Source organism: Chitinophagales bacterium (genome assembly GCA_020636495.1).
GTDB lineage: Bacteria > Bacteroidota > Bacteroidia > Chitinophagales > Chitinophagaceae > UBA5543.
Genome location: JACJXQ010000008.1, coordinates 865,072 through 922,742, shown reverse-complemented (window position 1 = coordinate 922,742; position 57,671 = coordinate 865,072). Strand labels below are relative to the sequence as shown.

Sequence of the window (57,671 nt, the reverse complement as noted above, 5' to 3'; positions counted from 1 at the left end):
GCATCACTGTCCTGATCAAAAGCTATCAGCCTGCCATCATCACCCAGTCTTTTTAAGATCTCCCCGCTATGTCCGCCGCCGCCAAAGGTGGCATCAACATAAACGCCTTCTTGTTTTATCCCCAACCCGTCTACCGCTTCGTGCAGCATAACGGGCCTGTGGTAAAATCCGGTTGTCTCCATACGCTACTAATTATCTAACGGTTTCGCACTACCTCCCGTCACACGCTCTGCCAAATCACTGAAATCATCTTTGTAGTCGTTGATATATGCATAGTAGGTATCTTTATCCCACAGCTCAACTTTGTTGCCCTGTGCGGTAAAAACCATATCTTTATCTTTAGTTATGCCGGCATGTTCCAACAGCATTTTAGGTACCAGCACCCTGCCAGCTGAGTCTACGTCTACAAACGAAGCTCCGTTGCGGAACAGCCTTTTAAATTTCCTGACTTCCGGTTTGAAATCACTTAACCCGTCTACCTCTGTGGCTATCTTATTCCAGGTATCTAACGGGTATAATGTCAGGCAGTTCTCAAAACCACGGTTGATGACAAATCGCTCGCCACTACCCTCGGGCAGTTGCTTACGGAATGACGCGGGCAGTAAAAAACGGCCTTTGGCATCCACCGATATCTCATATTCACCAACGAGGTTGAGCATTTTTTATAGAAAATCTAAAATTGACGACTATTGACACAAAATAACACGATTTGACACTATTTACCACCATTTGACAGGAATGAATTTTTCCACATATATCATATTGCCTGAAAGCTTGTGCCACAAAGGGTTTCAGGTCGATATCAACCATGCCTGCATAACTTCATGTTAACATCTTGTGGATTTATGTGGATTACTTGTGAATTGACTGTATAATTCCCTGAAAGACCCTTTTAACAGAGTTTTACAGAGTATTTATGGTAAACATTAGGATTTGTATTAGCTTTGCACCTCTTTATTATGCGAACTGCTGTTCATAACTTATTGTATGTACTTGTCTTAGCTGTACTTTTTTCGTCCTGTAGCGGATACGAAAGGGTATTGAAAAGCAATGACGTGAACATGAAACTGGAGAAGGCCAATAAGTACTACGAGCAAAAGAAATACCCGCAGGCCAACGCTGTATATGAAAGCCTGATACCTGTAATGAAGAATACCCGTAACTACGAGCCGTTGTATTACAGGTACACCTACACCTTCTATTACATGAAGGATTATATCTCAGCGTCTTACCACTTCAAAAACTTCGCTGAATTCTTTCCAAAGAGCAAAGATGTTGAAGAGTGTGAGTTCATGCATGCGTTCTGTTTGTTTAAGGAGTCACCCAAGGCATCGCTGGACCAATCATATACCCACAAAACAGTGGGTGCATTGCAGACTTTTCTGAACGCTTATCCAACCAGCAAAAGGGCACCGGAGGCCAACAGGATGATAGATGCCTGCAGGAAAAAACTGGAGACGAAAGAGGCCGCATCAGCTAAACTATATTATAACATAGGGCACTACAAAGCCGCAAGTATTGCTTACCAGCAGGTGTTGCTGGAATACCCTGAGTCGGCCAACAGCGATAAATACCAGTACATGATCGTAAAGGCATGGTACCAGTACGCTAAACAAAGTATTAAAGCAAAGCAGGAAGAACGTTATGCCAATGCGCTGAACGCCTTCCGGGAATTGAAAGAAACATACCCCCAATCAAAATATACAGGCGAAGCGCAAAAGTATGTTACGCTTGCCGATAACAGCATAAAAAAGTTAAGAAATGAGCAGTAACAAAAGGGCTATGGCAGCCGTTAACCCATTGATAGAAACGCGTGACTCATTGGCTATCAAAGAAAGGACAGGCAACTTGTACGAATCTATCGTTGTTATGTCTAAACGTGCCAACCAGATAGCAGTAACTATGAAAGAAGAGTTGCACCGCAAGCTGGACGAGTTCAGCAGCCACACTGACAACCTGGAAGAAATTCACGAGAACAAAGAGCAGATAGAAATATCACGCATCTATGAGCGTATGGCCAATGCACCTCTGCAAGCCGTAAACGAGTTCATGGACGATAAGATATACTATCGCAAGAAATAAGCGTTTACCTGTTAAATATATAAGAGCTACTCCGTTTCCGGGGTGGCTCTGACGTTTTTATACCCCACCGGTATTGCAGAGATATGAACAACAAATACAAGCATATTTTCTTCGACCTGGATCATACCCTATGGGATTTTGACCTGAACTCTGCCAATACCCTGAAACGCGTGTATAATGAGCTGCAACTGGAGCAGCAGGGCGTTACAGATTTTGATGATTTTTTACTGAAATACAACGACCATAACCAATTACAATGGGACCGTTTCCGCAAAGGGCTGATACGCCGCGAAGAGTTGCGCTGGAAAAGGTTCTGGCTTACCCTGCTGGACTATAAGATAAACAACATCAACCTGGCCCACGAAATGAGCAGCGCCTACCTGGAAATACTCCCTCTGCAGACAGAACTGATGCCACATGCCAAAGAAATGCTGGACCACTGCAACGGCAGGTATACCATGCACCTGATAACCAACGGCTTTGACCTGACGCAGAGAATGAAACTACAATTCTCCGGCATCAGCAATTATTTTACTGAGATCATCACATCAGAACGGGGACATTCTATGAAACCCCACCCCGGTATATTTGAATATGCACTGAAAGCAACCGGTGCAGCTATAGAAGAAAGCATTATGGTTGGCGACGCACTGGAAGTAGATATTATCGGTGCGAAAAATGCGGGTTGGGACCAGGTGTACTTTAACCCGGCAAGAATAGCTCATACTGAAAAGCCTACCTATGAGGTTGCCTGCCTGAGCGAACTGAAGGGGATATTTTAGTCTCCTGTAGGAATAATATTAGCCGTCTCCACCATCAGCATCACTACTTTCTTCGGGGCACGGGGGCGGTGCATCATTCCTTTTGATATGGTCACTCCCTGTTTGGGGCCAAGTTCTATGGTACGGTCACCTTCAATGTCTATATACAATGTACCTTCTACCACATAGAAGAACTCATCGTCATTATCATGCTTGTGCCAGTGAAAATCACCTTCTATAACACCGAGACGCACAACGCTATCATTCACCTGCGTCAGAGTCTGGTTCCACCACTTTTCCTTACAGGCATCTACTATCGATGGGATGTCTATCAACTCCTGGTGCCCATGGCGAATATCCAGGTTGATATTGTATTTGTCGTGGTCTGTATTTTCAGGCATGTATATTATTTTATTACGATCTCAGTAATGGCATTATCCTTCAGGTACTCGTTGATGGTAGCCTTCAGTTGTTCCTTACCCATGTTCAGCTCCTGTTTCAGCGGAGCCACATCTGTATATATGGTCAGCGTGCCATTATACACTTTCAGGTCGCGGGTATATTTGGCAATGGTCTTGCCGGCTATCTGCTCCCATTCGTCACGAATGCGCAGTTCCGTGACCTTGGGTTTCCACCCCGACTTCTGCATCAATAGTTGTATGGCCTCGCCGATACTATACTGTCCCATAGCCCAAATTTACGGTTTACAGTTGAGAGTATCCGGTGTTGGCAGGCTATTATTTTCAATCGGTCATTATGTATATTTATATAATGAAACAGACTTATGTACTGTTATTATTAATGTTAGTATCATGGCTTGCCCACGCATGCGAATGTGATGTAAAACCTTGCATTGATTCTGCTATTAAAAATGCTGACTTTATTATTTCCGGCAGAGTATTAGATGAAAAAGTTGTAAGGTTACTTCGTTATTCAGGTGATCTGCAATTAGATCCAGACTCTGTAGAGTACGCTGAATCTCTTTTTAAACAAGCATTAATTGCCTATACCTTTAAAACAGATAACGTATTCAAAACTAAAAATGGATATAGTTCAGATACTATTATAATTTATAGTGAGGTTGGCGCTGGAATGTGTGGAGTAGATTTTATTAAAAATGCAGACTACATTGTATATGCTACTGTGATGCCCATATACCATCATGGGAATGAGATAAATATCTATTATACTGATAAATGCACACGAACTGACCTGTATGACAAAAAAGAAGAACAACTCTTAAAGAAAGAGCTTCATAACAGATAACAAATATCTTATCAACTCTTCCAGTTTATAAGATAATACTCTGCAACATATAAAAGCTATTGAAATAAACATAACACGGTATAAACAATAACGGCTTGTATTTTTATCATATGAAAACCCTTTACTCACTTTTATTCATCATTATATATTTCACGGGAATATTACATGCGCAGTCGGACACCTTAAAGGCGGGCGAGTTGGAACAGATACGAACAGGTTCCAACGAATCATCTATGGCATATTTTCAACGTATGGCCGGACTATCCGACTACAGCGATAGTATCAAAGCAAGCGAACAACTATTGAAAATAACACCATACTACCTGATGTGGGAATGGCGCAATACCCAAAGGCCGGATACTATGCTGGCCGCATATATATTAACAACAGATGCCCGTGCTAAATGCCTTGCACAATACGATAGCGCCTTTCATGCACCCAAGTCAGACGCTTATCTACGTTTTGAGAAAATGGCAGAAGAAGACCAGTTGGTAAGGCATATGCTGGAGAAATGTGCTGACACCTTTAGCTGTCGGAAAATAAACGAACGGATGAGGAGGATTGATAGCACGAACTTCTCCTTTCTGTACAGCTATGTAACAGAATACGGCTGGCCCACCATTGAGAACGGCTCACTGAACGCTACCTTGCTGGCGATACACGACCACGCTCACCACAATTTTTATATGCCTTATCTAAAAAAGGCTGCGGCAAAAGGACAAGTAAGCATCAGCGCCTTGTTACTCATCAATCATTTTATAACCACAAGCATGACCAATGAAGAGTTACTGAAGATTATAAACTCAAAGAACCATATCAAGATAAACATCAGCGAGATGATACATAATGAGATGCCGAGAGCATCCAGGAGGATACAGAAGATATTCAGTGAGTCATGCGGAAAGCCATTCAGGTTCTATTACATATTTGAAACACCACTTGAACAGCATTTCAGCGATTGGAGCAATCTTCAACATAACAAACCCGGGGATGATAGAATTATCAGGAGATTTCAGAAGGAGCTCCAACCATTCTGTAAATCGAAAATAATAGACCCATGTGTATGGCATATATCCCGAATTGTAGCCGAGCAGACAAAGCTTTTTATGGTTATTGTATATGATTGACACCTGTGTACCTGGGCTTATTGTCGCAGGTACATTACACTATAACTACTGGAATGCATCAAAATAAATATAAACCGCTATTTTTGAGCAAGTTATGTAATATGCAACTTATACTCCTGACCCGTACCCGCATTACATTAAATATATTTTACGAAAAACACTTTTATTAAAGGATTTCCCTATCTTTGCAAGCTGAAAAAGTGTAGTTATATTAAAATTTTGATGTAAATGTCTTATTTAACAGCTGACAAGAAAGCTAATATCTTCAAAACGTACGGTGGTAGCGAAACCAACACCGGGTCTATCGAGGGCCAAATCGCTTTGCTTACTGAGCGTATCAACTCAATCTCCGCTCATTTAAAAGCAAATAAAAAAGATTTCTCTACCCACCGCGGATTGATGAAAATGGTAGGTCGCCGCAAGCGCCTGCTGCAATACCTGAGCCGTACCAACCTGACGTCTTACCGTTCTCTGATAGAACAATTAGGCATCCGTAAGTAGGTTATTACTTTATTTAACTATTCCCAACTCTTAGTTGGGAATAGTCTTTTATGAACACATTTAAAAATATTTTATGATTCCAAACCCGATTTCCGTATCCTATAAAATGGATGACGGACGCGAGGTAAGCATAGAGACCGGGCGTATGGCGCGCCAGGCCGACGGCGCTGTTGTAATGCGCCAGGGCAACTGTATGATCTTAGCTACAGTTGTTGCTGCCAAAGAACCAAGACCGGGACAGTCATTTTTCCCGTTATCCGTTGATTACCAGGAGAAATTTGCATCTGCAGGCCGCATACCAGGCTCATTCTTCAAGCGCGAAGGACGTATCACTGACTCTGAAGTACTTATTTCAAGGCTGGTAGACCGTGCACTGCGCCCACTGTTCCCTGACGATTATTATTGCGATGTACAAGTACTGATCACCCTGATATCATCTGATCCTGAAGTGATGCCTGACGCACTGGCCTGCCTGGCTGCATCTGCTGCATTGGCAGTTTCTGACGTGCCTATACAGGAGATCATCTCTGAAGTACGCATAGGTCGTGTAAATGGTGAAATGATAGTAAACCCAACCCGCACACAACTGAAAGATGCGGATATGGACTTCATCATTGCCGCTACACAGGATAACATCATGATGGTGGAAGGTGAAAGTAAAGAGTGCAGCGAAGAAGACATCGTTAAAGCATTGGAACTGGCACACGGAGCCATCCGCACACAAATAAAACTGCAGGAAGAACTGCGTGATAAAAAAGGTGTTGCAGGCAAACGTGAAGTAGCTGAAGCAGCCTCTAACGAAGAGCTACAGAAACGCGTAAGCGATTTTGCAGCAGCACGCATACTGGAAATAGCCAAAGGTGCATTGCCTAAAGGCGAACGCAGCGAAGGCTTTAAGAAAATACACACAGAGTTTGAAGAAACACTGACAGACGAAGAAAAAGAGGATAGCGACCTGATGGCCTTAGTGAACAAATACTTCTACAAACTGGAGAAGAAAGTTGTTCGCGATATGGTATTGGATACACGTGTAAGGCTGGATGGCCGTAAGCTGGATGAGGTGCGCCCGATAACAATAGAAACGGACGTATTGCCTTCTCCGCACGGTTCAGCGTTGTTCACCCGTGGTGAAACACAATCGCTGACTACTGTAACACTTGGTACCAGCGAAGATGAGCTGCTGGTTGAAACAGCTGCAACATCAGACTATAACAATTTCATACTTCACTATAACTTTCCTCCGTTCTCTACCGGTGAAACAAAACCAATGCGTGGCCCCGGCCGTCGCGAGGTAGGACATGGTAACCTGGCCAAGCGTTCATTGGCACAGATGATGCCTACAGGAGAAGATTTTCCGTATACAGTACGTATCGTATCTGATATACTGGAGTCTAACGGTTCTTCATCTATGGCTACCGTGTGCGCAGGTTCACTGGCTATGATGGACGCAGGTGTACCTTTCCCTAAACACGTAGGTGGTGTGGCAATGGGTATGATATCCGATGGTCCTAAATATGCTATCCTGACAGACATACTGGGCGATGAAGATCACCTGGGTGATATGGACTTTAAAGTAACAGGTACACGCGATGGTATTTGCGGTATACAAATGGACATCAAAGTAGATGGCCTGAGTATGGACGTAATGCGCGAAGCGCTGGAGCAGGCACGCAAAGGCCGCCTGCACATACTCGATAAAATGTATGAGGCAATACCTGAAAAACGCGAAGACCTGAAACCACATGCTCCGCGTGTTGTTCAGCTGAACATCGACCGTGAGTTCATTGGTGCGGTTATCGGGCCGGGTGGTAAGATCATACAGGAAATTCAGCGCGAAACAGGTACCACTATCTCAATAGAAGAAGTGAACGACCGTGGCGAAGTGAAGATATTCGCTTCTGATAAGGCCAAGATCGACAAGGCATTGTCATGGATAAAAGGTATAGTAGCTGTGCCTGAAGTAGGTGAAACTTACGAAGGTAAAGTGAAGTCTATCGTTCCTTTCGGTGCGTTCATCGAGTTCATGCCGGGTAAAGAAGGTTTGCTGCACATATCTGAAGTAAGCTGGAAACGCCTGGATACACTGGAAGGTGTACTGAGCGAAGGTGATACCGTTAAGATAAAACTGATAGGTACAGACCCTAAATCGGGCAAACTGCGCCTGAGCCGCAAAGTGCTGATGACAAAGCCTGAAGGTTATGTAGAGCCTGAGCAACGCGAGCGTAGCGACAGGGGCGACCGTGGCGACCGCAGAGGTGGTAACGACCGCCGTCGTGATGGTGGTGACCGCCGTGGTGGTAACGACCGCCGTCGTGATGATAACCGTGGCGAACGCCGTGAGCGCCCGCGCAACGAGAATAACAACGAACAGACCAAAGCCGAAAAGCCGGCTGATGACAACAACGATGCGGACCTGAGTCTGTAACAAGGTTGTCGATAATAATATACAAAAACGCTCCTGCCGTTAAGCAGGAGCGTTTTTTATTTCCCTTCTATACTAATTTTCTTCAACAAAAAAAACGTGAAAAACACCCTATGACAGGGAGCAATATCTTAATACCTTTAGCAGCTTCCTACCGGAACGAACGCTTAATTCATCATCTAAATTTTTTCACTTTACAAAAAACAAACAATTATGTCTGAAACAACAAATGGCGCGGAAGTATCAGTTGCTACCGCCAACGGTTACATTACTGATTTCATCACTGATTACTATGATACAGGAAAAGTACCTGTAAAATCTATGATCATGAGTGCCTCCCTGTTGCGTACTTACCTGGCCAACGCAGCCATTGAGAATGTAAAATTCATGCTGGGCTCAAGGAAGGTAGACATCAACGGTACTGAAACAGAAGTATTAACATTGGTTGTAGGCGGCTATGATGCTAATGGTAATTATGTACTCACGACTAATGGTGAAGTACTAGACCATATGGCTCCATGCCCTAACAGTTGCCCAACGGTAGGCGATGCTGCTAGTGACACTATTATTGTTAGCTAATGTGGCTTATTTTATTAAAAATATATATCTTATTATTAGCAGGTGTGTCTGTCATTAGTATCACTCGCTACAAAGTTGTAGACACATCTGCTAAATTTATTGTTGCACTTTTATTACTTACTTCATTTTCAGAAACTGTTGCCTATTATATATCTATTACAACAAAGAACAATCTCTTCATATACCATATATATAGCCCAATTCAATTACTTCTACTATCAATCTTCTATAATTATACTATAACCTTTTTCAAACCAAAGAACATTGGACTACTTATTGGTGTTACTGGTGTCATAGCCTCAATTTTATTTTCAATTTTATTTCAAAACCCAACATCATCATTAAATACCTATTTTCTTGTTTTAGAATCGCTCCTAATAATCGGGATGACTTTATGTTATTTCTATGATTTTTTGAATACAACTCACACTACTAAACAGTTTACTACCCCTAATTTCTGGATTGCTTGTATATTGTTGATATACTGGAGCTTTACATTCTTTAGGTGGTCAGTTGGTGTTGCAATCCCGTCTATCAGTCTTGAAAATACCAAGTGGATAAACTACATGATGTACTTTATTAATATGGTTACATATACAGGCTTTGGTTTGGTTTTTTTATTTTACAGGAAACTACTTCCTAAGTGACAGAGACAAATTCAATATTAATGATGGTATTAGGGGCATTTTTGTTTACCCTATTCGCCGTTTTTACAATATTGTTTATCGCGCTGCAAAAAAAGAAACAGCACCGCTACCTGATAGAAAAACAGGAACGCGAACACCGATATAGTCGCGAGCTGATGCAAAGCCGCCTGGAAGTACAGGAACAAACCCTGAAAAATCTTTCTGCAGAACTGCATGACAATATTGCCCAGGTGCTGGGCATGGCCAAGATGCAACTGCACGTGCTGGCCGAAAGCACTGAAAATGAGCAGCCTAATATGGCACGCGAAACAGCCGAGATGGTTGGCGAGGCCATAAAAGACATCCGCAGTATGAGCCACCTGATGAATGGTGCTTACATACTGAAACAAGGCCTGCACGAGAGTATAGAAAAAGATCTGCAAAGAATATCTTCGGCTTTAAGAATAAAATGTAACTTTAAGGTATCCGGGAACCCTTTTGACCTTGACGAAGATAAGGAGTTGATACTCTTCCGTGTTATCCAGGAATGTGTGGCGAACGCAGTAAAACACGGAACACCGTACTCTATCGAAGTATCACTCAATTACCACCAAGGGACATTAAGTGTAGAGATCGTTGATGATGGTAAAGGCTTTGATCCGGAGAATTTAAGTAAAGATCACGGATTGGGGCTGATGAACATCAGGGAGCGTGTGCACCTGCTGAATGGCAAGGTGGACATCACTTCTGAATTAAAAAAAGGAACACGTATTCAACTTAATATACCACAGTAAAAATGGAGCGCGAAAGGATAACTATTGCACTTGCTGACGACCATACCATGTTCAGGCGGGGCCTTGTATCTATACTCAAAGCTTACAAAGATATTGACGTGTTGTTTGACGCGGCTAACGGCAAAGAGCTGATAGAAATGATCAAAGGAGCAAAAGAAAAGCCCCGTATCTGCATCATAGACGTAAGTATGCCGGTGATGCACGGCTACGATACCGTAAAGCACATTAAAAAGCAATTTCCGGAAATACTGATGCTGGCTTTGTCTATGTTCAACGATGAATCGAACATCATACAGATGCTGCGTTCGGGCGCCAATGGGTATATACTTAAAGACAGTGAGCCCGCCACACTGGTAGACGCCAAACGTACAGTAGACCGGCGTGGCTTTTACGATTCTGAACTCATAACCAAGGACATTCTCACCAATGTAAAACATGAAAAAGAATCCGGTAATGAGCAGGTACCCATGTCGGGCAAGGAATTGCAGTTCCTGAAATACTCTTGTACGGAAATGACCTACAAAGAGATAGCCATAGCTATGGATGTGGCAGAACGCACTGTGGACGGCTACCGCGACAGGTTGTTCGAAAAGCTGGAAGTAAAATCACGCATCGGGCTGGTGGTATATGCCTTGCGCAACGGCATCGTTAACCTCTACTGAGTTTAGGCAGGTTGTCCTTCTCTACCTTGTATACATAAGCAAGGTAGGCGAATATCATGACCGTACCTGCTGCAAAGCGCAGCCATACATTCGGCACATACATGCTGAAACCTACATGTGCAAAATATAACAACAGCATCAGCCCGAAGAAACGTCCTATCTTACCCACTTCATACGGTACCGGGTACACGCGTCTGCCCCAGAAATAAGATATGACCATCATACCACTATAACAGGCCAGTGTAGCCCATGCTGAGGCCATATAGCCATATATAGGTATGAAGAAAAAATTGACACCCAGCGTTATAGCTGCTCCTATCAATGTGATGATAGTAGCAGCTTGTGTTTTCTGAGAAAGCTTGTACCAGAACGACAGGTTATAATACACTCCCAGGCTCATATTGGCGATCAACAATATAGGTACTACTTTCAGCCCCACCCACATTTCTTCGTTCTGTATAAAATACTTCCAGAAGTCTATATATAGCGTTACTACCAGGAACATGGTCGTCATGGCAATGACAATATAGGTCATCACGCGTGAGTATGTTTCGGGCGCGTTCTTTTTCTTCGACTCGGCAAAGAAGAATGGCTCTGCTCCCAGCCTGAATGCCTGTATGAATATGTTGATGAGCAACGACAGCTTATAGCAGGCGCCATATATACCCACCTGCACTTTTTCCGTTGCTTTATCAGGGCTCAGCCAGCCCAGCATGATACGGTCGAATGTTTCGTTGATAACACCGGCAAAACCGGCTATCATCAGCGGCAGAGAATACAGCAGCATCTCCTTCCACAATTTGAAACTACCCGCAAAACGAACGGATAATACTTCGGGGGCCAGCATTAACAGCATCAATATCGAGGAGATAAGATTGGCCAGAATATAATAGCCAACGCCTAGGTTCGGGTCGTACCATGACGCAATAAAAGAGGCCGGACTATCTGCCGCTATGTCCGGTAGATAACTGTAAAAAAATACGGTGGCTACTATGTTGGTGAGTATACCCGCTATGCGGATGAACGCATACTTGCGCGGACGGTTGATCAACCGCAGTTTGGCAAAAGGTATCACCGCAAATGTATCAACAGCAATGATCAGGGCCGTCCATGTAATGAACTGAGGATGGTCGGGCACTTTGAGTGCTACCGCCAGTGGCTCATTCAGCAGCAGCAATATGGTTGTGAAAATGAGCGTGGTAATGATGATAGATAAAGAAGTAGTATTGAACACCACATTGTTATCCTCGTCCTTATTGCTATACCTGAAGAAAGTTATTTCAAAACCATACGTGAAGAGTGCGCTCATAAACGGTATGGCCGAGTAGATCATACTCATCTCGCCATACTGTGCTGCACTCAATATTTCCGGCCGCGTCAGGTAAGGTGTCAACAGGTAATTGAGGAAACGGGCCGCAATACTGCTCAACCCGTACCACATTGTATGATTGGCTAATTTCTTTATTGACATAGGATACCCTACCGGCCTCCCTGTAAGGAGGAGATGGTTAATTTATATCTATTGATATTATTTCGTGAAAATACAAACTACTAACCTAACTACTAATACCTGGCCATCAGCCCCTTACTCCTCTATCACCCATGTCTCCCTGCCGCGCAACAGCTTGTCCAGGTCACCGGCACCCTTTTGGGCTATAGCGTCTTCTACCTGCAGATTCAGTGTCTCTTCATAAGTTGGGCGTTCTGTTTCATAGAACACACCTATCGGCCTTGGCAGATGACCCTCATGCGCCGGGCTGTCAAAGAAACGGGTAAGTATCTGTGCTTTAAAGAAATCTTTTTCGTCGTGTATCCACAGGTCATCCTCACTATATCCGTCGCCTAAGGTCACCAGTTGTGGTTTATGCCCATCCAGCCTGATACCCTTATTACCATCAGCACCAAACACCAGTGGTTTATCCTGCTCCAGCACCAATACCTCGTCACTGCGTGTTTTCTTATCGGTAAACACCTCAAAAGCACCATCGTTGAAGATGTTACAGTTTTGGTATATCTCCAGGAAAGAAGCCCCGTGGTGCGCGTGTGAGCGTAATAACATTGCCTGCAGATGTTTGGGGTCGCGGTCCAGCGTACGGGCAATGAATGAAGCATCGGCACCCATAGCCAGCGCCAATGGATTGAATGGATGGTCGATACTGCCGAACGGCGTAGACTTGGTCACTTTATGTTCTTCTGACGTTGGAGAATATTGCCCCTTGGTCAGTCCGTATATCTGGTTGTTGAACAACAGGATATTTACATCAAAATTCCTGCGCAGCAGGTGTATAGTATGATTCCCTCCTATGCTAAGTCCGTCACCATCACCTGTCACTATCCACACGCTCAGCTCAGGACGGGTAGCCTTAAGCCCCGATGCTATGGCAGTAGCACGGCCGTGAATAGAGTGCATACCATAAGTATTCATATAATAAGGGAAACGGGAGCTACACCCTATACCCGAAATAATAACGATATCCTCACGGGGAATGCCCGTCTGGGGCAGTATGGTCTGTACTTGCTTTAGTATTGAGTAGTCTCCGCACCCCGGGCACCAACGCACTTCCTGGTCGGTAGCAAAATCTTTTGCTGTCAGCTTCACTTGTTCCTGCTCTCCTTTTGTTACTACGTCACTCATAAGTAAAAATATTAGGCAAAATTACTGCTTTTACTGCATGATAGGAAACCCCGACGTATTTATGACAATATTTTAGGATACGCTTAATAGTTTAGCACTTTATGGGTACAATCGATTTTTACGACCCCGGTTTCTACCGGGGTTGTTGTATTTAATAATACTACCTTAAACGCTCCAGTTCTTCCGACAGGTTAGCGCGGGCCTGCTGTTCATAACGCTGATACAGTATATCCGTCTTATATATCCTGTCCTGGTCAAGGAAGTGTTGCAACACTCTTTTGCGGCCTGACCTGTACAATAAGTCTGGATATTTTCTGTATTCTTTGCCTACCTGCTCAGTATATTCTGCATATTTCTCCGGTACAGCTCCCAATATCAACAGGTCAATATCCAGCATGAATCGCGCATCATAACTATCTGTTTGTTCATCTAAAGTATGCGATGCAGTTGCCCTGATCATGTCGCAGGTTTTAGCTATCACCTCATCATCTACCCCAAGATTTGTCATATGTTGTTGTGCCAGCACTGCACTCTTTTCTTCATTTTTTGCCTTCATCACATTGTATATGGCATCGTGATACCATATAGCCCATCTTACAACTTCGGGCTGTTTCAACTGTTCACCATATATATCTGTAAGCCTGTGCAATGCAGTGATATGTACTAAGTTGTGATAGTGCCGATCGGGGCTGTTGTACAGCTTATCCAACTCTTGCAGAAATTTATGTTTTTGTTCCGGCAATCCTGCTGTCAGTTCATTCCAGTTCTGTTCCAGGTATGGTGTCATACAATTACATTCTGATAACGGAAGTTAGCACTATTATCAATGCAAGATAAGTTTACCGTAAAATGACAATAATGATATTCAAAGTAAAAATCATGTTAATAAATGCCTTATATTTATACTATGAAAATAAGTTCCTATATCCTTTTATTGTTCCTTATAGTTTTTTGTCATCAATCTGTTGCTCAGCCATACCAAAGCATTTTTGGGAACACAACTACCCTTTGGGCATCTACTGATATCGATTTCCCCTGGCTTCCTAGTTCCAGGTATTTTAAAACCGCTGCATGGACAGGGAATGATACATTCGTCAATTTTCGTTGGTACAAAACTGTCTTTTATAGAGACGCTAGTGAACCCTGTGGCCTGATAAGGGAGGATACTATGACAGGAAAGGTGTGGTACAGGTCTTTGCCTTACTTAAATAAATACATTTTCCCGGGTGATTCTATAGAAAAGCTCGTTATGGATATGAGCCTGCAAATAGGAGACACTTTTGAGTTCGGGCTACTAGCCGGTTACTACATGGCTCCGGTACAGACAGTTACAAACGTATATGTTGATCAAGGTCGCAAACACATCGAATTTCAAAAACAATTCTCAAGCAATGATAAACTAAGTTTTATAGAAGGACTAAGTACTTCTATAGGCTTTGTGTATAAGGACAGCAATAAAATAATACAATACAAAGATGCATATAGCGGGATGCTGTTATGCATATATAAAGATAGTATGAACGTGTATCGTTCACCATATGCCATCACAGGTTTTCCTGATGCTTGCTACCCGCTGAATGTTAATAACATTCAACCTGCAAGTCCTTTGTCTGTATATCCCAATCCATCTTCAGGAATATTTACTATTAACTCACCACCGGTCAATACTGCCATTGTCGTGAAGGATATTGACGGCCGAACGGTTTTTGAAGTACCTGAGCAAAAACAGGCGAAACTATCTGTAGATCTTACTGAGTATCCCAAAGGTGTATATTTTATACAGGCGACAAGCGAATACGGATCTTTCTATCGTAAGATAGTATTACGATAGTACACAAAGACCTCCCTCCTTTCCCGTATCTTTGTCAGTATGCGGTCTAAACCCATAGGTATATTCGACTCAGGCTTTGGTGGCCTCACTGTTTTTAAAGCTATTAAAAACAAGTTGCCCGACTATGATTATATATACCTGGGCGATAACGCCCGCGCCCCTTATGGCGACCGTTCTATGGAAGCAGTATACGAGTATACGCTAGAAGCTGTTGAATACCTGTTTGCCATGGGCTGCCCTATTGTGATACTGGCATGTAATACCGCATCGGCCAAAGCATTGCGCACCATACAACAACGCGACCTGCCACGGTTGGGCTCAGAAAAACGTGTGTTGGGTATCATACGCCCCTCAGCAGAAGTAATCGGAGAATACACAAAAACAGGTTCCATAGGTATTGTCGGCACGAGAGGTACTGTATCGTCAAAAAGCTATGTGATAGAAGTACACAAACAATACCCAAACGTAAAAGTGTACCAGGAGGCCTGCCCTATGTGGGTGCCACTGATAGAGAACTATGAGCATGAAACAGATAATGCCGACTATTATATAAAAAAGAACCTGGATGAATTGCTGGCTCAATCACCTGATATAGATACCATATTGCTGGGTTGTACGCACTACCCCCTGCTTATGGATAAGATAAAGAAGTACGTACCCTCACATATACAAATAGTGGAGCAGGGAGGCATTGTAGCCGACAGCTTTGCCAACTACCTGCAACGCCATCCTGAAATAGAGGAGAACATCAGCACGAATGGCAAAATGACATTCTATACCACGGATGATACGGAACACTTTGACAACCACGCCAGCATCTTCTTTGGCGAAAAGGTACAGTCAGTACACCTGCACCTTTAATTATCCCTGTATACTTTTTTCGAATACTTTTTCTGCATTGCCATTACGGTTGCGGGCTTCTTTTGCAGCCTTTACAAACGCTATGAACAACGGATGAGGATTCTCTACGGTACTCTTATATTCCGGGTGAAACTGAACACCAATAAAGTAAGGATGCTCCGGCACTTCAACTATTTCTACCAGGCCTGTTGCCGGGTTGATGCCGGTTGCTTTCATACCGGCCTGCTCATATGCATCCAGGTACTCACTGTTGAACTCGTAACGGTGACGGTGACGCTCAGATATTTTAGTAGTACCATATATCTCAGCGGCTTTTGATCCTGCTTTCAGTTCGCAATCGTAAGCACCCAGCCTCATGGTACCACCCATCTGTTTGATGTTCTTCTGCTCTTCCATCATTGAGATAACAGCATTGTTGGTATCGTCATTCATTTCTGTAGAGTGGGCATTTTCCATTCCCAGCACATTACGGGCATATTCCACACAGGCCATCTGCATACCCAGGCATATACCAAAGAAAGGTACTTTATGCTCACGGGCATACCGTATAGCATCTATCTTGCCATCTATGCCCCTGTTGCCGAAACCGGGCGCTACCAGTACCGCATCAAGATTCTTAAGCTTTTCAACAGCATTTTTAGGCGTCAGGTCTTCAGAATGTATGTTGCGTACTTCTACCTTGCACTCATTCACCGCACCCGCATGTATCAGAGCTTCCAGTATTGATTTATAAGCATCCTGCAGTTCCACATATTTACCTATCAGCCCGATAACAACTTTTGACTTAGGGTAGCGCAGCTTGTTCAGGAACTCTTTCCATTTGGTCAGGTCAGGATCTATCCCCATGGGCAGTTCCAGCTTGCGCAGGCATATCTCATCCAGCTGCTCGCGCATCATTTCCAGAGGTACACTGTAAATCGTATCAGCATCCATCGCCTCTATAACTGCGTCCTGCGTTACGTTACAGAACAGGGCTACTTTACGCTTCAGTTCTTTATTCAGTTGCTCCTCTGTACGGCAAACGAGGATATCCGGGTTCAGCCCATTCTCGCTCATCATTTTTACAGAGTGCTGTGTTGGCTTGGTTTTCAGCTCTTTTGCCGCGCGCAGGTAAGGTATCAAGGTCAGGTGCACCACGATACAGTTTTCTTCGCCCATCTCCCATTTCAACTGGCGTACTGCCTCTATATATGGTAAAGATTCAATATCACCTACCGTACCACCCAGCTCTGTAATAACGATATCATATTCATTCTTTTCGCCCAGCAGGGTCATACGGCGCTTTATCTCGTCTGTAATATGCGGTATCACCTGTACTGTCTTGCCCAGGTAAGCTCCTTCACGCTCCTTATTTATTACATATTGGTATACGCGTCCGGTGGTCACATTATTAGCCTGCGAAGTAAATGTATTTAGGAAACGTTCGTAGTGGCCAAGGTCCAGGTCAGTTTCAGCGCCATCTTCAGTTACATAACACTCACCGTGCTCGTAGGGGTTCAAAGTGCCCGGGTCAACGTTGATATACGGGTCGAATTTCTGAATAGTGGTCTTGTAACCCCTTGCCTGCAATAATTTTGCCAGCGATGCTGCAATAATACCTTTACCTAATGAAGAGGTAACACCTCCGGTTACAAAAATGTACTTAGTCATGACGCTTCTGATTTTTCAGACCGTTTACGTAGCTATAGATCCAATAAATTTTGGGGAATTGCTCAATCGGTCACACAAAGTTAAAAAAGAATTAGTGAAGCAAAAATTTTATTCAACCTCATATCTCAAACGTGGAAATTCCTGAACAACATGTGCATAAAATATGCGATTGCGACAGATAACTTTACATTTGCATTCAAATACCGCATATGCATTTCGACAAGACAGGCTACAGTATAGAACAACTTATTGAGTTATATACACATATGCTGCGCCCTCGCATGATAGAAGAGAAGATGCTTGTGCTGCTAAGACAGGGGCGTATCAGTAAGTGGTTCAGCGGTATCGGGCAGGAGGCTATTGCTGCCGGCGCCACATTGGCCATGGACAACGATGAGTATATTATGCCACTGCATCGCAACCTGGGAGTATTCACATCACGCCATGTCCCATTTGATAAATTATTTATGCAATGGCAAGGTAAGAAAGAGGGTTTCAGCAAAGGCAGGGAGCGCTCTTTCCATTTTGGTACTAACGAATATCATATATGTGGTATGATATCGCACCTTGGGCCGCAACTGGCCATTGCCGATGGTGTGGCACTGGCTCACAAACTGAGAAAAGAACAAAAGATAGCCCTGGCCTTTACCGGAGACGGGGGTACCAGCGAAGGTGATTTTCACGAAGCACTGAACGTAGCAGCCGTATGGGACCTGCCGGTCATATTCCTGATAGAGAACAACGGTTATGGCCTGAGCACGCCTGTAAACGAACAATATGCCTGCAAACACCTGGCAGACAGGGCTATAGGATATGGCATGGTGGGCATTACCATAGATGGTAATAATATACTGGAAGTACATAAAGCGGTAAGCGAAGCAAGAGAATATTGTATACGCGAGCAGAAGCCTATGCTTATTGAATGTATGACCTTCCGTATGCGTGGACACGAAGAGGCCAGCGGTGTAAAATATGTACCCAAAGAACTATTTGAAGAATGGGGCAAAAAAGACCCGGTACAGCGATTTGAAGAATATCTGGTAGAGAATGAGATACTGAACCAGTTCCTCATTAATGAAATAAGGGAAGGCATCAAAGCTGAGATAGAAGCAGGACTTGCCAAAGGTTTCGAGGCCGGAGCCATTGAGCCGGACACGAAAGAAGAACTTGCAGACCTGTATGCTCCTTTTGACAATACAGCCATAGAGCCCGCTACGAATAACAAGAGCGAGAAAAAACTGATCAATGCCATAAGCGATGCACTGAGGCAGAGCATGCAAAAATACCCTAACCTGGTACTGATGGGACAGGATATAGCAGAATATGGCGGTGCCTTTAAAGTCACAGAAGGTTTTGTGGATGAATTTGGCAAAGACCGCGTACGCAATACGCCTATCTGCGAGAGTGCGATAGTCGGGGCGGCGTTGGGGCTTTCACTCAAAGGCTATAAAGCCATGATGGAAATGCAATTCGCTGATTTCGTGACCGTGGGTTTCAACCAGATCATTAATAACCTGGCCAAAATATACTACCGCTGGGGGCAGAATGCCGATGTAGTGGTACGTATGCCTACAGGTGGCGGTGTTGGCGCGGGGCCATTCCACTCGCAAAGCAACGAGGCCTGGTTTACACATACCCCGGGCCTGAAAGTGATATATCCTTCTACCCCTGAAGACGCCAAGGGTTTACTCATAGCCGCTATCAACGACCCTAACCCGGTGATGTTCTTTGAACATAAGGCACTGTACCGCAGTATCAGCAGCATGGTGCCCGACGATTACTATACCATAGAAATAGGTAAAGCCAGGCCTGTACAGGTAGGCGAAGATATCAGCATCATCACCTATGGCAGTGGCGTACACTGGGCTATGCAATACGCAGAGCAACACCCTGATATATCCTTCGATATACTAGACCTGCGCACCCTGCTACCGCTGGATTATGATGCCATAAAAGCATCTGTAAGCCGCACGGGCAAAGTGCTGATACTGCACGAAGACACCCTGTTTGGCGGCATTGGCGGCGAGATAAGCGCATGGATAACAGAACACTGTTTCACCATGCTGGACGCGCCAATTGTGCGTTGTGCGAGCTTAGATACTCCGGTACCATTCGCTATAGAACTGGAGCAGAACTTCATGGCTAAAAGCAGGCTGCACGAGTCAGTGCAAAAGTTGCTGAACTTTTGATTTAGTTAAAATCAGCAACAGCACCCTTTATTAGTCAGCGTGTTTTTTAACTTAGCAGTGGTAAATGCAACAAATGAATAATCGGATATACATATACGGAATACTATTTATTGCAGTTATGCTGGGTGGCTGCAACAACAGCAGCAATCCTACCGGGCAGGCGCCACCTATCAAAATGGGCGACCCGGCCACAATCGTTACCGAGACAGACAGCCAATACCTGGTCGACGTGGTGAACGACCTGAACATAGTTACCAGCAGACCGGTTACTATTGCCTCTACAGAAAAAGACACCTCACCCCAGGCTCCTGCTGACAGCAGCCAACCGACAGCTAATACCGATGTACCAGCCGCGCCTGTTACTGGCGCCGGATTGGAAGTGCCTTTCCCGCAGGTAACATTCTTCATCCCGGGAATAGGAACCAAAACTTATAAAGAGCCTAACCTTGAAACCGACTATGGCGCCAGCTACGAGCTGACAGAAGGTTCGCTGGTGGGTAACAAGATAACCATACAGGGTGCCGAGATCAACGATGTGTATATGCGCTACCAGACCATCATTGTTGCACGCAATAACCTCGGAACCTTACCACTTGAATCGCTGAGAAAGCTGACGGAGTGGAAGAAGGTAAAAGGCAGCAACGGCGTTTACCAGATAGAAGGCCTGGAAGACAACAAACTCCAGGGACTGGTAGTATCCAACAGGGCTATCCGTAATGCCATAAGCCGTGACGCCAGAGCCAGGAACTGGTCGAGGAACGGGATACAGCAGTGGCTGAACTCTGTACGCAGAACCAAGAATACCAAACAAAAACCCATGCACTCCGAGCTTCGCTCTGTAATGTGGAAGGTGAACGGTAAAGACGCCAATGGCCGGCCATTCACCCGTCAGCTCAGGATAGACGTACCGATAGCGCCTTAATCAATTGTTGCAATACACTTGAGCTCGATAGCTATGGGTGTAGGCAATGAACTTATCTCCACCGTAGTGCGGCAAGGCTGATTGTCTTTGAAGTACTCTGCGTATACCCTGTTATAGGTTGCAAAGTCGCGCTTCATGTTTACCAGAAAAACAGTTACGTCTACCAGTTTATCCCAACTGCTGCCACATTCTTCCAATACGATGCGCACATTGTCAAATACGTTGCGGCATTGCGCTTCAAAATCAAACTCGAGGAAGTTTCCGTTCTTGTCCAGTTTCAATCCGGGTACTACCATATCATTCTCACCTGCATTGCGCGGGCCTATGCCCGACAGGAATAACAGGTTGCCTGCTTTGCGGGCATGCGGGTACAATCCTACGGGTTTAGGTGCTTTATCTGTTGAAAGTTTATCGCTCATAATCTTAAGTCAAAATTTAAAAGTTAAAACCAAAAAGTCGCGCGAGATTGCTTCGTTCCTCGCAATGACGTGTTACAACTCCACGCAAACATTTTTAGGGTCTGTAAAGAACTTCATGGCTTCCCAGCCACCTTCGCGGCCTACACCTGAACTGTTGAAGCCTCCGAACGGCGTACGCAGGTCGCGGAACAGCCAACAGTTGACCCAGATGATACCACTCTTCACATTCATAGCTACACGATTGGCACGGGTGATGTCCTGTGTCCATATAGTAGCCGCAAGGCCATAATCACTGCAATTGGCCAGGTCCAGCGCCTCTTCTTCCGTTCTGAAAGATTGTATCGTCACCACAGGGCCGAATATCTCTTCCATATTGGTGCGGCAACTTGCGCCGAGCCCTTCTACGATCGTTGGTTGTATAAAGAAGCCATTCTCGCAGCGGCCGGTACCTTTTACTGCCTCGCCACCCAGCAGTATCTTACCACCTTCTTCTTTGGCCAGTTCTATACAGCTCATTACTTTGTCAAAATGCAGTTTGCTTACTACCGCGCCTTGTTTGCTGTTATCGTCCAACGGGTCGCCGGGGATGAGTTTTGCAGCACGTGCCACAAACTCCTCCTTAAATTTTTCATATATACTCTCCTCTACCAATACACGGCTACCGCAAAGGCAGATCTGCCCCTGGTTGGCGAATGAGGATTGCAGTGTAGTACGCATCATCTTATCCCAATCGCAATCGGCGAATATGATATTGGGGTTCTTACCGCCCAGTTCCAGAGATATCTTTTTGAACATAGGCCCTGCTATAGCAGCTATCTCTTTACCCGCGCGGGTACTGCCTGTAAATGATATTGCTTTTATCTCAGGATGTGATACGATAGCACTGCCACAGTTGGGACCGTTACCGTGTACGATGTTCAGCACACCATCGGGCAGCCCTGCCTCTTTGCAGATGACGCTGAGCAGGTAACCTGTCATGGGCGTCACCTCACTGGGCTTGGCCACCACGCAGTTGCCCGCGGCCAGAGCCGGTGCTATCTTCCACGAAAAGAGATATAGCGGCAGGTTCCACGGAGAGATACAACCCACCACGCCGATAGGCTGGCGGAGCGTATAGTTGATGGCCCTGTCCTCGGTCATATGACTTTCGGAGGCGAAATGCATGAGCCCGGTAGCGAAAAACCTGAAATTACTGGAAGCACGGGGAATATCCACCTTTTTACTGAGCCATAACGGCTTACCATTGTCGTTGGTCTCGGCCAGCGCAAGAGCATCCAGGTTCTCATCTATCAGCTCGGCTATGCGGTTGAGTATCTTGAAACGTTCCTCAGCCGCCGTTGTGCTCCACATGGGGAATGCAGCCCTTGCCGCACCTACCGCCTCTTCAATGTCTTTTATGTCACTATCGGGCGTATGGCTGTACACCTCACCCGTTGCGGGGTTCACATTATCCATGTATTGGCCGCCAAGGGGCGCCTGCAGGCTGCCACCTATATAATTGGCTATATATTCAGGAGCATTGAGATTCATGGTGCAAAGATAAACCCCAGCCCCTAAAGGGGCTTTATTTTCCTGAAAATTGTTAAGTACCGGAATAAGGGGTTTAACTAAGGGCAATATCGCACCGTTGTAACAAGCTGATAATGAATATCTTGAAAACAAACTGTTAAGTGTTGTTAAGTAAAACGGTGTTTTGTTTGTAGTTAACAATTGATAAAAAAGCCCCAACCGATGGTTGGGGCCTGATAACTTATTGATGGTGATCATTTGAATTGGTGGCGGGTAAGGGTGGTATTTCATATGATATTGGGGTTTTGTTTATTATAACAAATATACGCATAATAGACAATATTATCAATTAAATTAGGATTAGGATTTCCCCCTATCCCCCTCCCGGTGAAGCGGGATGATATTCCGGGGAGACTAATTTTGAAAGACGGCATACCGTAAGGCGGCAGAATATATGTTTTTATCGATATAGCTTGAATGCCGGTCGCAGACCGGATGACTTGGTAGACACAGATGCTCTGCGAAACATCTGCGCCAGTGGATTATGATATAAATTTGTATTGTCTATTGGAATAGTTGAATTTATGTAATTCTAAATCAGATCCCTTTTAAAACCGGGCACAACAATGATAATTGAAGCAGAAATAATAAACCAGCCATATTCAGGAGAATACAGCGAAAGGATTTATGACAAGGAAAGCGTGTGGAATTCTCAAAGTTGGACTTTCATTAAATTCACTAATGACAACTTTTCAGAATGGTGTGGACATTTTCGTGGCTTCCCGAGACAAATTGCCATCTCAACAATCAGAAACATTGTTTTGATTTTAACATCGGACTATTTGTACCAACTTGATAGAGTAACGGGAAATTTAACAGCTCTTGAGAACCAACCGCAATATCACAATTTGACGGTTACCCCTAATGGGGATTTTATTCTTGCAGACTCTTACAACTTTGAAAGAGTTAAGGTGAGCATAAAACACAAAGAACGAATTGAAAGCCCAATTAAAATGGACATGATCGAGTTTAAAGATTGGAAAGACTCAAAACTTGATTTCACTTGTGACGAATTCTTAAATTGGGACAGGCATTTAATTATGACATACGATTATCAAACCAACAAAATAGAAATCAAGAATGGCTAAAATCGTACAAACAAATTTAGATGTTTGGATTAGAAGCACTTAGTCGCTGAGTAGCTAAGATGTTATTAGTGTGTGGGTATTCCTTTAAGCGTATCTCCCCCTATCCCCCTTAAGGGGAGACTAATTTTGAAAGACAGCATACCGTAAAGCGACAGAATATATGATTTAACGATATAGCTTGAATGCCGGTCGCAGACCGGATGACCTGGCAGACACAGATGCTCTGCGAAACATCTGCGCCAGTGGAGCGTATCTCCCCCTATCCCCCTCCCGCCGAAGCGGGATGATATTCCGGGGAGACTAATTTTGTATCAGTGTTATTCCAGTATGTGGCGAGAAAGCTTGAATGCCGGTCGCAGACCGGATGACCTGGCAGACACAGATGCTCTGCGAAACATCTGCGCCAGTGGAGGGTTATGCCTTAACAGTATAACCCACTGTTTGAAAAAAGAGTTACATTAACTATTTTAGATAATAATGACACCTGAGACAGCTGATGAATAGTATTGTTGCACATTTTGATAAGTATCTCCCTTTGGATGAAGCGGAAATATCAGCTCTTACGGGTCACCTGGTAGAAAAAAAAGTAAAACGCAGGCAATACATTTTGCAGGAAGGAGACATTTGCAAGTATTTTACGTATGTAGTAAAAGGCTGTTTTAAAATGTACGGAGTAGACAATTCCGGTACCGAATTTAACCTTGCGTTTGCAGCTGAAGATGACTGGATCTCTGACATTGACAGTTTGCATAAAGAAAAACCCTCCAAATTATTCATAGAAGCCATAGAACCGTCAGTTGTGTTGCAGCTATCTAAAGGCGCGCTCTGGTATTTATACAGTAACTATCCAAAGTTCGACCGGAATTTTCGTGTTATTATAGAAGATAAATACATTGAACTGCAAAACAGGCTGCTGCAAACCCTTAGTGTTTCAGCACTTGAGCGGTATGAAAATTTCCTTGAGCATTATCCTAACCTGGCAAATCGTTTGCCGAATACACAGATCGCATCTTACCTGGGTATTACTCCGGAATTCCTGAGCAAAATCAGGAACCAGAGAACGGGAAAACCCTCTAACCCTTAATCTATATTAAGCCTCTTTCTTAATTTAGTTCATAGGCCCGCAATTATAGTCATCGCACCTTTGTGTTGTCAATATCGACAAACAATCTTAAAACGATAAAGCGATGAATAACGTAAGTGAGCAAACAAAAGTGGCCATTATTGGCTTAGGTAATATTGGCACGGCCATTGCCGGTAATCTTATAAAAGGAGACCATCCTGTAATTATCGCGTCGCGCGATTTATCAAAGGCTGAAAAGCTGGCAGGTGTTTTAGGAGAGAAGGTAACCGCAATGGAAATATCTGCTGCAATCAGGGAAGCTGAGGTAGTAATTCCTGCTATTTACTTTGATAAAATTCAGGAGTTTGTACAAGAATATGCCAATGAATTACACGGCAAGATCATCATAGATGTTTCCAACCCTATTGCACCCGACGGTAACGGTGGTTTTAAAAAAATCATTGATAAAAACCAATCGGCAGGTAATATTATTGCCGGGTTGATTCCACCGGATAGCATACTAGTAAAAGCATTTGGAACCCTTGGGGTAGGTTCATTAGTAAATGCTGCTTTTAATGAACCTGAAAGAAAAGTACTGTTCTATGCTTCAGACAGCACGAAAAGCATAAAACAAGTGGCCGAGCTTATCACAGATAGTGGTTTTACTCCTTTTCATATAGGTGGCATTGACCAGTCGATACGCATTGAAGTATTTGGAGATCTGCATGAATTTGGCGCACTGGGTAAAACTGTGACACTTGGAGAGGTGGAGCAAACATTTCGCGATCATTAATAATTGCAGGTAGCTTAATGAGCATTCATATTCACTCAAATAACTTAAATCAAACTACAATGGAACAATCCATAGAAAAATCAGCCATCCAGAATTTACTACGTACTTACGAGGAAGCTCTCAATACTTCTGACGTAAACAAGGTATTGCAAGTGTACACTGATGATGGGGTATTTATGCCCACCACCCTTCCGACAGCAAAAGGGAAAGAACAGTTAAAAGCATCCTACGAGCATGTTTTTCAGACTATTCAATTGAACGTTAAATTCAGTATTGAAGAAATAGTGGTAAGCGGCGATGTTGCATTTGCCCAAACATCTTCACAGGGCACCGTCTTGATCCATGCCAACGGACAAACCGCAGCTGAAGAAAACCGTGAATTTTTCTTTTTGAATAAAGAGAACGAGGAATGGAAAATATCACGGTATATGTTTAACAAAGCCAAATGAGGCGGCAATAAGAGATGTTTGTATAAGTTTTATATTCTGCATGTGGCTAGAGAACCTGCCTGAATGATGGCGTCGGGCAGGCAATGACGGGTGTGGTGTGTGAGTTGTCCCCCTATCCCCCTCCCGCCAAAGCGGGATGTTATTCCGGGGAGACTATGTTTGAAAGATAAGGTACCTTATCGCCAGGTGATATATTCTATAGACTTCTGTTGCAAACCGGCGGCAGCGAGATGTTTGTTTTATTATACTCCCGTGATAATCGGGATGGATATTTGATATAGCTTTAAGGTATGAATAAACAGGCTATTCATATTTCGGTAAATGAGCCATGCAGTATGGGCTGGGATAAAATGACCGGTGTGGAAGGCGGGAGGTATTGCCAAGCCTGCGATAAAGTAGTGGTTGATTTCACCCATATGAGTGATGAACAACTTATAGATTTCTTTACCAAAAAGGCGGCGGGGGCACATCCCTGCGGGCATTTCAGAACAGACCAGCTTGATCGTGTATTAGCCGCACCTCAACCACACAAAGCCTCCGGGTTCCTGAAGCTGGCAGCATCGTTCCTGATGGCGCAGGCATTGTTTTACCAAGAAAAAGCTTTTGGCAGAACAAAGCCACAGATAGAAATTACCAATCCGGCAGAAGTAACCAATCAGAGACAGATTGCGTTAACCGGCGTTGTCATGGATTATCATTCCGGCCAGCCCATAAGCGGGCTGAAAGTATACATTGACAGTACTGAACTTTTCGCAATAACTGATAAGCATGGCAGGTTTTCCATACAGGTACCTAAATCTGTAAAAGGCGAAATAACTATCCTGACCGAATACGTAAACAACAAGAACTATGTGGCGGGATCTATGATATTGGAGAAGAAGGGTGATGTAATAGACCTGTCGGCGAACGAGATAATACTATACAGGTATCCGGAAGAAGAGCTGGATAAAGCAGTGATAGTGGACTATGTATTGCCAGAGATAGATCCAGGACGTACAACAGGCGGAGCCCCGGTGGTAATCAGAACTGTAAAAAAAGAAACTTTCTGGCATAAAATGACCCGCGTATTCAGGAAGAAATGAGGAGAAGAACTATACATATCGTATCACTACTACTCCTGCTATTTGCAGCAGGCAATACACTGCATGCGCAAACAGACACCACAGGTACTGAGAAAAGACTGATAGACGAACTTACCACAAGGCCGGAATTTAAAGGGGATGTAAATAAGTATATCGTGATGCATCACAAATACCCGCCTGTAGCACAGGAAGCTAACATAACGGGAACGGTCTACGTTCGTTTTATGGTAGATGAGCATGGCGCGGTGCAGGAACCATTCGTAGCACGTAATACACGAAGGTTAGGCGCAGGGCTAGAAGAAGAAGCGATACGGCTAGTAAAGTCGATGCCGGCATGGCAGCCCGGCACTTATAAGGGCAAACCCGTAAGAGTGATCTATACACTGCCTGTAGTTTTCAAGCTGGAGTAGCTATTAAAAAAAAGAAACCGCACGATAGCGGCCTCTCAATTTACCAGGTAGATAAATATAAATAGAACGAGTTTAGCGAATGATAGTTGTAAGCATCTTACAGTTTTTCAGCATGATCGTATGCCGCTGTGAGTAAGTTATCCAGGTCTGCATTGCCCTGGTTGGTGAAAATAAGCACCCCTACTTTTGTATCGGGATTGACTCCCATAATAGTAGCAACACCTTGTTCTCCACCATCATGTCCCCATATATTCCTGCTGCTATTCATAATGAACCAATGCAGCCCTGTTGTCGGGTCTATGGATGGTATCTGTTGTTTCAGCATCTCGTGTACGGTAGCTGCCTTTAGTATTTGCGTACCATTGAATATCCCCTCGTTTCCATAGGCGGATAAGAACCTGAACATATCCCGTACACTTGTTCGCAAACCACCATTCGGATAGTCTGTGAAAGTATAATGATCGATGGCCTGATTACCGTCGTATGGGCGAACCAGGTTTTTTACCGGCACATCAGCCAGTTTCCAATAGGTGTTGTTCATACCTAATGGTGCGAAAATATTTTGCTTACAGTACGTTGGGAAATCCATACCTGAGATACTTTCTACCAGTACAGCGATGAGCGCGCTTCCCTCGTTACTGTATTCCTGCATAGTGCCAGGTTCAAAGTCATAAAAATTATCCTTTGCGTTATAGTATTTACCAGCTGGGGTAAGGTAGTCTTTAAGAAAATCAGCCAATGGTACCGGGCTGTCCCTGTTGTAATAATACTGGTCGTCGAGCGCTTTGCCATCAGCAATGGCAGATGTATGTGTCAGCAACATTCTGAAAGAAACAGGAGTAGCATGCCCCGGAATCTTTACCGCAAATGGCAGGTAGTCATTTATTTTGTCATCCAGTTTAAACTTACCCTGTTCGAACAATTGCATCAGGGCCGTAGCGGTGACCGTTTTTGAGATAGAAGCCAGCAGAAAAACATGAGCATCGCTGAGCGGTACGTTTGTAGTTTTATCAGCTACACCCAGGTATTTTTCATACTTGATTTCACTGCCTTTGAACATCAATACAGATAAGGCAGGGATATTCTGACCAGTAACCTGTTCGGCCAGGTATGAATCAAAATCCTGCCCGGGTGCAATACTGTCAGCATTATCACTCCTGCGACATGAGGCAATCACCAAGAACAAAAAAATAAACTTTAAGTACCTATCCATCGCTTGTTTTCTTGAATTTAAATTATCCTGCCACTCAACAGCGGCAGGATAATTTAATAAATGAACGGAATTATTTTACAATATTGACCTGTTTAACACCATAAGCGCCTCCCTCAGTTTGCAGCTTGATAAAATAGTTACCAGCGGGAACATCAGCAGGTAAGGACACCGTACCATTTGCAGGCAATATATTTGCCGCTACCACCTGTCCCGTCATATTGTACAATTGGTAGCTGATGCTTTTATACGCACCATCTACTTTTACCGTAAATGAGCCATTTGCTACCGGGTTAGGATAGATGTTGATCTGCTCTTTACTGATGGTATTTACAGAAGTAGGTGCCAATCTCTCACTGTGTACTTCGGCACTACTTACTGTCGTAAAGCTGCTGTTGGTATATTCTAATTCAAGCAAAGGTTTGAATTCACCCGCACGATAGAAGAATCGGAAATATTCATCCAATACCTGCCCCTGGGACACACCAAAGGCTGTGAGTAATGGGGCAGGAGCCGGGCTGCCGCCGAGGTAGAAACTGTCTTTCACGCTTCGCTCTAATTCTACCAATAAAACATCCATATATCCTGTGGGATTACCGTTTTCATCATCTACTTTCATCTTGCCCCACCCCTTCACAGTTTTCTTTTCTGTTCTTACAGTGCGTCTTTCGCCCGGCGTATTATTTAATGAATAAGCAGATACCGTAAGGTTGAATTTCGTATTAAAGCTATTTACGTCTGTCCAGGTAGTACTCATTGTGCATGGATACTTTATTACCGTTTCTGACGGACTGTATATAATATCCTGTTGAGCAAAGACCAGACTATCGCCGGGGTCGCCTGTGAGAGCACCGATAGACAAAGGTTGACGGTCTATATGTTCACCATAGTCAATAATACCGCTGCCGGTAATTCCAAACATACTTATATTGTTGTAACTCAAAGCAGAGAAAAGATACTTTCGAGATAGTGTAAAAGTAGCGTTGGGAAAAGCACCGGAAGATGCTACGCCGTTGTATGTAAAGAAACTGCCTAAATCAGCAATTCCTGTCAGGTCCCATGTAGCATTTGTTTTAGGAGACAGGTCGGGCAGGCCGGTTGTACTTAATTTACGGAAAGTATCGTTGCTCTGGCATTGAGCCGTAGATGGCGCATTAGAACTATTGAGTGTAATTTGTGCCTGCAGGGCCATAGAAAAGGTCAAACCTGCAATGACGAGTAATGATTTTTTCATAATTTAAAGTTTTAGTCAATATTACATGCCAACAACGCAGATAATAAATTATTGGGGCGAACGACAATAGTTTGTGGGTGAGTGGTTTTTATAAGGGGCGCTATGGTCTAATTTTACAGAAGTAATACCGTAGTGATGTTACACAAAACAACGAAAGCATACATGACACGTCATTTGAGTGCCACCATAGCGCTGTTGGTACTGGCCAGTATTACCTACGGGCAATCGGCGGGTGATTATATTGAGAAATTGGCGCAATGTACTACTGCCGCTGACAGTGCAGATAACTATGCCTGGGCAGCCATTTGCACTGCCAGTGAATATGAAACCAAAATTGGCCTGCAATATGCATATAAGGCCATTGCCATGGGCAGGAAAAGTGGTAACCATACAAAACAAGCAACAGCCTGTTTTGCATTATCTAATGTATTTTTTGCGAACGACCAGCACGACTCTTCAAAGCTATATGCTTTGAAGACCATAGAGCAATATGACCTTGCCGGCAAAAAAGGCGTGTACTATACTTATGCTTTGAATATCGTAGCCGGATACTACCTGGCTAAAGGAGATGCAAAGTCGGCACTACGGTATGCACACCGGCAACTGGAAGTGGCAACAGAGGTAAAAGATACTGTAAGTATTTCCAATTCGTATACCATGCTATCAGCAGTATATGACATGCTGAATAACCTGGATGAGAGTATCCACTACTCAAAGAAGGCGCTTGAAATGAATGAGCTGACAGGAAATATATTGAACAGGGCAGTAGTGTTGACGAACCTTGCAATGCTATATAATACTGCCGGTAAGTATAGAGAAGCATTACCCTACCTGCATCAGGCGATATACTACAGTATAGAAGTAGACCCTACACCCAGGCAATTGACAAATGCTTACACAATAGCCGGAGAATGTTATAGCAAGTTGGGCAACTTTGATTCTGCACTCTACTACCTGGGAAAGGCAGAAAATATGATAGAAAACATAGAAGCTCCGCAAGACAGAGTAAAACTCCTGATGATGTACGCGAGTACTTTTGAAGCTGTTGGCAGGTATAAAGACGGGATAAAAAGCCTGACGGAAGCAAAAGAAATAGCCCGGGCTAAAACACTGACAAAACTATATAGCCTGGCATCCAGGAACCTGTCAAAACTTTCAGCACTTGAGGGTGACTACTTTACGGCATACAATGCTTTGAAAGAACATAAAGAAACGGAAGACAGCCTGTCGGGAAAGGAGGTTCAAAAAACCATTGCCGAACTAAAGGAGCAGTACGAGTCTGAGAAAAAAGACGAACGTATAGCCCACGAGAAAGTGAATAACAAAAGACTTACTATAGGGCTGGGCATAGTAGCTTTGCTGGCCGTGCTGGTATTGGTACAATACATCAGGCAAAGGGCAGCGACTGCCACGATAAAAAAACAAAGTGACAAACTAACCCTGCTGATGAAAGAACTGCACCACAGGGTGAAGAACAACCTGCAGATCATCTCCAGCCTGCTGAGCCTGCAATCGTTCAGGATAAAAGACAGCGCAGCATCGAAGGCCGTAAGAGAGGGGCAACAACGCATAGAAGCTATGAGCCTGATACACCAACGCCTGTACACACGCGACAATATTACAGAGATAAACATCAGGGAGTTTATCAGCGACCTGGTAGACAGTCTGCAAAGCGCCTATGGCTATGATGCTGACAACATTGCAATAAACCTGGATATAGATAATGAACTGATGAATGTAGACCAGGCCATACCATTGAGCCTTATTATCAACGAGCTGGTGACCAATGCTTTTAAATATGCTTACGTAGATAACAATAGCCCTGAATTAAGCATTACACTAAAAAGAAAGGCCGACCAACTGGAACTGGAAGTGGCGGACAATGGTAAAGGTGTAAATATAGATGAGTGGAAGGACAAAGAAGGCTCGTTTGGTAAAGAGCTGATACAGACGTTTGTAAAACAACTGAACGGCTACCTGTCTTTAATAGTTGATGGAGGGACCCGGTTTACACTTACCATACCTTACACCGCATAAACAAAATACTATGGAGCCTTTTAAAATACAGATAGTTGAGGATGAGTTGCTGGTGGCCCATGATATAGCCGCAAGACTGAAACAAGCCGGATATATGATAACAGGTATTACCGACAATATTGACAGCGCGATCAAAATGTTCAAAAAAGAGCCGCCCGACCTGGTGCTGTTGGACATCAGCATAAAAGGTAATAAAACCGGGGTAGACATTGCCTATGCCATTAATGAACTGCAACCCACGCCATTCATATACATTACCGCACATGCAGATGCTGCTACTGTGAACAGGGCGAAAAATACCTTTCCGGCGGCATATGTTGTAAAGCCTTTTACAACGAGCTCGTTACTGGTATCGATAGAGCTGGCGCTGCACAACTTTGCCTACAGGAATGAAAATGATAACAAAGAAGAACAGCCTGCAGCAACCGAGGGAAATATCTATCTGAAACAAAACCACGTGTTCATAAAAGACGGTCACAAATTCATCAAACAATTTTTGAATGATATACTTTTTCTGAGTGCGGAAGATAACTATGTAAAAATAGTGACCACCGAAAAGACCTACCTGATACGCAATACACTGACCAAAACAATGGATGTGTTGAACAGGGATTATTTTGTACGTGTACACCGGTCCTATTGCGTGAATGTGAACCATATTGACACGTTCACAGAAAATGAACTTGTAGTACAGGGCAATACTATACCAGTAGGCAGGAATTATAAAGATGAATTGATGAAGGTTTTTAAGTTCAGGTAACGTCTTAGTTCAATAGTCCGTATTTGTCTATTTCAGCTTGTGTCATCCAGTGGATATCGTTGGGAGAAGCTGCATATATAGTGAAGTAATAAAAGTCTTCGGCCTGCTGTTGGGAGAGGCCCATTTCTTTAAAGTAATCTATGTATGGCTGATGTTGTGCGTCACCTTTGGGAAAATCTGTAGCGTCGTTCTTGCCGTCTGTCCATGAGTGAACGCCGAATTTAGCGCCTGCCTCCATCGTCCTTTTCACGCCGGCAAAGAACATATCGACAGCACCGCTGGCCAGCTCGGATGTAGCCGTAACATGAATATTCAAACCTGCCTGGCGTATCTTGCGTGCTGCGAGCAAGTTAGCATCATCGTCTTCAGAGCCGGGGCAATCTTTCATGATGAGCGTTTTAGCATTGGGGTTGTCGCGAATGATATTATCAAAATGGTAAGGGGTGTTGGTGACAGATACGCCATTCATGACGAGATTGCCGCTGCCATCAACCGAGAAGATACCGTAGCCCGTGACCGCGGGATTGGTGGTAGCTAACGGTTCGGTAGAATAATTGTCCTTATTACATGCGCCTACCAGTAGCGTACTTGCTACCAGCAGCATGAACAGCCTGTTCAATACTATTCTCATAACCCTTATTTATATTACAAGATATACAACCCGCTACATATCAAGCACCCTCTAAGGGTAAGTAACGGTAATATATGGGTAAGTATTGCAGAGAAATGATGACAACAAGGCAAAATAATAGTTTAAATTTAGTGTATCTAATATTCAGCCCTATGAGAAAAGTACTTGCATCGCTTATTCTGATACTCATTTTGTTATCCTGCGGCAAAAAGGAAGAGGCTCCCACGCCAGAACCACAAAAGCAGGACGAAACACCCAAAACTGATTTCAGGGAAAGTTATACCGGTGATTTTGTGGTTGATATTATTACCTATGGGAGCTATAATACTGCCCAGTTACATTTAGACACATTCAGAGATGTGAAAATTCATTTCAGCTATGCTATTGATGACACCGTGTATTGTTATTATCCGGGCTTTACGACGTCTCAATTGCCGGCCATGAAGATGACGATTATTGATACCACATTAATTGATAAATCGAAACAGATGGATAACCATTTATGGGGTATGGAGGATAGCACACAATACAAACTAAATTATTCACAATGCGGACCCTTTACCTCTGCTGCGAACTATGTAATAAACTCAGGTGGATTTATCAACACCGATAGCATTAACTTTTCTTATCATTTTACAGACCCTCATATATCAAGAGCCTATTCTATGCAGGGCAAACGCGTGAAATAGCGCAGACAATAGCTCTATTGCTAAACCTTATTCCTGCCCTACGGTAAACTACGTAACTTAGTGTATAGTCATGAAGGGTATATTATTTACACAGTTCAAAGAGCAGGAAGGGAAGACGCCTTTTGAGAAGTTGTTCAACCTGTTTATGGAGTTGCTGCAATACACCAGTGGCGATGCTACCGAAGCACTGGACTGGCTGACACAACTGGACAGGGAGTATAAACTAACGGATGATGATTATGGCATAGGTGATTTTATTGAAGACCTGAAGGCCAAAGGGTACCTGAAAGAACAGGAGAATGACGGCAGCTTTGCTATAACGGGCAAAACAGAGCAGACCATCCGCAAGCGCTCGCTGGACGAGATATTCGGCAAGCTGAAGAAAGGCAACAGGGGAAATCACCATACTTTCAAGACAGGGAATGGCGATGAACTGAACCCGGAGACACGCCCCTACGAATTTGGCGACCGGCTGGATGCTATTGACTATACAGGCAGTATACGCAACTCCCTCATCAACCGAGGCATAGAGCAACTGGATATGCACCAGGACGACCTGGAGATACATGAAATGGACTTCAAAACGCAGACATCTACCGTGCTGATGATAGATATATCGCACTCGATGATACTGTATGGAGAAGACCGTATAACTCCTGCCAAGAAAGTAGCCATGGCACTGAGTGAGCTCATTACTACCCGCTACCCGAAAGATACGCTGGACATTGTGGCCTTTGGGAATGACGCCTGGCAGATAGAGATGAAAGACCTGCCCTATCTGCAGGTGGGGCCATATCATACCAACACCGTTGCGGGGCTGGAGATGGCGATGGATATACTACGCCGCAGAAAGAATCCCAATAAGCAGATATTTATGATAACCGATGGCAAACCCACCTGCCTGAAGATCGGGAACAAATATTATAAGAACAGTTTTGGTATAGACAGTAAAATACTGAACAAGACACTGAACCTGGCCGGGCAATTGCGCAGGCTTAAGATACCCGTGATCACATTTATGATAGCCAACGACCCTTACCTGCAGGATTTTGTACGCAACTTTACCGAGGTGAACAACGGCAAAGCCTTCTACTCATCCCTTGACGGGTTGGGCAGCTTCATATTTGAAGATTACGAGAAAAATAAAAAGAAAAGGATGCGCTGAGCTTAGCTTACCAACGTACCTACGGCCTTACCACTTACCACATTGGCCAGGTTGCCCGGAGTATTCATATCAAATACTATAATAGGCAGGTTATTTTCCTGACAAAGCGTGAAGGCGGTCATATCCATTACCTTCAGTTCTTTGCTGATGACCTCGTTGAAAGAAAGTTTGTCGTAGCGGGTAGCACTGCTGTCTTTTTCTGGGTCGGCAGAATAAATACCATCTACGCGTGTACCTTTCAGTATCACATCAGCTTTTATTTCTATAGCCCTGAGCGAGCCTGCAGTATCTGTAGTAAAATAAGGGTTGCCTGTTCCGGCACCGAATATCACGACACGGCCTTTCTCAAGGTGGCGGATGGCGCGCCTGCGGATGTATGGCTCTGCTACCTGTTCCATTTTAATAGCGCTCTGCAGGCGGGTGATAACCCCTACTCTTTCCAGCGAAGCTTGTAGTGCCATACCATTGATCAGCGTGGCCAGCATACCCATATAGTCGCCCTGTGCGCGCTCTATGCCTGTTTCCGCTTCATTCATACCACGGTAGATGTTACCGCCGCCTATCACTACAGCCACCTGTACACCGAGATCAGTTATCGCTTTGATGTCCTGGGCGTATTGTTCCAGCATTTTAGGATCAATACCGTATTTACTGTCACCCATTAAAGATTCTCCGGATAATTTCAGCAGTATGCGGCTGTACTTTGGCGGCATGAATATGTATTTTGGAATTGTCTGCAAAGAAAGAAAAAACTTTGCTCTTTATGGCAGGATTTTACATCAAATCAATAGTTTTATTGGCTGAAAGCGTTAATTACTCATAATCAGGCTTGTTAATAGTAAGCCAACAAATAATGTATCAGTACCCTTAATGGATAAAAAATTATACAATACCGGCATATGGGCCTACTTTATACTCACCATAATGGCCCTGGTATTTTACAAAGAACGTATCATATTGCTGGATAATGCCTTTTTCCTGTTCGACATTGTACGTACGGGAAATTTTGTCATTCATCACGACAGGTATATAGCTGTGCTTACTGAGATGTTCCCTGTCGTTGCCACCAGGCTGTCGTTACCACTTAAGTGGGTGATCATGAGTTACTCATTCGGGTTTATCATCTGGTATTTTGTTTTCTATGTTATATGCGGCAATGTGCTGAAAAATTACCGCGCTGCACTGGTGATATTATTGTTGAATCTGCTGTTTGCCGCCCATACTTATTATTGGGGTATATCAGAATTACCATTGGGCATGGCCTTTATGGTGATGGTATGGGCCCTGGCCACCACAGAAAAGCGTATACCTGCATATTTGCTATACCCTTTACTGATCATTGGTATTATGGTAGCAGGGTTGTCTCACCCGCTTATCATCTTCCCTTTCTTCTTTGTTTCGGCATTTGTATTTCTGAGCAGCGACATGCGCATGAACCGATGGTTGTGGAGCGGCATCAATATCGTGTTCATTATCACCATACTGCTGAAGAAATACATTTTCTCAGATAGTTATGAAAGCCAGTCAATGGGAGGTTTGAGCAATTTTAAAACCTTATTCCCTAACTATTTCAACCTGTACTCCCACAAACACTTCATCAGCAACTGGCTGAGCCTGTATTACTGGATACCTGTAGTATTGGTGCTGATAACGATCTTATACATAAGACAAAAAAACCGGCTGAAGCTGATACTGGTGTATGGTGCCTTTGCCGGTTACACGCTGCTCATCAATGTATGTTTCCCTGACGGATATGCCCCTGACTTTTATATGGAGAACCTGTACCTGCCCTTATCGCTGATACTGGCAGTACCACTAGTGTATGATGTGTTGCCTGCGCTATTTAAACCTAAGGTTGCCTCGACATTGTTCCTGTTCATACTGTTAACCGGCATAGCACGTATTTATATCCAACATAACTTTTACAGGGACCGCATAGACTGGTACCGCGGCTACCTGGACAAGTACGGCCATGAAAAAGCCATTGTTGCAGACAATACCGTACCTGCCGAAACCTTGCTTTTCCCCTGGGCTACCTGTTACGAATTCTGGTTATTATCGACACTGGAAAGGAACAAGACAGCATCTATACTAATAACTGAGAATGTAGACGAGCTGAGCTGGGTATGTGTATATACAAATGATTTTGTTTCTAAATGGGGTGTATTCGGATATAAAGAGCTGAATCCTGTTTATTTCAAATTTACAGATAGCAGCAGCCATTATAGTATCTATAAAGAACGATAGATAATTATTCTTCAAAAGACCATAGTTCAATATCATCCACCATTACAGGACATGTTGTGCCTGGGTTCCATATGACAATATCTACTGAATCGAAAGACTGGCCAGGTATCTTTACATCAAAAAATATCTCATCATCCCAATGTTCCGTTGCGTGGTTAAGCCTTAACGTATTTCTTTTTATGTAGTTTTTGTTTTCAAGAAACCCCACCGTTAATTGTATTTGCCTCCATGTTTCCCACTCCCAGCAAGTCATATGTATCTTTGCTTTGACACGTACCCAATCTGCGTGTTTGTCAACATATGACACTCCCATTTTCGGAGCATAGGTCCTGCCTGCATCCATAAGCAACGAGCAGGACCCGGCTATTGGTTCTATATCAGTCTCAGTGGTATCTTCTTCAAAACCATTTGTGTACAATACTTGCATATTACGTGGCGTTCCATCAAAATACTCATCAGTATCCTTATACCTTACCGTGTAAGCAGGCACTTTGAAACGCCCCACTACAGCCCAATAATATGCCCTTGTCATACAAACAGGGTCATACAATCCTGAAGCAGCATGTGCCGTGTATGTGAACCAGACATTTACATAAACGAACAGGAGCATCAAAGCAAATACGGGCCATTTCAACCAGCGTGTCCGCAACAAAGTTTCAACCAGGGTTGCGATGATAAAAAACACAACAACGTAGCTCTGTACCATAGCGCGCCCGCCCATACCACCGTACCACCAAATATCCCATGCAGAAATAATATAGTAATTGACAAGAAAAAAAGTAATGATAGCAACCTTGTTCTTCCCTCTCCATAAAAAAGGCAATAACCCAGCAAATACAAACATCAATAACGGCGTATACACCAGCCAGCCGCTACGGTAACTGAAGGTATATAACCAGAAGTGCGGGCTTTTCCATGTAAAGCCCTGATCGGTATAGCTATATACAAATGGCTGCCCTGCAACATACCACCAATAAGCCACCTGTAAAGAGCCTACCAATACCGTGCATGCAACGGCGAGGAGTAAATACCTGTAATGTTGCATCAAAAAGCTTATCCGTTCTTTTATTGCGCTGAACGAGATACTTTCCATGCCCCATGCCAGCGGAATAATGGCAGCTATCATTTCTGACGGGCGTACCAGTATCGCCAGGCCCATAAGCAGTCCTATTCTTACAGCATATTTCCTATTGGGTGTGGCATAAAAGTAATGCGTATTAAGCAGCAGAAATACGTAGATAGTGAACAGGTAACTATGGGTGATGGTAACATCAATAGCTGCATAATTCAGATAGTTGGTACCGACAACAAGTAAGAACAAAGTTATGGCCGTTGCTTTATCACTGAAATACAACAGCAGTAATCTTCTGAAATACCACAAGCCCACCAATCCTGCCAAAACACCCCACAATTGTACCGCCACCTGGTAGGGTTTTGAAAATCCATCGGCAGGATAACCTAACGGACGCGCCAGGATATGTGCAATAGTAAAAGCCGGCAATTCTAAAACTGCAACTCCAGAACTATAGGTAATGACCCTGTTGCCTCCCTCGTAGAGATATGACTGACAAAAACCGGAAGTAAAACCATATTTGGCTATTATGCTGTCTCCAAATTTCTGTTGTTTCAGGTCTTTATAGATAAATGTTGCAGGCAGGTACCAGTAATAGGTACAAGCGTCCCAACCCAAAGGAGATTCCGTAGCTGTGTTGTTCCATTTTGGATAGAACACGACCGATGTATATAACACCAGAATCACACAAATGAAATACGAAATACGGGACAGCATAGGGATAAATATCAGATAAGGTATAAAAAAAAGCCCGCATACTATATGCGGGCTTTGTCATACTATATCAATATTATTATTCAAAAGGCATTTTCACCACTTTGGCTTTAACTGCCTTGTCGCGGATCATGATGTTTATTTCGTTGCCTTCAGCAGCCATATCCTTACGTACATAACCCATACCTATCGCTTTGCCCAGGCTAGGTGATTGTGTACCTGAGGTTACAAAACCTATCTCTTCGCCTGCGGCGTTCTGTATCTTGTAGTGATGACGGGGAATACCCTTGTCTACCATCACGAAACCTACCAGCTTGCGACTAACGCCATTAGCTTTCTGAGCTTCAAATTTTTCTTTAGACGTAAAATCTTTCGTGAATTTGGTGATCCATCCCAGTCCTGCTTCTAAAGGAGAGGTTGTATCGTCAATATCATTACCATACAGGCAGAAACCCATTTCGAGGCGCAGTGTATCACGCGCGCCCAGGCCGATAGGCTTCATGCCTTTAGGGCCACCGACACGAAATACTTCTTCCCATATCTTATCGCCCGCACCGTCTGTATCTTCAAAATATATTTCTACACCACCTGCACCGGTATAACCCGTAGCGCTTACCACAACATTCTCAATACCGGCAAACGTACCTTTTACAAAAGTGTAGTATTTCAGGTTGGTGATGTCCATATCGGTCAGTTCCTGCATATACTCAACAGCTTTAGGGCCTTGTACAGCCAGCAGGCCTGTTTTGTCAGAGATGTTGTGCATCTCTACATTCTTTGTATTATGCTTGCTTATCCAGTTCCAGTCTTTCTCGATGTTGGAAGCATTTACTACCAGCATGTACACGTTGTTCGGTTCAATAGCATATACCAGCAGGTCATCTACTATACCACCCTCATCGTTGGGCAGGCATGAGTACTGAGCTTTACCGGGAGCATTCAGCTTGGCAGCGTCATTGCTGGTCACACGTTGAATCAGGTCGAGCGCGTCGGGGCCTTTCAGGATGAACTCGCCCATGTGGCTCACGTCGAAAACACCGGCGTTCTTACGTACCGTAGCGTGCTCATCGTTGATACCGCTGTAGGATATAGGCATATTATAACCTGCGAACTCGGCCATTTTAGCGCCCAGTGCAATGTGCTTATCAGTAAATGGAGTATTCTTCATATCTAAATATTAAATGCGGGGGCAAAGATACTATTTGAATATGTAAATATCAGGATAAGTATGACCTCCTTTGCCCTGCTTGCTTTCAGAATATATAAGTTTTTATTATCTTAATTGACTTATTTGTACAGACAGCAGATAAATTGACATCTTAATCAGCCACTCATTACTATGACCGTAAAAAAAGAAGCTGCCTACCTGGCACATCTTTCAAAAGATAAAAAACTGGAAAAAGTGCTGCAAAATTCAGCAGGTAAAAAACTGGAAAAACGCAGGAATGTCACCCTGCACCTGATGCGCTCTATTATGAGCCAGCAGTTGTCTACCAAAGTAGCAAAGGTGATATACGATCGTTTTATCGACCTGTTTGATGGTGTGGAACCGACACCGGTACAGGTAGCAGATATGCCTTTTGAGCAACTTAGATCAATAGGGTTGTCGAACGCTAAAACGCATTATATACAAAACATAGCCCGCTATGCGCTTGAATATGATATGAGTGATAAAGCGTTGCATAAAATGAGTGATGATGAGGTAAAGGAATTTCTGCTGCCGATAAAAGGTGTAGGCAAATGGACGGTGGAGATGCTACTAATGTTTGCCCTGGGCAGGGAAGATGTATTTGCGGTAGACGACCTGGGTATTCAGCAAGCCATGATACAAGTATATAAGCTTGACCCGGCTGATAAAAAACAATTGCGCGAAAAGATGCTGCAGCTATCGGCCAGGTGGCGCCCGTACCGCACCTATGCCTGCCTGCACCTCTGGGAACACAAGGATGGTAATTAACCCCTAAAGAAACAAATATGAGATGTTGCCTTTTACATGTTGTTGTTACAGCCTGTTTGTTCATGACTCAACTGTGCGCGTATGGTACAGAGGCCAGCGAGGCCGCCCTGCGCAAACATGTAGACAAGCTTACTGAAGGCCCCGGCTACAGGAACTATACTGATACAGTAGCCCTGAACCATACGGGACAGTACATCTATGAGCAGTTTTCCGGACTGACAAAAGAAACATATATACAATCATTCCTTTCAAAAGGGAAGAAGTATAATAATGTCTATGCCACATTCGGCCCTGTAAATGCGCCACGCATTATTATAGGGGCACACTACGATGTATTCGGAGATTTTCCCGGTGCTGACGATAACGCCAGCGGTGTAGCGGGACTATTGGAGCTAGCCCGCATGCTTTCAGAAACGGACCAAAGCAAATGGGAAGTAAGAATAGACCTGGTAGCTTATAGTCCTGAAGAACCTCCTTATTATGGCTCGCAGGACATGGGTAGCTCTATACACGCTACATCGCTCCACAACAATAATACTCCTGTAGTTGGCATGGTTTGCCTGGAAATGATAGGCTATTTTGACGATCATAAAAATTCGCAGACCTACCCGTCCTTTCTATCAGGTATTTTTCACAGAAGCACCGGGGATTTTATCGCCGTGATACACAAACCATTTGCAGGCAAATTCGCCAGGCTGTTTACCAAAGAGTTTACTCATGGCAAAAGCGGCACCCCTACCAAAGTTTTCAGGGCAGCGGCATGGTCTAAACATGTCGACATGCGTACCCATAAAAACTATACACGTTTTAAATGGCCGTCTGTACTGGTAACAGATTGTACCCGTTACCGGAATATCTATTATCATACCGCTGACGACAAACCGGAAACGCTGGACTATTTAAGGATGAGCTCTGTAGTGACCAAAGTATACAGGGCTGTGACTGAGCTTACAAAGTAGTATTCATCTTCCTTTAGGTGACAATCAACAAAAAGCCCCGGAGTAATCCGGGGCTGTGCTGTCTGTATTAATCATCGAAAACTATTCGTAATATTCTTAGCTGCATCCTGTGGTAGTGCCGCAGTTAGGACACATATAGCAGGTACCGTTGCGCAGGGTAATGTTACCACAGTTGCGGCAAACAGGCGCATCGGCGCTGGTACCCATCAGCTTTTTCACATCAGCAGAATTTTGTGCTGACACGCCTACTGCTTTAGGCGCAACAGTTGTGTTCTTCTGCTTTTGTGCAGCAGGTGGCGTTACACGTACCTGCGATAGCTCTTGCTTAGCGGCTGTGTCTTCTCCTTGTATGCGCTCGGGGTCTTGTACGTGTACCAGGTCTGTACGATCCAGGTATTCGAACGCTAACAAACGGAAGATAAAGTCAAGTACAGATGTAGCCGATTTGATATTCGGGTGTTCCACAATACCAGCCGGTTCAAAGCGTGTAAAGGTGAATTTGTCTACATACTCTTCCAGCGGCACACCATACTGCAGGCCTACTGAAACAGCAATAGCAAAGCTATTCATCAGGCTACGCATTGTTGCACCTTCTTTAGCCATATCCAGGAATATCTCACCCAGTGTACCATCGTTATACTCACCCGTGCGCACGAACAATGGCTGTCCGCCTACTTTTGCCTTGATGGTATAGCCACGACGTTTTGCCGGTAGTTGTTTACGTTCTACAATGCGGCTCAGTTCGCGTTTCAGTTGTGTATCAGGGCTGGCTTGTACACGCTTGTTCACTTCTTCCAGCAGTTCTTCTACTGTCAGTTTGCTCATATCTACTATCTGGCTGTCTTCAGCCGCAGCTTCTTCTTTCGTTTCTTTCTTCTTCTTGTCACTCTTGTTGCTCAGCGGCTGACTCAGTTTAGAACCATCGCGGTATAACGCACATGCTTTGATGCCCAGCTGCCAGCTCAGGAAGTAGCAATCTTTTATTTCTTCAACCGTTGCCTCATGCGGCAGGTTGATGGTTTTGGATATCGCACCGCTTATGAAAGGCTGAGTAGCACCCATCATACGAATATGGCCGTGGGCGTGAATGTAACGTTCACCTTTTTTACCGCACTTATTAGCACAATCAAATACAGGCAGGTGAGCTGTTTTCAGGTGCGGCGCACCTTCTACCATCATAGTACCGCACACATAATCGTTAGCAGCGTCTATCTCCTCATCTGTAAATCCTAATTCTTCCAGCAAGTTGAAGTCAGGAGCAAAATATTGCTCAGGTTCAAAACCCAGGCGTTTCAGACATTCTTCGCCCAGTGAATATGCATTGAACACAAATCCTATTTCAAATGCACTTTCTACCGCAGCATCCAGTTTTTTCAGCTCTTCGGCAATGAAACCTTTTTCGCTCAGTGTCTGGTGGTTGATGTACGGAGCACCTGCGAATGTAGCGTGGCCTTTTGCGTACTTAACGATGTCATCAATTTGCTGTGTATTATAACCCAGGTGCTTTAACGCCTGTGGTATAGACTGGTTGATGATCTTGAAATAACCACCACCGGAAAGTTTTTTGAATTTCACCAGTGCAAAATCAGGCTCGATACCGGTAGTATCGCAATCCATCACCAGGCCGATAGTACCTGTTGGTGCGATAACGGTAGCCTGCGCGTTGCGGTAGCCGTGTTGCTCGCCCATCTGCACCGCGTCATCCCATGCTTTGGTAGCCGCTTTCAGCATATAGTCAGGGCAATACTTGGCGTTAATGCCCATTGGTTTTGTTTCCAGTCCTTCGTACGCTTCAGCAGCATCGTAAGCTGCAGCACGGTGGTTGCGCATTACACGCAGCATGTGCTCGCGATTCTCTTTAAAGCGGGGGAATGCACCCAGCGACTCTGCCATCTCAGCAGATGTACGATAAGCAACACCCGTCATGATAGCTGTGATAGCACCACCTATGGCACGTGCTTCTTCACTATCGTAAGGTATACCGCTTACCATGAGCATAGAGCCCAGGTTGGCATATCCTAAGCCAAGTGTACGGTAATCGTAGCTCAGCTGTGCTACCTCAGGAGAAGGGAACTGTGCCATCAGTACTGATACTTCAAGTACTACCGTCCACAGGCGAACCATATATTCAAACCCTTCTACATCAAACCTGCAGGTATCTTCATCGAAGTAGCGACGCAGGTTCAATGAGGCCAGGTTACAGGCTGTGTTGTCCAGGAACATGTATTCTGAACAAGGATTGGATGCACGGATAGGGCCGCCTTCAGGGCAGGTATGCCACTCGTTGATCGTAGTATCATATTGCGTACCCGGATCAGCGCAACGCCATGCAGAGTAAGCGATCTTTTCCCACAGTTCTTTTGCGGGTATCTTCTTCATTACTTTGCCATCTGTACGGGCAGTCATTTCCCAATCCTCGTTGTTGGTCAGGCGACGGAAGAACTCGTTTGGTATACGAACGGAGTTATTAGAGTTCTGTCCTGATACGGTACGATATGCTTCGCCTTCATAGTCAGAAGCATAACCCGCAGCTATCAGTGCAGCTACTTTTTTCTCTTCTTCTACTTTCCAATCTATAAAGTCAACCACTTCAGGGTGGTCCAGGTCGAGACAAACCATTTTGGCTGCACGGCGGGTAGTACCACCGCTTTTTATAGCACCTGCTGCACGGTCACCGATCTTCAGGAAACTCATCAAACCACTTGATGTACCGCCACCACTCAGCTTTTCACCTTCTGCACGTACAGTTGAGAAGTTGGTTCCTACACCAGAGCCATATTTGAATATACGAGCCTCGCGTACCCACAGGTCCATGATGCCACCTTCATTCACCAAGTCGTCGCTGGTGCTTAAGATAAAGCAAGCGTGAGGTTGAGGACGCTCATAAGCATTTTTAGAACGCTCCAACTGTCCTGTTACGGGGTCAACATAATAGTGTCCCTGTGCTTTACCATCAATACCATAGCTGCTGAACAAACCTGTATTGAACCACTGCGGTGAGTTAGGCGCGCATCCCTGGTTCAGGATACTGTATATCAACTCATCGTAAAATACCCGGGCATCATCTTTGCTCGCGAAATACCCATATTTTTCGCCCCAGCCGCGCCAGCAATCTGCCAGGCGGTGCGCTACTTCCTTAATAGAAGTTTCCCTGCCCAGGCTGCCATCGGGTTGAGGTACTCCCGCTTTGCGGAAATATTTCTGTGCCAATATATCAGTAGCTATCTGCGACCAATGTTTCGGAACCTCAACATTGGTCATTTCAAATACCTTTTCACCATTCGGATTACGAATGACAGATGTACGATAATCATACTCGAACATCTCGTACGGGCTAAGGCCGTCTTTTGTATAATGACGGGAGAAAGAGAGACCTTTACCGGACTTGTTTTTTGTTGCAGCCATGGGTATCAAATATTATGCGTTAAATAAAAGTTAATCGTTCAGAAAAAATATCCTCGGACAACGAAAGTATTTAAAAGATGCCTTTGTGGGGAAAATAGAAATTCACGAATTGTGGAAAAAGAACGTGAATAACTCATGTGCCTGATTTACAGGCTGTTTTACCAATACTACCCCTCAACACCCAAAAAAACACTTGATTTTCCGATTGGTTTTTTGTATATATAATAGCATTACAAAAATACGATCTTTTTAACGCATAACCAATCATATACAGCTGCTTCCTGCTTAGTGTTCAGCACATTGTGCCCCCTGCCTTATGCAACAAAAAAACTCAAAACAAAAGCCTTTAACATAGCACCCATTAGCCATTTTCACATATCTTTATGTAATAGCTTTATTACACACTACCTGTATGTTGAACCATATCCGATACGGACTCCTGATAGTATATTGCTTTTTATGGGTAAGCAATACAACCTATGCCCAACTGCCGCAATGTTCCGGGGGTGGTCCGAGGTATATTTATTTTGCCAATAATTTTATTCAAATCTTCGACCCTTCAAAACCAAAATCAGCAACCAATCCCGTTACCAGTGCTATACCATTATATGTAGGCGCCCTGGCTATAAGTCCAAATTTGAATGCTGCATCGCCATCACCCACATTTTATAGCATCAACGGTACAAAATATATCTATTGGGACGGCTCACAATGGATAAATACCGGTCATGATATAGGAGCACCTTATGCTAATAATATCGGTGCGGGTGGAGGATATATCTATAGTTTTGACGCGCAAAACGGAGATGTGTACCGATATAACGGAACCGGCAATGCTATTTTCATTGCTTCCGTGGCAGGATTCTCGGGTGGTGGCCCTTTTGATATTGTGGCGGATTGTGATGGCAATTTCTACATTCTTCAATTATCCTCTCCGCAATTTGTGAGGCAATACAACCTGAAGGGTGTATTACAGCAACAGTGGAACGTCACCGGAGCACCCTATGGGCCGGGAGGCGGGGGTGTTGCCATGATAGATAACAAAATGTATTTTGAATACTACGGTACCTATTACGTTGGTACCGTCAACCCAACAAATAACAGCGTAGATTTCCTGCCACTCCAGGTGACACCTATCGGAGGTGTGCAAGATTTCGCATCCTGCCCGGTAATAGCGTTGAATACACAACGCGTGAAAGCAAATAACAACCCTGCCTACTATTGCGGTTCGGGACCTGCTACACCTATCAAGGCGGTAGGCAGCAAGGGCATCTTTTCATGGTCGGTATTAAGTGGCCCGGCTACTATAAGTCACACTACGGGTGATTCCACTTCTGTAATATCTACTGACAGCGCCAAAATATTATTGACCTATTATGATACATTGTTCTGCGGTATTAAAGGTACTGACACTGTAAACGTTGTTGTACCCAAAGCAACATTGGATGCCGGTTTGCCCAAGCACCTTACCGGCTGTGGCACCTATATAGACAGTTTATCCGCATCGCTGACCAATATGACCTTTGGTGTCAACTACAATGTCACATGGACACCTGCATCCAGTATCACGATACCGGGACCCAACAAACTAAAACCTATCATTACTCCTACGTCTAATACTACCTATACCATCACAGTAAGAACAGCATCGAACCAGGGTGGATGCACATGGTCGGATACTGTGTCGGTAACAGTTGAAGATCTACGTGTAGGCACAACAGATTTTGAATATACTATAGACTACGGTTGTACCGCTGATATTGTCAACTTTATCAACAAAAGCACAACATCAATAGGGGCGTTGACTTACCAATGGATATTCGGCGATTCTTCAGGTATAAGCACACAGACCAATCCTGCGCATACCTACAAACGGCAGGATGTTTATCATGTAAGCCTGGTTGCAGACAACGGTATATGCAGAGATACTGTTACCAAAGAAATATCTACCCTTCACCCGCTTAAAGCCGCATTTACGGCGGACAACAATATATTCTGTACAAATAAACCTGTACAATTCAACAGTAATATCACCGTCGCATCTCAGACACCTGCACCACCCAGTTACCGCTGGAATTTTGGTGACGGACAATCAGGCACCGGTCCTGATCCACAACACCGCTACTCTGTTCCGGGCAAATATAAAGTTATCCTTACCGTCACTGACTTTGTCCCCTGTACAGATACAACAAGTATGGTACTTGACAACTTTATTGACCCGCCATATATTGAGGTAGGTCCGGAAGACACCACTCTTTGTGAAGGAGAGTTACTATACCTTCCTGTAGGCTTAAGCATCAGGGGCATCTCTTATATATGGTCTACCGGCTCTACATCTCCAAATATCACGGTGAGCGAAGAGGGGCGTTACTTTGTAGAACTGCATAATGATTGCGGGGTGAGCACCGATACAATAACAGTCACCTTTAATGATTGCTCAGTCTGGATGCCTGACATTTTTTCTCCAAACGGAGACAACCTGAATGATATTTTGAGATTCCGTAGTAAATACCCGGAAGAGATATCAGGCTTTTCATTTGCTATCTATAACAGGAAGGGTAATAGAGTATTTTATACTGAAGATATTAATCACGGATGGGATGGCAGCTATCACAATACCCCCCAGCCTATCGGCACTTATTACTACATGATACAATTAACACTTGCCGGAGCGCAAAGGTTCCTGAAAGGTGATATTACACTGGCGAGATAACCAACCTATACCGTAATAAAAAAGGACAGGTGTTATTACCTGTCCTTTTTATTCTTATTCCCTGATCTGTTTTTACTGAACTATTAGTTTTTGCATCAGTTTACTGCCATCTGCATCCAGTTCTACAAAGTATACACCTGCAGCCTGGTTGGTCATATCCAGCTCTTTGCTGAACACTCCACCCTCGTAGCCGTATGTATGTTGCTGTACCAGTTGACCTGTAACATTCGTGATACGAACCTTCACCTCATCAATCTCAGCATTAGAACTGAACCTGATATTAAATCTGCCTGTAGTAGGATTAGGATGTATATTGAATCCATTCAGTTTGGCTGCATCTGTTATGCCTTCTGCAATTTTCTTACGGAAGATCAGAATATAATCTTCAGTTTCGCCTGAAGTATAAGGACCACAACCTGAATCGGAAGGTGTGTTAGGACCTACATTATTATTCAAAATAACACGCATACCGGTTGGCACGTCTAATATTGCATTCATCGGTATCAGCACATTATCGACCAATGTATGATTGCCGATACTTGTGAAACCTGTATAGATACGTTCTGCAGGTATATCATACTCGTGGTTATTATTAAAGTCCATAAATATGGTCACCTTAGCGTCTCCATGTTCCGTGCCCGGCATAGTGTGGAATACAGAGAAATGGTAGATACTATCTGTATATAGCTCTATTGGTGGATTATCTGTAAAGTCAGTCCTAGGGTAGTAAGCTGCAGGATTAAGCAGATGCGGACCTCCTGAGTTATGTACATAGGTTCCGATAGACATTCCGCCGATGTCACTTGAATCCAGCCCAAGTCCACCTACAGCTTTGCTGTAACAATAACACTTATAACCCGGCTTAACTTTTATCTCGGTTGAAGGAGAGTAGGCTGTATCATTGGTAGTAGGGCAAATGGTCCTTACCCTGTAGAACAAAGGTTGCCCGGTGAACACCCTTTCCAGTGTGTCTTTTTCCTCGCTGTTAAAGATATTGAACCATGATTTCTGATCTCCTGACACCTGCCATGAACGGTTAAAGCCGGACACTGTTTTTGCATAGGTAGTGTCTGTGAGTGTATATTCATAACCTTTACACATTGAAGTGTCTGTAGACACAACTATACCACCTTTTACAGGACTATCACATGGACGGTAGCATATCTTAATGATATAATCCTCAACCTCTCCATACCCTGTAATAGTGCCACAAGGTGCACCTTTTACCGTATCCTCGCTGATGATGACACGCATACCGGTAGGCCCCACCTGTGCTGACGACGGCATTTTTTTGGCAAGTACTGCTACTTCAGGAGACGAGCCAGTACCGTCAATCGCTTTCAGAAATACCTTTTCTGTATTAGGATCATAGAGCCCATCCCGGTTAAAGTCAATATAAACCTGTGCTACACTGGGTTGTAGTGTTGCTGTAGATTGTATTTGTGTAATAACAAAACGATAGGTAGAGTCCTTATACAGGCATGGCCAGGCAAGGCTGTCGTGGTATCCAGTATACAATTTATTAGCCTGGGCATTGTTGTAAACAGGCACGCCTGTTCCTGTACTCAGAACAGATTTGGTCATCACACTATCATCGTTTGTGGTATTTATGATCGCCACCTTGCCAACATTGGCACCGCCGTCTACAGATGTCATATTATCACAATAGCAATAATAGAATGGCGCTATTGACACTTTATGTGCGGGGGTAATATAAGTTTCGTTTTTTGAAGTACACTTAACAATGCAACGATACCACTTATTGGCTGTAATCATATCGGTGATAGCGCCACCGGCAGACACATTTGGCACGCCGGTAAAGTTGGCCCAGGTATTACCATTCAACGAATATTGCCATTGGTATGTTATTCCCGATATAAAAGTACCACTTGGCACACCTACTGCCAGGCTAAACTGTTTGTTGGGACATATTGAAGAGACACCGTTGATCACTGCACTGGTTAATGTATCATCACAAGGGATAGCTGCGGGTTCAAATGTAATACTTCCGGTAAAGAAACGTGGATTGTTGGCTACCGCATATCCTACATATTGCCCGCCAATCTGGTAGTCACCCACACGCATGGTAACACCGGCCGCTGTAAAGGTGTTGGGAGTGGGTGTACCCAGGGTATAGTTATTTTCAGGTCCAGTGTTGTGTATGGCCAGGCGGTAAATGGCTCCATCAGGTATCTGGAAATTGATACCTGTTAATACCGGGAATATACCACTTGTAGTAATACCGGAAACACTACCTGAAGCAGCAATATTCCAGGTTGGGGTTGCCAATGTAACCGGGCCACTTAACGAGGTGGACGAATACCACAACGTACTGACAGAGTTGTTGTGTAACGTCTGGCAATAGTTACCTACTTCCGTGATCTTAATGGCCTGCCCCGAATTATTCTCTACGACGAATGTAATGAAGCCGTTGGCTCCTGAGTTGTTGTTACCGTTGTAACCCGTACTTCCTACGGTGGTATTAATAGTTGTGCTTTGTGCACTAACATTCATACAAATACCTGATAATAAGGCAAGTATGATATACCTTAATCTGAAATGTAAAATAGTAGTCATGACTGTATCGTTTACGAACCAATTGGTATCCATACAGACAAAAAAAATCCCGTAAAGGTTTGCTCTTTACGGGATTTTAATAACAATTTTATTTTATATCTTATTGTACAACGAGTTTCCTCATCAATCTTTGTCCATCTGCCTGTAACTCAACGAAGTACACTCCGGGAGCTTGTTTACCCATGTCTACCTCTTTGTAGAACATGCCACCCTCGTGTTTGTAATCCTGTTGCATTACCAGTTGTCCGGTAACGTTGGTTATACGAAGATTAACATTAGAGATGTTAACATTGGTACTGAACTGTACATTGAACTTACCACTGGTTGGGTTAGGATGTACGCTGAAACCATTCAACGCACCTACTTCACTAACACCCTCCGGTATTCTCTTACGGAAGATCAGTATATAATCTTCAGTTTCACCGGACATGTAACCACCACAAGCTGAGTCAGATGGTGCATTCGGACCAACATTGTTGTTCAGTATGATACGCATACCTGTTGGTACATCCAGTATCGCATTGAGAGGAACGATCACATTATCTATCAAAGTATGGTTACCAATTGATGTATACCCTGTATATACGCGCTCTGACGGGATATCATATTCGTGGTTATTATTGAAGTCCATGAATATGGTCACTTTAGCATCTCCGTGCTCAACTACCGGCATTGTATGATATACAGCAAACTGGTAAACAGTATCTGTAAACATTTCAATCGGCGTAATGTCTGTATAGTCAGTCCTCGGATAGCGTGCTATCGGGTTCAACAAGTGAGGTCCTCCATTATTGCGGGAATACGGACCGAATGTTACACCACCGATATCACTTGTATCAATACCCTCGCCACCTATTGCCTTACTGTAGCAATAGCACTTATAGCCTGGTTTTACTTTTATTTGGGTTGGCGCATTATATGCAGTATCGTGCGTTGGCAAACAGATCGTTCTTAACCTGTAATACAGCGGCTGACCTGTAAATACTCGGTTCAGAGTATCTTTGCCCTCGCTGTTTTGAATATTGAACCAGGTTATATTATCACCTGATACCTGCCATGCACGAGTAAAGCCTGAAACCGTTTTTTCATAAGTAGTATCTGTCAATGTATACTCATATCCTTTACACATAGAAGTGTCAGTAGAAACAACTACACCACCGTTAACAGGGCCTGTACACGGACGATAGCAGATCTCTACAACGTAGTCTTCAACTTCGCCATAACCGGATATAGTATCGCATGGCGCACCCTGAACTGTATCCTGACTGATGATAACACGCATACCTGTCAAACCTGTTTCTGCAGTAGTTGGCACTACCAATGGTGCAATAGCAACTTCCGGAGGATTAGCTGTACCATCTATAGCTTTAATAAATACGCGCTCTGTGTTGGGATTATATAATCCGTCACGGTTATAATCTATATATACCTGTGCAACACTAGGCTGTAGTGTGCTACCCGGATGTATCTGAGTGACAACTAACCTGTATGAGCTATCCCTGTAAAGGCAAGGCCATGCAAGGCTGTCATGATAAGGGGTATATGTTTTATTAGCTTGTGAATTATTGTAAACAGGGTAACCTGTTCCTGTTATCAGGAATGACTTATTCATTATTGAGTCGTCATTGGTAACATTGATAATGGCTACCTTACCAATATCAGCACCCAGGTCAGACGTCACACTATTATCGCAATAACAATAATAGAATGGGGCAATAGACACTTTATGTCCCGGAGAAGTATAGGTCAATCCTTTATTACTATCACATGTGATAGTAACGCGGTACCATTTTGCCTGGGTAATACTGTCATAGATCTCACCATATAAGCCGGGGGTGCCGGTGAAGTTTGACCATGTAGTACCATTAGTAGAATATTGCCATTTGTACTCTGCTGTTGCATAAAAGCTGTCAGGCCTTACTGTAAAACGTTTGTTAGGACACACCCTGATAGGACCGTCCACAGAACTTCTTGGTGTATCATTACAAGGATAACCTGAGAAGAAGTCGAAACCGAACTGGTATGAATAGCGCCTTACACTAGCAGTAGATGATGTGGTGCTACCATACGCATGCGTATTACCTGTATACTGTGAGTTGTTAGGCACGCCACCTGCATATACGGGCACACCGCCTGTTCCACCTGTCTGGCGAACATCTACAACGAATGGCTGACTAGGGTTCATATAAACCGGTGTAGCCAGGTGAATCACGAACCAGTCTCCGGCATTGATAGACGTACCGGCAGACCAAGTAGTCGGTGGTAATGCATTGGTAAGACCGGAAACGTATCCGGACAAATTGGTAACCGTAGTATTACCCATGTCTACCTGGAAGTTATTCATCGTAAAGTTTGATGTTGCATAATAACTTTTAAAGTAGATATCTGTGATAAAACCAGGGTTGGTGGATGTAAGTGTGGGGAAGTCTCCCGGTAAATACAGAAACTGGGACCTGTAGTTATCCCATCCATTAGCAACTCCAAACGGTATCCAGTTACCACCTGTAGCATTAGTATATGCATACTGCGGTGTAGGTGCCTGTGCAAAAACACCCTGAAAACCCAAAAGGAATAACGCTATTAATAATGTCTGCTTTACATTAAAAATTGTAGCATTTTTTTTCATATCGTAAAAATATTTTTAACCCTGCATTCAAACATAAGTTTATGCAGGTTTAAATATATGCTAAAAATGGTACAATCAAACTTTTTTACCCCAACTTTTTATATAGAAAAAGAAATATTTTGTTTTTCATGTTTCGCACTATAGATAATGTTTATTATATCTATTTAAGATACTTATAGTGAACGTATTTTAGTTTTCTTTGTTATCTTCATGCGTATTCTACTAATAATAGAATTGTAACGATGCGTAAAATCAACAAATTATTTTTTATCCTATTATTAACCTTATTTGCGTGCTTTAATAACAAGTCACAAGGGCAACTGCCACAGTGTACCGGGGCAGGCTCGCGTTTTATATATTTCCTGGCTACTGACACCATGGGAGGTGGAGGGATCGGTGCAACACCGCTCTCACATATATATAATCTCGATCCAAATGCCCCTTTGTCGCCAACCAATCCATCATTAAATACCATACCCGGTGACAGTATGGAAGCACTGGCCGTTAGTAACAATTTTAGCGGCCCCGGGCCTTCGCCTACTTTTTACGCCGTCAAACACAAGGATATCTATTACTGGAATGGCACTCAGTGGCAAGGCACCGGGCATAATATCAACAGTGCGTATGCAAATAACATTGCAGCAGGAGGCGGTTATATATATTGTTTTGATGCACAGAATGGCACTGTATATAGGTATGACGGAACCGGCAATGCCATATATATTGCAACGGTTGGAGGCTTTACCGGTGGTGGGCCTTTTGACCTTGTTGCCGATTGTGACGGCAATTTCTATGTACTGCATACATCATCACCGCAATACATAAGGATGTATGACAAAAAAGGCGTATTGCAAAAAAGCTGGACGATATCCGGTGCGCCATGGGGGCCTGGAGGAGGTGGTATAGCTATCGTTGACAACAAGGTATATTTTGATTTTTACGGGCAATATTATGTGGGTAATATTTCATCTGCTACTAACATAAACTTCACCCCGCTTTACCAGGTACAGGTGCCTAATGTGCGCGATTTTGCTACATGCCCGGTTATCCAGATAAATACAAACAAGTTAAGACCCAGCGCCAACCCGGCCTATTATTGTGGCAGTGGACCGGGCACTACATTATCAGCTGTAGGCGGTACCGGTATAATTTCCTGGTCGGTATTAAGTGGTCCGGCAACTATATCGTCCACAACAGGCAGCTCTACAACCGTCACAGCAACTGACAGTGCGAAAATATTATTCACCTATTATGACACAACGCTTTGTGGTATAAGAGGTACTGATACAGTACATGTAGTAGTACCCAAGGCAAATGTTGATGCAGGGCTTCCTATAACCATTTTGGGTTGTGGTAAATATATAGACAGCCTGAATGCCACATTAACCAATATGACTTTTGGTGTAGGTTATAGTGTTGCCTGGTCGCCAGCGGCAACGGTAACTATACCCGGTCCAAACAAATTAAAACCGATCATTACCCCTACAGGCAATACTACCTATGTGATTACAGTAAGTACAGCGTCATCGCAAGGTGGTTGTACCTGGAAGGATTCGGTACAGGTGACAGTTCAGGACCTGAGAGAAGGTACTACCGACTTTGATTTTGAAATAGATTACGGATGTACTGAAGATAAGGTGATATTCACCAATAAAACTACCACTACAAACGCCGCATTTAAATGGAATTTTGGCGACTCAACAGCCATTGACACAACCCGCAGCCCTGCTCATATATACAAAAAACAAAACACCTATGACGTGATGCTGGTAGCAAACGATGGCATATGCGTGGACACTGTAACCAAAGAAGTGGACATCAATCACCCTCTTAAAGCAGCATTCACTGTAGATAATGATATTTTTTGTACGAACAACCCTGTGGTGTTCAATAGTAATATTACCGTTGCATCACAAACGCCTTCACCTCCTACTTATCACTGGGATTTTGGCGATAACAAAAGCAGCGCAGACCCTAGTCCCAAACATATATACTCCGCACCGGGAAAATACAAAGCAACACTTACCGTAACAGATTTTGTGCCATGCACCGACACTACCAGTATCGAGCTCGACAACTTTACCGAACCTCCATATATAGATATCGGATCTGGTAAGATCGGAGTTTGCTATGAAGAAACACTTTATCTGCCACAGGGTATCAGTGTAAGGGGCACAGATTATTTGTGGTCGACAGGTGAAACAACCCCCAAAATTGCAGTAACAGAACCGGGTGTATACTATGTTGAGTTACATAATGAATGTGGTGTAAGTACCGATACTACAACTGTAACATTCAATGATTGTACTATGTGGATGGCCGATGCCTTTTCTCCAAATGGGGACGGTTTGAATGACTACCTGCGTTTCCGTACAAGTTATCCTGAAAAAATAACAAACTTTTCATTTGCCATTTACAACCGGAAAGGCAACAGGGTGTTTTACACAGAAGACATAAATAAAGGATGGGACGGAACCTATTATAACACCCCGCAACCCACTGGCACATATTACTATATGATCCAATTCAAATTCATTGACGAGGACAGGATGCAAAAGGGAGATATCACCCTGGTAAGGTAGCCATACATATAATGGTCGTTCATATAAATAGAAATTTCCTGCAATAAAACAGGGCAGATATTTAATATTATGTTTCCTGCAAAAAACTGCTATTTTTACGCGTAAATTTTAAAATATGAATTTCCCTGAAAATTTGAAGTACACCAAAGACCACGAGTGGTTACTGGTAGATGGCGATACCGCAACAGTAGGCATTACAGACTTCGCTCAACGTGAACTGGGCGATATCGTATTTGTGGAAGTGAATACAGATGGACAGACGCTGGCGGCTAACGAAATATTCGGCACTGTTGAGGCTGTAAAAACAGTTTCTGACTTGTTTTTACCCGTTTCTGGTACTGTTACCGAGGTAAACAAAGACCTTGAAGGCACTCCGGAAGATGTAAATAATGACCCTTACGGCAAAGGCTGGATGATAAAAATGACTATCGGAGATGCAGCTCAGTTGAATGACCTGATGGATGCCGCTGCCTACAAAGCCATGATAGGCGAATAATTCATGTGGGAGGTTTTTACAAAAACATCACCTTATAAAAAGCGAGCAAGGATACTGGCCATAAGCTGGACCTTGCTCATTTTTATTTTATGTTTTTTACCCGGCGATGAATTGCCTGACGTAGATATCCCATTCATTGATAAATGGGCGCATATACTGTTGTTTGCAGGGTTTTCATTTTTCTGGTTGCTGGCAGAACCCACCCGAAGACCCACATCCTTATTATTCCTGCTGTTCATCACAGTATTCGTGGGCTGGTTAGTAGAATACATACAGGGACATTATGTAGAAGGGAGAACCCAGGATAATATGGATACACTTGCCGATACCGTTGGCGGATTTGTGGGTATAATAATGTTCACAGTACTATCGTTTGTAGCTATAAAGAATACGGCAGATAAATAATTAAGCATGTTCAGAAGCAAAGCACCATTAAGGATCGGACTGGCAGGTGGGGGTACAGATGTAAGCCCCTATTGTGACATGTATGGAGGAGCAGTACTCAACGCTGCCATATCCCTGTATGCACATGCAAACATCGAACTTACTGATGCACACACAATAACTATAGAGGCAGTTGACCGCAGTGAAACAGCCACATATGACCTTATGGGGTCACTACCTATTGACGGGCACCTTGACCTTGCAAAAGGGGTATATAACCATATAGTAAAAAAATACGGCCCTGTACCTTGCGGATTTAAACTAAGCACATCGGTAGATGCACCTGCTGGTAGTGGCCTGGGCAGCTCTTCTACACTGGTTGTTGCTATTGTTGGTGTTTTTGCAGAGTGGCTTAAACTGCCTTTGGGAGAA

At 43.8% G+C, this 57,671-nt stretch carries 51 protein-coding genes (2 of these 51 only partly in view); 32 read left to right on the top strand and 19 right to left on the bottom strand.

Annotation, left to right across the window (positions count from 1 at the left end; translation table 11 throughout):
• Both rsmH and mraZ read right to left on the bottom strand, forming a co-directional pair.
• Positions 1-182 carry the beginning of a 16S rRNA (cytosine(1402)-N(4))-methyltransferase RsmH gene (rsmH, locus tag H6550_04060; GenBank protein MCB9045298.1) on the bottom strand. The gene continues 730 nt to the left of window position 1, outside the view, so the window shows 182 of its 912 coding nt (coding positions 1-182); it begins with the start codon at positions 180-182; the stop codon falls past the left edge of the window.
• A 6-nt stretch (positions 183-188) separates the two neighbouring features.
• The gene (gene mraZ, locus H6550_04055) at positions 189-659 is read right to left on the bottom strand and encodes a division/cell wall cluster transcriptional repressor MraZ (protein ID MCB9045297.1); all 471 of its coding nucleotides are present in this window, start codon (positions 657-659) and stop codon (positions 189-191) included.
• A gap of 300 nt (positions 660-959) precedes the next feature.
• On the opposite strand from mraZ, the gene bamD reads away from it, so the two are divergent.
• The 3 genes from bamD (at position 960) to H6550_04040 (ending at position 2,864) form a co-directional block, all read left to right on the top strand.
• Positions 960-1,772: an outer membrane protein assembly factor BamD gene (gene bamD, locus H6550_04050; protein ID MCB9045296.1), complete on the top strand. Its 813-nt coding sequence runs from the start codon at positions 960-962 to the stop codon at positions 1,770-1,772.
• Complete coding sequence (locus H6550_04045; protein ID MCB9045295.1) at positions 1,762-2,082, top strand: DNA-directed RNA polymerase subunit omega; 321 nt, start codon at positions 1,762-1,764, stop codon at positions 2,080-2,082. The genes bamD and H6550_04045 overlap by 11 nt, the downstream gene beginning before the upstream one ends.
• Before the next feature lie 83 nt (positions 2,083-2,165).
• Entirely contained in the window at positions 2,166-2,864 is a 699-nt protein-coding gene (locus H6550_04040) for a noncanonical pyrimidine nucleotidase, YjjG family (protein ID MCB9045294.1), read from the top strand.
• On the opposite strand, the gene H6550_04035 is transcribed toward H6550_04040, so the two are convergent.
• Entirely contained in the window at positions 2,861-3,244 is a 384-nt protein-coding gene (locus H6550_04035) for a cupin domain-containing protein (GenBank protein MCB9045293.1), read from the bottom strand. The two genes, H6550_04040 and H6550_04035, sit on opposite strands and share 4 nt — an antisense overlap.
• A 5-nt stretch (positions 3,245-3,249) precedes the next feature.
• Positions 3,250-3,531, bottom strand: a complete 282-nt coding sequence (locus tag H6550_04030) for a DUF721 domain-containing protein (protein MCB9045292.1) — start codon at positions 3,529-3,531, stop codon at positions 3,250-3,252.
• An 83-nt stretch (positions 3,532-3,614) separates the two neighbouring features.
• Here H6550_04030 and H6550_04025 point away from each other — a divergent pair, with 83 nt between their 5' ends.
• The 7 genes from H6550_04025 (at position 3,615) to H6550_03995 (ending at position 10,820) form a co-directional block, all read left to right on the top strand.
• A complete protein-coding gene (locus H6550_04025) occupies positions 3,615-4,109 on the top strand; it encodes a hypothetical protein (protein ID MCB9045291.1) in 495 nt (164 codons plus the stop codon).
• A gap of 110 nt (positions 4,110-4,219) precedes the next feature.
• Positions 4,220-5,236: a hypothetical protein gene (locus H6550_04020; protein ID MCB9045290.1), complete on the top strand. Its 1,017-nt coding sequence runs from the start codon at positions 4,220-4,222 to the stop codon at positions 5,234-5,236.
• A gap of 228 nt (positions 5,237-5,464) precedes the next feature.
• Positions 5,465-5,737, top strand: a complete 273-nt coding sequence (gene rpsO, locus H6550_04015; GenBank protein ID MCB9045289.1) for a 30S ribosomal protein S15 — start codon at positions 5,465-5,467, stop codon at positions 5,735-5,737.
• Positions 5,738-5,810: 73 nt separating this feature from the next.
• Positions 5,811-8,162, top strand: a complete 2,352-nt coding sequence (gene pnp, locus H6550_04010; GenBank protein MCB9045288.1) for a polyribonucleotide nucleotidyltransferase — start codon at positions 5,811-5,813, stop codon at positions 8,160-8,162.
• A 210-nt stretch (positions 8,163-8,372) separates the two neighbouring features.
• On the top strand, positions 8,373-8,738 hold the full coding sequence (locus H6550_04005) for a hypothetical protein (GenBank protein MCB9045287.1): 366 nt from the start codon (positions 8,373-8,375) through the stop codon (positions 8,736-8,738).
• Positions 8,739-9,405: 667 nt separating this feature from the next.
• Positions 9,406-10,158, top strand: a complete 753-nt coding sequence (locus H6550_04000; GenBank protein MCB9045286.1) for a sensor histidine kinase — start codon at positions 9,406-9,408, stop codon at positions 10,156-10,158.
• Positions 10,159-10,160: 2 nt separating this feature from the next.
• Positions 10,161-10,820: a response regulator transcription factor gene (locus tag H6550_03995; GenBank protein MCB9045285.1), complete on the top strand. Its 660-nt coding sequence runs from the start codon at positions 10,161-10,163 to the stop codon at positions 10,818-10,820.
• Here H6550_03995 and H6550_03990 read toward each other — a convergent pair.
• From H6550_03990 to H6550_03980, 3 genes are all read right to left on the bottom strand, one after another.
• Complete coding sequence (locus tag H6550_03990; protein ID MCB9045284.1) at positions 10,807-12,291, bottom strand: polysaccharide biosynthesis protein; 1,485 nt, start codon at positions 12,289-12,291, stop codon at positions 10,807-10,809. The two genes, H6550_03995 and H6550_03990, sit on opposite strands and share 14 nt — an antisense overlap.
• A 114-nt stretch (positions 12,292-12,405) precedes the next feature.
• Positions 12,406-13,455: a 2-oxoacid:ferredoxin oxidoreductase subunit beta gene (locus H6550_03985; GenBank protein ID MCB9045283.1), complete on the bottom strand. Its 1,050-nt coding sequence runs from the start codon at positions 13,453-13,455 to the stop codon at positions 12,406-12,408.
• 160 nt (positions 13,456-13,615) lie between these two features.
• Positions 13,616-14,242 (bottom strand): hypothetical protein, encoded by a 627-nt coding sequence (locus H6550_03980; GenBank protein ID MCB9045282.1) that lies wholly within the window; start codon positions 14,240-14,242, stop codon positions 13,616-13,618.
• 381 nt (positions 14,243-14,623) lie between these two features.
• Here H6550_03980 and H6550_03975 point away from each other — a divergent pair, with 381 nt between their 5' ends.
• Both H6550_03975 and murI read left to right on the top strand, forming a co-directional pair.
• On the top strand, positions 14,624-15,286 hold the full coding sequence (locus H6550_03975; protein ID MCB9045281.1) for a T9SS type A sorting domain-containing protein: 663 nt from the start codon (positions 14,624-14,626) through the stop codon (positions 15,284-15,286).
• Between the two features lie 39 nt (positions 15,287-15,325).
• Complete coding sequence (murI, locus tag H6550_03970; GenBank protein MCB9045280.1) at positions 15,326-16,147, top strand: glutamate racemase; 822 nt, start codon at positions 15,326-15,328, stop codon at positions 16,145-16,147.
• Here the strand turns inward: murI and H6550_03965 are convergent, their stop codons facing one another.
• Positions 16,148-17,797 carry a CTP synthase gene (locus H6550_03965; protein MCB9045279.1) on the bottom strand — a complete coding sequence of 550 codons (1,650 nt, stop codon included), beginning with the start codon at positions 17,795-17,797 and terminating at the stop codon, positions 16,148-16,150.
• Between the two features lie 209 nt (positions 17,798-18,006).
• On the opposite strand from H6550_03965, the gene H6550_03960 reads away from it, so the two are divergent.
• Together H6550_03960 and H6550_03955 are read left to right on the top strand one after the other, a co-directional pair.
• On the top strand, positions 18,007-19,986 hold the full coding sequence (locus tag H6550_03960) for a dehydrogenase (GenBank protein ID MCB9045278.1): 1,980 nt from the start codon (positions 18,007-18,009) through the stop codon (positions 19,984-19,986).
• Positions 19,987-20,059: 73 nt separating this feature from the next.
• Positions 20,060-20,908 (top strand): hypothetical protein, encoded by an 849-nt coding sequence (locus tag H6550_03955; GenBank protein ID MCB9045277.1) that lies wholly within the window; start codon positions 20,060-20,062, stop codon positions 20,906-20,908.
• Here H6550_03955 and H6550_03950 read toward each other — a convergent pair.
• Positions 20,905-21,327 carry a RidA family protein gene (locus tag H6550_03950; GenBank protein ID MCB9045276.1) on the bottom strand — a complete coding sequence of 141 codons (423 nt, stop codon included), beginning with the start codon at positions 21,325-21,327 and terminating at the stop codon, positions 20,905-20,907. The two genes, H6550_03955 and H6550_03950, sit on opposite strands and share 4 nt — an antisense overlap.
• A gap of 72 nt (positions 21,328-21,399) precedes the next feature.
• Positions 21,400-22,857, bottom strand: coding sequence for an aldehyde dehydrogenase (locus tag H6550_03945; protein ID MCB9045275.1), 1,458 nt, complete (start codon positions 22,855-22,857; stop codon positions 21,400-21,402).
• Positions 22,858-23,462: 605 nt separating this feature from the next.
• Here H6550_03945 and H6550_03940 point away from each other — a divergent pair.
• The 6 genes from H6550_03940 to H6550_03915 all read left to right on the top strand — a co-directional run bounded on the left by H6550_03940 (position 23,463) and on the right by H6550_03915 (position 27,781).
• Positions 23,463-23,984, top strand: coding sequence for a hypothetical protein (locus H6550_03940; protein MCB9045274.1), 522 nt, complete (start codon positions 23,463-23,465; stop codon positions 23,982-23,984).
• 496 nt (positions 23,985-24,480) lie between these two features.
• On the top strand, positions 24,481-25,068 hold the full coding sequence (locus tag H6550_03935) for a Crp/Fnr family transcriptional regulator (GenBank protein MCB9045273.1): 588 nt from the start codon (positions 24,481-24,483) through the stop codon (positions 25,066-25,068).
• Positions 25,069-25,171: 103 nt separating this feature from the next.
• Entirely contained in the window at positions 25,172-25,840 is a 669-nt protein-coding gene (locus H6550_03930) for an NAD(P)-binding domain-containing protein (protein MCB9045272.1), read from the top strand.
• A gap of 59 nt (positions 25,841-25,899) precedes the next feature.
• Positions 25,900-26,289, top strand: a complete 390-nt coding sequence (locus H6550_03925; protein ID MCB9045271.1) for an SgcJ/EcaC family oxidoreductase — start codon at positions 25,900-25,902, stop codon at positions 26,287-26,289.
• Positions 26,290-26,579: 290 nt separating this feature from the next.
• Positions 26,580-27,371 (top strand): hypothetical protein, encoded by a 792-nt coding sequence (locus tag H6550_03920; protein MCB9045270.1) that lies wholly within the window; start codon positions 26,580-26,582, stop codon positions 27,369-27,371.
• Positions 27,368-27,781, top strand: a complete 414-nt coding sequence (locus tag H6550_03915; protein MCB9045269.1) for an energy transducer TonB — start codon at positions 27,368-27,370, stop codon at positions 27,779-27,781. Before H6550_03920 ends, H6550_03915 begins: the two co-directional genes overlap by 4 nt.
• 97 nt (positions 27,782-27,878) lie before the next feature.
• Here the strand turns inward: H6550_03915 and H6550_03910 are convergent, their stop codons facing one another.
• Both H6550_03910 and H6550_03905 read right to left on the bottom strand, forming a co-directional pair.
• Complete coding sequence (locus H6550_03910) at positions 27,879-28,967, bottom strand: beta-lactamase family protein (protein MCB9045268.1); 1,089 nt, start codon at positions 28,965-28,967, stop codon at positions 27,879-27,881.
• A 97-nt stretch (positions 28,968-29,064) separates the two neighbouring features.
• Positions 29,065-30,225: a T9SS type A sorting domain-containing protein gene (locus H6550_03905; protein ID MCB9045267.1), complete on the bottom strand. Its 1,161-nt coding sequence runs from the start codon at positions 30,223-30,225 to the stop codon at positions 29,065-29,067.
• Between the two features lie 135 nt (positions 30,226-30,360).
• Here H6550_03905 and H6550_03900 point away from each other — a divergent pair, with 135 nt between their 5' ends.
• The gene (locus tag H6550_03900) at positions 30,361-32,262 is read left to right on the top strand and encodes a tetratricopeptide repeat protein (protein MCB9045266.1); all 1,902 of its coding nucleotides are present in this window, start codon (positions 30,361-30,363) and stop codon (positions 32,260-32,262) included.
• A gap of 10 nt (positions 32,263-32,272) precedes the next feature.
• Positions 32,273-33,022, top strand: a complete 750-nt coding sequence (locus tag H6550_03895; GenBank protein MCB9045265.1) for a LytTR family transcriptional regulator DNA-binding domain-containing protein — start codon at positions 32,273-32,275, stop codon at positions 33,020-33,022.
• Positions 33,023-33,026: 4 nt separating this feature from the next.
• On the opposite strand, the gene H6550_03890 is transcribed toward H6550_03895, so the two are convergent.
• Entirely contained in the window at positions 33,027-33,653 is a 627-nt protein-coding gene (locus tag H6550_03890; GenBank protein MCB9045264.1) for an alpha/beta hydrolase, read from the bottom strand.
• Positions 33,654-33,805: 152 nt separating this feature from the next.
• Here H6550_03890 and H6550_03885 point away from each other — a divergent pair, with 152 nt between their 5' ends.
• Together H6550_03885 and H6550_03880 are read left to right on the top strand one after the other, a co-directional pair.
• On the top strand, positions 33,806-34,342 hold the full coding sequence (locus tag H6550_03885) for a hypothetical protein (GenBank protein ID MCB9045263.1): 537 nt from the start codon (positions 33,806-33,808) through the stop codon (positions 34,340-34,342).
• 70 nt (positions 34,343-34,412) lie between these two features.
• Entirely contained in the window at positions 34,413-35,507 is a 1,095-nt protein-coding gene (locus H6550_03880) for a VWA domain-containing protein (protein MCB9045262.1), read from the top strand.
• A gap of 2 nt (positions 35,508-35,509) precedes the next feature.
• On the opposite strand, the gene H6550_03875 is transcribed toward H6550_03880, so the two are convergent.
• Positions 35,510-36,220 carry a UMP kinase gene (locus H6550_03875; protein MCB9045261.1) on the bottom strand — a complete coding sequence of 237 codons (711 nt, stop codon included), beginning with the start codon at positions 36,218-36,220 and terminating at the stop codon, positions 35,510-35,512.
• 157 nt (positions 36,221-36,377) lie between these two features.
• Here H6550_03875 and H6550_03870 point away from each other — a divergent pair, with 157 nt between their 5' ends.
• On the top strand, positions 36,378-37,754 hold the full coding sequence (locus H6550_03870; GenBank protein ID MCB9045260.1) for a hypothetical protein: 1,377 nt from the start codon (positions 36,378-36,380) through the stop codon (positions 37,752-37,754).
• Between the two features lie 4 nt (positions 37,755-37,758).
• On the opposite strand, the gene H6550_03865 is transcribed toward H6550_03870, so the two are convergent.
• Together H6550_03865 and gcvT are read right to left on the bottom strand one after the other, a co-directional pair.
• The gene (locus H6550_03865; protein ID MCB9045259.1) at positions 37,759-39,486 is read right to left on the bottom strand and encodes a hypothetical protein; all 1,728 of its coding nucleotides are present in this window, start codon (positions 39,484-39,486) and stop codon (positions 37,759-37,761) included.
• A gap of 133 nt (positions 39,487-39,619) precedes the next feature.
• Entirely contained in the window at positions 39,620-40,708 is a 1,089-nt protein-coding gene (gene gcvT, locus H6550_03860) for a glycine cleavage system aminomethyltransferase GcvT (GenBank protein MCB9045258.1), read from the bottom strand.
• A gap of 171 nt (positions 40,709-40,879) precedes the next feature.
• Between gcvT and H6550_03855 the strand changes: the two genes are divergently transcribed.
• Entirely contained in the window at positions 40,880-41,497 is a 618-nt protein-coding gene (locus H6550_03855) for a DNA-3-methyladenine glycosylase 2 family protein (protein ID MCB9045257.1), read from the top strand.
• Positions 41,498-41,559: 62 nt separating this feature from the next.
• The gene (locus H6550_03850) at positions 41,560-42,456 is read left to right on the top strand and encodes a M28 family peptidase (protein MCB9045256.1); all 897 of its coding nucleotides are present in this window, start codon (positions 41,560-41,562) and stop codon (positions 42,454-42,456) included.
• Between the two features lie 96 nt (positions 42,457-42,552).
• Here the strand turns inward: H6550_03850 and H6550_03845 are convergent, their stop codons facing one another.
• Entirely contained in the window at positions 42,553-45,861 is a 3,309-nt protein-coding gene (locus H6550_03845) for a vitamin B12-dependent ribonucleotide reductase (GenBank protein MCB9045255.1), read from the bottom strand.
• Between the two features lie 412 nt (positions 45,862-46,273).
• Between H6550_03845 and H6550_03840 the strand changes: the two genes are divergently transcribed.
• A complete protein-coding gene (locus H6550_03840; GenBank protein MCB9045254.1) occupies positions 46,274-48,574 on the top strand; it encodes a PKD domain-containing protein in 2,301 nt (766 codons plus the stop codon).
• 72 nt (positions 48,575-48,646) lie between these two features.
• On the opposite strand, the gene H6550_03835 is transcribed toward H6550_03840, so the two are convergent.
• Together H6550_03835 and H6550_03830 are read right to left on the bottom strand one after the other, a co-directional pair.
• Entirely contained in the window at positions 48,647-51,151 is a 2,505-nt protein-coding gene (locus tag H6550_03835; GenBank protein MCB9045253.1) for a T9SS type A sorting domain-containing protein, read from the bottom strand.
• Positions 51,152-51,251: 100 nt separating this feature from the next.
• Positions 51,252-53,777, bottom strand: coding sequence for a T9SS type A sorting domain-containing protein (locus H6550_03830; GenBank protein ID MCB9045252.1), 2,526 nt, complete (start codon positions 53,775-53,777; stop codon positions 51,252-51,254).
• Positions 53,778-54,019: 242 nt separating this feature from the next.
• On the opposite strand from H6550_03830, the gene H6550_03825 reads away from it, so the two are divergent.
• From H6550_03825 to H6550_03810, 4 genes are all read left to right on the top strand, one after another.
• Positions 54,020-56,359: a gliding motility-associated C-terminal domain-containing protein gene (locus H6550_03825; protein MCB9045251.1), complete on the top strand. Its 2,340-nt coding sequence runs from the start codon at positions 54,020-54,022 to the stop codon at positions 56,357-56,359.
• Between the two features lie 115 nt (positions 56,360-56,474).
• Entirely contained in the window at positions 56,475-56,855 is a 381-nt protein-coding gene (gene gcvH, locus H6550_03820; GenBank protein MCB9045250.1) for a glycine cleavage system protein GcvH, read from the top strand.
• 3 nt (positions 56,856-56,858) lie between these two features.
• A complete protein-coding gene (gene vanZ, locus H6550_03815) occupies positions 56,859-57,260 on the top strand; it encodes a VanZ family protein (protein MCB9045249.1) in 402 nt (133 codons plus the stop codon).
• Between the two features lie 6 nt (positions 57,261-57,266).
• On the top strand, positions 57,267-57,671 hold the start of the coding sequence (locus tag H6550_03810) for a dehydrogenase (protein MCB9045248.1). The gene runs 615 nt beyond the window's last position; only the first 405 of its 1,020 coding nucleotides appear in the window; the start codon lies at positions 57,267-57,269; its stop codon lies off the right edge, out of view.

Coding starts and splice junctions, on each gene's coding strand:
- H6550_03935 (MCB9045273.1), top strand. CDS start 24,481: ATGAATAGTATTGTTGCACATTTTGATAAGTATCTCCCTTTGGATGAA.
- vanZ (MCB9045249.1), top strand. CDS start 56,859: ATGTGGGAGGTTTTTACAAAAACATCACCTTATAAAAAGCGAGCAAGG.
- rpsO (MCB9045289.1), top strand. CDS start 5,465: ATGTCTTATTTAACAGCTGACAAGAAAGCTAATATCTTCAAAACGTAC.
- H6550_03985 (MCB9045283.1), bottom strand. CDS start 13,455: ATGAGTGACGTAGTAACAAAAGGAGAGCAGGAACAAGTGAAGCTGACA.
- H6550_03830 (MCB9045252.1), bottom strand. CDS start 53,777: ATGAAAAAAAATGCTACAATTTTTAATGTAAAGCAGACATTATTAATA.
- H6550_03980 (MCB9045282.1), bottom strand. CDS start 14,242: ATGACACCATACCTGGAACAGAACTGGAATGAACTGACAGCAGGATTG.
- H6550_03845 (MCB9045255.1), bottom strand. CDS start 45,861: ATGGCTGCAACAAAAAACAAGTCCGGTAAAGGTCTCTCTTTCTCCCGT.
- bamD (MCB9045296.1), top strand. CDS start 960: ATGCGAACTGCTGTTCATAACTTATTGTATGTACTTGTCTTAGCTGTA.
- H6550_03995 (MCB9045285.1), top strand. CDS start 10,161: ATGGAGCGCGAAAGGATAACTATTGCACTTGCTGACGACCATACCATG.
- H6550_03915 (MCB9045269.1), top strand. CDS start 27,368: ATGAGGAGAAGAACTATACATATCGTATCACTACTACTCCTGCTATTT.
- H6550_03920 (MCB9045270.1), top strand. CDS start 26,580: ATGAATAAACAGGCTATTCATATTTCGGTAAATGAGCCATGCAGTATG.
- H6550_03835 (MCB9045253.1), bottom strand. CDS start 51,151: ATGACTACTATTTTACATTTCAGATTAAGGTATATCATACTTGCCTTA.
- H6550_03880 (MCB9045262.1), top strand. CDS start 34,413: ATGAAGGGTATATTATTTACACAGTTCAAAGAGCAGGAAGGGAAGACG.
- murI (MCB9045280.1), top strand. CDS start 15,326: ATGCGGTCTAAACCCATAGGTATATTCGACTCAGGCTTTGGTGGCCTC.
- H6550_03825 (MCB9045251.1), top strand. CDS start 54,020: ATGCGTAAAATCAACAAATTATTTTTTATCCTATTATTAACCTTATTT.
- H6550_04045 (MCB9045295.1), top strand. CDS start 1,762: ATGAGCAGTAACAAAAGGGCTATGGCAGCCGTTAACCCATTGATAGAA.
- H6550_04040 (MCB9045294.1), top strand. CDS start 2,166: ATGAACAACAAATACAAGCATATTTTCTTCGACCTGGATCATACCCTA.
- H6550_03840 (MCB9045254.1), top strand. CDS start 46,274: ATGTTGAACCATATCCGATACGGACTCCTGATAGTATATTGCTTTTTA.
- H6550_03885 (MCB9045263.1), top strand. CDS start 33,806: ATGAGAAAAGTACTTGCATCGCTTATTCTGATACTCATTTTGTTATCC.
- H6550_03900 (MCB9045266.1), top strand. CDS start 30,361: ATGTTACACAAAACAACGAAAGCATACATGACACGTCATTTGAGTGCC.
- H6550_04025 (MCB9045291.1), top strand. CDS start 3,615: ATGAAACAGACTTATGTACTGTTATTATTAATGTTAGTATCATGGCTT.
- mraZ (MCB9045297.1), bottom strand. CDS start 659: ATGCTCAACCTCGTTGGTGAATATGAGATATCGGTGGATGCCAAAGGC.
- H6550_04035 (MCB9045293.1), bottom strand. CDS start 3,244: ATGCCTGAAAATACAGACCACGACAAATACAATATCAACCTGGATATT.
- gcvT (MCB9045258.1), bottom strand. CDS start 40,708: ATGAAGAATACTCCATTTACTGATAAGCACATTGCACTGGGCGCTAAA.
- H6550_04000 (MCB9045286.1), top strand. CDS start 9,406: ATGATGGTATTAGGGGCATTTTTGTTTACCCTATTCGCCGTTTTTACA.
- H6550_03875 (MCB9045261.1), bottom strand. CDS start 36,220: ATGCCGCCAAAGTACAGCCGCATACTGCTGAAATTATCCGGAGAATCT.
- H6550_03965 (MCB9045279.1), bottom strand. CDS start 17,797: ATGACTAAGTACATTTTTGTAACCGGAGGTGTTACCTCTTCATTAGGT.
- H6550_03960 (MCB9045278.1), top strand. CDS start 18,007: ATGCATTTCGACAAGACAGGCTACAGTATAGAACAACTTATTGAGTTA.
- H6550_03945 (MCB9045275.1), bottom strand. CDS start 22,857: ATGAATCTCAATGCTCCTGAATATATAGCCAATTATATAGGTGGCAGC.
- H6550_03850 (MCB9045256.1), top strand. CDS start 41,560: ATGACTCAACTGTGCGCGTATGGTACAGAGGCCAGCGAGGCCGCCCTG.
- H6550_03890 (MCB9045264.1), bottom strand. CDS start 33,653: ATGAGAATAGTATTGAACAGGCTGTTCATGCTGCTGGTAGCAAGTACG.
- H6550_03855 (MCB9045257.1), top strand. CDS start 40,880: ATGACCGTAAAAAAAGAAGCTGCCTACCTGGCACATCTTTCAAAAGAT.
- H6550_04030 (MCB9045292.1), bottom strand. CDS start 3,531: ATGGGACAGTATAGTATCGGCGAGGCCATACAACTATTGATGCAGAAG.
- H6550_03905 (MCB9045267.1), bottom strand. CDS start 30,225: ATGAAAAAATCATTACTCGTCATTGCAGGTTTGACCTTTTCTATGGCC.
- H6550_03990 (MCB9045284.1), bottom strand. CDS start 12,291: ATGTCAATAAAGAAATTAGCCAATCATACAATGTGGTACGGGTTGAGC.
- H6550_03870 (MCB9045260.1), top strand. CDS start 36,378: ATGGATAAAAAATTATACAATACCGGCATATGGGCCTACTTTATACTC.
- gcvH (MCB9045250.1), top strand. CDS start 56,475: ATGAATTTCCCTGAAAATTTGAAGTACACCAAAGACCACGAGTGGTTA.
- H6550_03930 (MCB9045272.1), top strand. CDS start 25,172: ATGAATAACGTAAGTGAGCAAACAAAAGTGGCCATTATTGGCTTAGGT.
- pnp (MCB9045288.1), top strand. CDS start 5,811: ATGATTCCAAACCCGATTTCCGTATCCTATAAAATGGATGACGGACGC.
- H6550_03955 (MCB9045277.1), top strand. CDS start 20,060: ATGAATAATCGGATATACATATACGGAATACTATTTATTGCAGTTATG.
- H6550_03925 (MCB9045271.1), top strand. CDS start 25,900: ATGGAACAATCCATAGAAAAATCAGCCATCCAGAATTTACTACGTACT.
- H6550_03950 (MCB9045276.1), bottom strand. CDS start 21,327: ATGAGCGATAAACTTTCAACAGATAAAGCACCTAAACCCGTAGGATTG.
- H6550_03940 (MCB9045274.1), top strand. CDS start 23,463: ATGATAATTGAAGCAGAAATAATAAACCAGCCATATTCAGGAGAATAC.
- H6550_03895 (MCB9045265.1), top strand. CDS start 32,273: ATGGAGCCTTTTAAAATACAGATAGTTGAGGATGAGTTGCTGGTGGCC.
- H6550_03975 (MCB9045281.1), top strand. CDS start 14,624: ATGACAGGAAAGGTGTGGTACAGGTCTTTGCCTTACTTAAATAAATAC.
- H6550_04020 (MCB9045290.1), top strand. CDS start 4,220: ATGAAAACCCTTTACTCACTTTTATTCATCATTATATATTTCACGGGA.
- H6550_04005 (MCB9045287.1), top strand. CDS start 8,373: ATGTCTGAAACAACAAATGGCGCGGAAGTATCAGTTGCTACCGCCAAC.